Source organism: Streptomyces hazeniae (assembly GCF_031845485.1).
GTDB lineage: Bacteria > Actinomycetota > Actinomycetes > Streptomycetales > Streptomycetaceae > Streptomyces > Streptomyces hazeniae.
Window position 1 is genome coordinate 1 of record NZ_JAVREQ010000004.1, and the last position, 57,671, is coordinate 57,671.

A 57,671-nucleotide genomic window follows, 5' to 3' on the forward strand; every position below is an offset into this window, starting at 1 on the left:
CCCGCAAAGAGACCAACCGCCAAGAGCCGCGCTGGCCCACCACGTCAGAGAGGTGTGCACACCAGCCATTCCGCCACGCACGCGGTCACGCGGACTCACCGACCGCCCCGACCGCCCACCGGTTCACGGGCCCGAACGCGCGCCCACACCCACGCCGCCACACCCCTCGCCCGCACCCGCGCGAACACCCAAGCCCTACCCCCAGGCCCTACCCGGGCCCCGCCCTACCCCTTCTCCCCCAGGGCCTCGGCCAGGACTTCCGCCAGGTGGCGGCTGGGGCGGCCGTCGTCGAGCTGTTCCAGCTGGGTGCGGCAGGAGTAGCCGTCCGCCAGGACCTCCGTCGCCGGGTCGGCGGCCACAGCCGCCCGGACGGAGGGCAGCAGCTGGTCCTCCGCGCAGGCCGCGGACACCTCGTAGTGCCCCGCCTCGAAGCCGAAGTTGCCGGCCAGGCCGCAGCAGCCGCCACTCAACTCGCCGACCAGTCCGGCCCGTTCACGCAGCCGCCGCTCCGCGGCGTCGCCCAGCACGGCGTGCTGGTGGCAGTGGGTCTGTCCGGCGACCGGCCGGTCCACCCGCGGCGGGTCCCAGTCCGGGGCGTACTCCTCCAGGGTCTCGGCGAAGGTCCGCACCGCCGACGCCAGCCGTTTCGCGCGCGGGTCGTCGCCCAGCAGCTCGGGCAGGTCGGTCTTCAGCGCCGCCGCGCAGGGCGGCTCCAGCACCGCGACCGGCAGGCCGGCGTCCAGGGCGGGCTCGATCCGGTCCAGGGTCCGCCGCATCACCTTCCGGGCCTGGTCGAGCTGGCCCGTGGACACGTACGTCAGCCCGCAGCACACCTGCTGCGGGGGGACGGCCAGCCGCAGCCCGGCGTCCTGAAGGACCCGCACGGCCGCCGAACCGGCCTCCGGGGAGAGGTAGTTGGTGAAGGTGTCCGGCCACAGCACCACCCGCTGCCCCGTGCCGCCGCCCTGCTCCGCCATGCCGCACCGGCTCTGCCCGCGCCACCAGCGGGTGAACGACCCGTGCGGAAGCCGCGGGATGTCCCGCTCCGGGGCGATCCCGCCCAGCCTCTTGCCGACCGCGGCGAGCGGTCCGACGGCCGCGCCGGCGTTGAGCAGCGGCGCGCTGCGCGTGGCGTCGACCAGGCGCAGCCACTGCGGCAGCCGGCCCATCGAGTAGTGCGCCATGGGCCGGCGCCGCCCCTCGTAGTGGTGGTGCAGGAACTCCGCCTTGTACGTGGCCATGTCGACGCCGACCGGGCAGTCGCTGCGGCAGCCCTTGCACGACAGGCACAGGTCGAGTGCGTCGTGCACCTCCTGCGAACGCCAGCCGTCCGTCACGACCTCCCCGGCCAGCATCTCGTGCAGCAGCCGCGCCCGGCCGCGTGTCGAGTGCTGCTCCTCGCCGGTGGCACGGAACGACGGGCACATCACGTTCGCCCCTGCCGTGGTGTTGCGGCACTTGGCGACGCCGACGCAGCGGCGCACGGCGGCGGAGAAGTCGCCGTCGTCGTGCGGGTAGCCGAACTCCACATCCACGGGCCGGCGCGGCAGCGACGCGAAGCGCAGGTTGTCGTCGATGCGGTCGGGGCGGGCGAGGATGCCGGGGTTGAGGCCGTTCACGGGGTCCCAGAGGTCCTTGAAGCGGTGGAACAGCTCCACCATCTCCGGGCCGTACATCCGCGGGAGCAGTTCGGCACGCGCCTGCCCGTCGCCGTGCTCGCCGGACAGCGACCCGCCGTGCGCGACGACGATGCCGGCCAGGTCGCGGGAGAAGGCGCGGAAGTGCCGGATGCCCTCCGGGCGGATCAGGTCGAAGTCGATGCGGACGTGGATGCAGCCGTCCCCGAAGTGCCCGTACGGCAGGCCGCGCAGGTCGTACTCGCGCAGCAGCTTGCGGAAGTCGCGCAGGTACGCGCCCAGGCGCTCCGGCGGTACCGCGCAGTCCTCCCAGCCCGGCCACGCCTCGCCGCCGCCCGGTACGCGGGTGGCGGTGCCCGACGCGTCCTCGCGCACCCGCCACAGCGCGCGCTGCCCGGCCGGGTCGGCGACCACGCTGTGGTCGGTGGTGCCCTCGGCCGCGGCCCGGCACAGCTGCTCGGCGCGGGCCCGCGCCTCGGCGGCGTCCGCGCCGCCGGTCTCGACGAAGAGCCAGGCCCCGCCGCGCGGCAGGGAGGCCCGGGCGGCGTCGGAGACCAGGTCGTTGGCCATGCCCTCCACGGTCAGCGGGCCGTGCGGCAGCAGGGCGGCGGCGGCCTCCGCGGCGGCCGACTCGTCGGCGTAGGCGAGGACGGCGAGCGCGCGGGCGGCGGGCGCGGGGACGAGGCGTACGGTCGCCTCGGTGAGCACGCCGAGGGTGCCCTCGCTGCCGGTGAAGGCGCGCGCCCAGTCCTCGTCCTTCTCGGGCAGCAACTCGTCCAGGGCGTATCCGGAGATGCGGCGCGGCAGTTCGGGGAAGCCGGTGCGCAGCCGGGAGAGGTCGCCGTTCACCAGGGCGCGCACCGGGTTCCGCAGGCTCGCGGGAACGCCGCCCCCGCCGGGGCCGAGCACGGCGCGTTCGCCCGCGTAGGTCAGGACGTCGAGTTCGTGCACGTTGTCGGCGGTGGTGCCCCAGGCGACGGAGTGGGAGCCGCACGAGTTGTTGCCGATCATGCCGCCGAGCGTGCAGCGGCTGTGTGTGGAGGGGTCCGGGCCGAAGGTGAGTCCGTACTGCGCGACGGCGTTCCGCAGGTCGTCGAGGATCACGCCGGGCTGCACCAGGGCGGTGCGCGAGCCGGGGTCGACCGCGCGGATGGCGTTCATGTGCCGGGTGAAGTCCAGGACGACGCCGAGGCCGGTCGCCTGCCCCGCGATGGACGTGCCGCCGCCGCGCGCGACCACGGGCACGCCGCGCTCTCGGCACACGGCGAGGGTCGCCGCGACGTCGTCGGCGTCGCGCGGGGCGACGACGCCGAGCGGCACGCGGCGGTAGTTCGAGGCGTCCATGGTGAAGAGCGCGCGGTCGGCGGCGCCGAACTCCACCTCGCCGCGCACCGCCCCGCGGAGCACCGCCTCGGTGTCCCGCGCCCCTGCCCCGGCCGCCGGCCCGGCCCCTGCTGCGTCCTTAGCTGCTGCCATGCCCCCAGCGTGCAGCCTCGCCCCCCGTTTCGGGGAGGGGCACACCCGGGACGCCCCGGGGTTTTCCCCTCCCGCCCCGGGGGCCGCGCCACCCGGGGGCCCGGTCCCCGGGGCGGGAGCCGGGCCACCCGGTATTGCACGTGAACCCTGGCGCGGAGGCGCATACGCTGCGGGGGTGATCGACCAAGGACACGTGGAGGAGACCGGGCGGCGCATCACGCTGCGGGACGTCGAGGAGGAGAACTGGCGCGCCGTCGCGGACGTCGCGCCGTTCGACGAGCAGCGCGGTTTCGTCGCGGCGCTCGCCGCGCGCTACCTGCTGCTGTCGCTGTACGAGGGCCCGTGGCGTTCGCTGGGCGTGTACGCCGACGAGACGGTCGTCGGCCACGTCATGTGGGGCCGGGACGACGACGGCTCGCACTGGATCGGCGGCCTGCTCGTGGACCGTGCCGAGCAGGGACGGGGCATCGGCCGCGCGCTGCTGCGCACCCTGCTCGGGTGGCTCGCCGCGCGGCCGGACTGCTGGGTGATCCGCATGACGTACCAGCGGTCCAACGTCGCGGCGCGCGGCCTGTACGAGTCGCTGGGCTTCGTGCCGGCCGGTTCGGTCGCGGCGGAGGGTGAGGACGAGGAGGAGATCCTCGTCGAGATCAGCCCGGCGGCGGCCCGGCGCGCGGCCGCCGAGTGAGCCGCGGGCACGGCGGAGGGGCCGTCACAGGGCTGACCGCAGCTCCGGCAGCAGCGTCCTCTGCGCCCAGTCGAGGAAGGCGTGCTGGGTGTCCCCGCCGATCTGCACGAGGGCGACGTCGGTGAACCCGGCGTCCACGAACGGTTTCACCGCGCGCACGAAGTGCTCCGGGTCGTCGCCGCACGGGATGGACCCGGCGACGTCCTCCTCGCGCACGAACGCGGTCGCCGCGTCGAACGATTTCGGACCGGGCAGTTCGGAGTTGACCTTCCAGCCCAGTCCGAACCAGCGGAACTGGTCGTGCGCGCGGCGTACGGCGGCGTCGCGGTCGGTGTCGAAGCAGACGGGGAGCTGGCCGATCCGCGGCTTGCCCTCGCCGCCGTGCCGCGAGAAGGCCTCCACGAGTCCCGGCTCGGGCTCGGTGGCGATGAGCAGGTCCGCGTACCTGCCGGCCAGCCGGCACGACTGCTCGCCGGACACCGCGATGCCGAGGGGCGGCGCCTGGTCGGGCAGGTCGTACAGCTTCGCCGACTCGACGGTGTAGTGCCGGCCGCGCCGGTTGACGTACCCCCCGGCGAAGAGGTCACGGATGATCTGCACCGCTTCTTCCAGCATCTCGTGCCGCACGTCGGCAGGTGGCCAGCCGCCGCCGACGACGTGCTCGTTGAGGTTCTCTCCGGAACCGAGGCCCAGGCGGAACCGTCCGTCGGCCAGCAGTTGCAGGGTGGCGGCCTTCTGCGCGACAACGGCCGGGTGATAGCGGAACGTCGGGCAGGTGACGTAGGTGGTCAGCGGGATGCGGCTGGTCGCGTGGGCGGCCGCGCCGAGCACGCTCCACACGTAGGGGGCGTGGCCCTGCGACTCCAGCCAGGGGAAGTAGTGGTCGGAGGAGACGGAGAAGTCGAAGCCCGCCTCCTCGGCGTGCACCACGTGGTCGACGAGGTCCGTGGGCCCGGCCTGCTCGGTCATCATCGTGTACCCGATCTGCACCATGGCCCGCCGGGTAACCCCACCGGAGCAGGACGAAACGGGACCTGCAGCTACGCTGCGTGAGCACGTGCCCTTCCCGCTCGGCCCGGGGGTCGTGCACCGGTCGTACCGGGCCTGGCCGCGCGTGGTGGCGGCACCCGCCTCGACGGACGCGGGTCCTTGCGGTGCTCCTCCGGCACACGCCAGGGGGTGCCGTACCCGCCTGTCACTGCTCGGGCGACGGCTCCGCCAGCTCGCGGGCGTAGCGGCCGACGGAGCGGGTGTAGGACGGGAGGTGGGGGGCGAGGGCGCCGAGCGCGACGCCGACGGCCTCGCGGGCGCGGCCCGCGTCGGCGAGGGCCAGGGCGAGGAAGGCGGCGACCGCGTCGTCCAGTGCGTCGGAGGCGGCGTCCCGTTCCGCGGTGAGGAGGGCGACGCCCTCGGCGGCGCGGCCGAGGTTCCGCAGCGTGCTGGCGTACTGGATGACCGCCTGCCGACGGCGGGGGCCGGCCAGGCCGCCGGCGAGGGCTTCCTGGTAGAGGCCGGCGGCCTCCGTCTCGTGGCCGAGGGCGTCGTGGACGGAGGCCCGCTCGTACGCCGCGACGGGGTGCCCGGTGGGCAGCTCCCGCACCAGGGCCGTCATGCGGGCGGAGAAGTCGCCGGCGGTGTGGGCGTCGAACGCGTCCCACAGCGCGGCGACGCGCCGTTCCCAGTCCGGGTCGGTGTCGTTCATGACGGCAGCATGGCAGGGGGCGGCGGAGATCCGCCCCGCCGACCGGCGGAAAAGGCGTTGCCGCCGCCCGCGGGCGACCCCCAGACTGTTCCGGTGCTGATCAGACGGGAGACGCCGGCCGACGTGCCGGCGGTGCGGGACGTGACCACGGCGGCGTTCGACCGGACGGACACGCCGGTGCCGGTCGAGGTGCCGCTGCTGGACGCGCTGCGCGGGTGCGAGGACTGGCTGCCCGCGCTGTCGCTGGTGGCGACCGACCCGCAGGGCGCCGTGTCGGGGCACGTGGTGTGCACGCGCGGGCGGCTGGCGCAGGTGCCGGTGCTGGGCCTCGGCCCGCTGAGCGTGCATCCGAAGCACCAGCGGACGGGGGTCGGCTCCGCACTGGTGCACGCCGTGCTGGGAGCGGCCGACGCGCTCGGCGAACCGCTGGTCGCGCTGCTGGGCGACCCGGCCTACTACGGCCGTTTCGGCTTCCGCCCCGCCACCGAGTACGGCATCGCCCCGCCCGATCCTGCCTGGACCACGGCCTTCCAGGTGAGGACGCTCAGCGCGTACGACCCGGCGATGCGCGGCACGTTCGCGTACGCGGAGCCCTTCTCGCACGTGTGAACGCGCACCGGCCGCCGTCGCCGCGCCCGTCTCGCGGTGCGGACGAATCGGCCGGTGACCGGTGCGGAAGCACTACGCTCGCCACCGTGGCCGACATTCAGATTCCCGCTGACATCAAGCCCGCCGACGGTCGCTTCGGATCGGGTCCCTCCAAGGTGCGGACCGAGGCGCTGAGCGCGCTGGCCGACACCGGCACGTCCCTGCTCGGCACGTCCCACCGCAAGCCCCCGGTGAAGAACCTCGTGGGGCGCGTGCGCGAGGGCGTGCAGAGCCTGTTCCAGCTGCCCGAGGGCTACGAGGTCGTCCTCGGCAACGGCGGCTCCACCGCTTTCTGGGACATCGCCACCCACGGCCTGATCGAGCGCCGCTCCCAGCACCTGACCTTCGGCGAGTTCTCCTCGAAGTTCGCGAAGGCCGCCACGCTGGCGCCGTGGCTGGAGGAGCCCTCCGTGGTGTCCTCCGACCCGGGCACGCACCCGACGGCGCGCGCCGAGGCGGGCGTCGACGCGTACGCCCTCACGCACAACGAGACGTCGACCGGCGTGGCGATGCCGATCGAGCGGGTCGCGGGCGCCGACGAGGGCGCGCTGGTGCTGGTGGACGCCACCTCGGGGGCAGGCGGCCTGCCCGTGGACGTCGCCGAGACGGACGTCTACTACTTCGCGCCGCAGAAGTCGTTCGCCGCCGACGGCGGTCTGTGGATCGGCGTGTTCTCCCCCGCGGCGATCGAGCGGGCGGAGCGGATCGCCGCGTCCGACCGGCACGTCCCGGAGTTCTTCAACCTGGCGACGGCGATCGACAACAGCCGCAAGAACCAGACGTACAACACCCCGGCCGTCGCCACGCTGTTCCTGCTCGCCGACCAGCTGGAGTGGCTCAACGGGCAGGGCGGCCTGGACTGGGCGGTGCGCCGCACCGCCGACTCGGCCCGCCGCCTGTACGGCTGGGCGGAGGAGCACAAGCACGCGTCGCCGTTCGTCGCCGACCCGGCGCAGCGCTCCGCCGTCGTCGGCACGATCGACTTCGACGAGGCCACGGACGCCGCCGCGGTCGCGAAGGTGCTGCGCGCCAACGGCATCGTGGACACCGAGCCGTACCGGAAGCTGGGCCGGAACCAGCTGCGGGTGGCGATGTTCCCGGCGATCGAGCCTGCCGACGTGGAGGCGCTGACGGCCTGCGTGGACCACGTGATCGAGCGCCTCTGAGCGCGGATGCGGGACACGACCGGAGGGGCCCGGACGGCTGCGCGCCGTCCGGGCCCCTGCGTCTGCCGGCCCGCAGGGGGCCGCGCCCGCCTCAGCGGCCGAGGCTCTGGTACTTGCGCACCGCGAGCGGCAGGAAGACGGCGGTGATGACGAGCGGCCACACGACGGCCATCAGCAGCGAGTGCTGCTCGATCCAGCTGTCGCCGAGCGGCATCGGGTTGCCGAACAGGTCGCGCACGGCGTTGGCCGTGGCGGAGACCGGGTTCCACATCGCGATCGCACCGAGCCAGTCGGGCATGGCGGAGGGCGGGGTGAAGACGCTGGAGATCATCCCGAACGGGAAGGCCACGGCGAAGAGGTTGCCGGCCGCTTCCTGGTTGGGCGTGATCAGGCCGAGGTAGACGCCGATCCAGATGAGCGAGAAGCGCAGCAGCAACAGCAGCGCGAAGGCGGTGAGCGTGGCCGGCAGGCCGCCGTCCGAACGCCAGCCGACGACCAGGGCGATCAGCGCGAGGACGAGCAGGTCGAGTCCGGCGTGCAGCACGTCGGAGACCCCGCGTCCGGTGACGACGGCGGACGGCGACATGGGCATCGACCGGAAGCGGTCGGTGACGCCGCGCTCCTTGTCGATGACGACGGCCATGGCGGTGTTCATGAAGCCGAACGCCATGGTCATCGCGAACATGCCGGGCATGGCGTACGCCGTGTACTCCACTCCCTCGCCGACGTCCATCGCGCTGCCGAAGACGTACACGAAGAGCAGCACGGACACGAGGGGGAAGCCGAGCTGCCAGGCGATCAGGGACGGTTGCTTGACCAGGTGGGTGAGGTCGCGGCGGACGATGGTCCAGCAGTCCGCGAACGCCCAGAAGAGGCGGCGTTCCGGGCCGTCCGGAGCGGACGGGACGGGTGCGGCGGGTGCCGTGCCGGGTGTGGTCGTGGTGCCGCTCATGCCGCCACCGCCTTCGGGTCGGTCGGGCCGTTCGGGCCGTTCGGGTCGGTCGGGTCGGTCGGGTCGGTCGGGTCGGCGGTTCCGCCTGGGCCGGCGGGGTCGTCGGCCGGGCGGCCGGTGAGGGCGAGGAACACCTCGTCGAGCGTGGGTCGGCGCAGCCCGATGTCCTCGACGGCGATCCCGGCGTCCTGGAGGGCGCGGGCCACGTCGGTGAGTGCGGCGACCCGCTCCCGTACCGGTGCGTGGACGCGCAGGGTCTCGGTGTCGGTCTCGGGCTCGGCGCCGTCGGCGGCGACGCGCGCCACGGTCTTGGCGACGGCGGGGAGGTCGGCCGGTTCGGCGGCGACGACCTCGATGCGGTCGCCGCCGATGGCGCGCTTGAGCCCGGCCGGGGTGTCGTCGACGACGTTGGTGCCGCGGTCGATGACGGCGATCCGGTCGGAGAGCTTGTCGGCCTCGTCCAGGTAGTGGGTGGTGAGCAGGACGGTGGTGCCGCTCGCGGTGAGGGCCCGTACGGCCTCCCACACCTCGCTGCGACCGCGGGGGTCGAGCCCGGTGGTCGGTTCGTCGAGGAACAGCACCTCGGGGGCCAGGATCATGCTGGCGGCGAGGTCGAGGCGGCGCCGCATGCCGCCGCTGAAGTCCTTGGGCTGCTTGTCGGCGGCGTCCGTGAGGCCGAACTGTGCCAGCAGTTCGGTCGCCCGGGTCCGGGCGCGGCGGCTGCCGAGGTGGAAGAGCCGGCCGAACATCTCCAGGTTCTGCCGGGCGGTGATGATCTCGTCGACCGCCGCGTTCTGTCCGGTGAGGCCGATGCGCCGACGCACCCTGCGCGCCTCACGTTGCACGTCGTACCCGCCGACGAGCGCGCGCCCGCCGTCGAGCCGGAGCAGTGTGCTGAGGATGCGCACGGCCGTGGTCTTGCCCGCGCCGTTGGGGCCGAGGAGGCCGTACACGCTGCCGCGCGGCACGGCGAGGTCGAAGCCGTCGAGGGCCTTGTGTGCGCGGGTTCCGCCCTTGCCGTCCTGGCCGCCCTTACCGCCGAACGACTTGTGCAGTCCTTCGGCGAGAACCGAGTAGTCGCTGCTGCTTCTGCCCACGGGGTTCCCCCTTCCGAGAAACTGGGTACACCGTACCCACAGGAAAAGCGTACACCATACGCAGCGCGCTGCGCCTCCCTTACGATGGCCGGACGATGGGCGACGAGATGACGACGGCACACAGCGGAAGCGGCGACGTGCGGCGCGGCCTGGAACTCCTCTGGGGCGTGGGGGAGGCGCCCACCCGCGGACCGAAACGCGGCCTCACGCTGGAGCGGATCGTCGAGACCGCCGTGTCCGTCGCCGACGCGGAAGGGCTCGGCGCCGTCTCGATGCGACGGGTCGCCACCGACCTGGGCGTCGGCACCATGTCCCTCTACCGGTACGTGCCCGGCAAGTCCGAACTGCTGGAGCTGATGCTCGATCACGTGCAGGCCGTCGACGAGGCGGAAGCGGCCGAACAGCGCGCGATGCCGCTGCGCGAACGCCTCCTCCGCCTCGGCAGCGGCATCTGGGACCTGTACGTCGGGCACCCCTGGCTGCTCCAGGTCAACCAGGCCCGTCCGCTTCTCGGACCCAACGCCATGGCCGGTCTCGACCTGTCGATGTCCGGCCTGGAGGGGCTCGGCCTCACCGACCAGCAGCGGCTCTCCGTCATCGTCGCGGTCGAGAGCTACGTCAGCGGCTCCGCGCGCAACCACGTCAACGCACTGGAGGCGGCGCGGCGCACCGGCGTGAGCGACGAGGAGTTCTGGGCCGCCCAGGCCCCCTTCCTCACCGAGGCCATGCAGAGCGGCGGCTTCCCCTCGCTGGCCGAGCTCGACGAGGACACCTTCGACGTGGCCGGCGACGCCCTCTTCACGTTCGGCCTGGCCCGGCTCGTCGACGGCATCGCCGACTTCGTCGAGACCGCCGGCGCGGACGGCTGAGCGTCCGGGCCCGTCAGTCGCGCCTGCGGCCGAACACCCGCCGCAGCGACAGCCAGATCACGGTCGCGGCGGCGAACACGATCGCGCCCACCACCAGGTCGCGCTCCTCGCCCTCCTCGCCCTCCCGGGGCGGCGCGCCGTCGGAGCTCCGCTCCGCCTTCTCCCGCTGCGCGGCGGCGGACTCCGGCAGCGCCTCACCCTCCAACTCCTGCGGCGCGACACGGCTGTTGGAGCCCTCCGAGCCGAACATCAGCGTGTCGCCGTCCCGGGTGAACGTCACCGACTCGCCCTGCCCGAACGTCGACACCGGCACCGAGCCGACGGGCTCCGGACGCCCTTCGTCCGTCCACCGGTACATCTCGGAGCCGAAGTAACTGCGCAGCACCAGCCGGGAACCGTCCGGGGAGAACGCCCCGTCCGTCGCCTCGATGTCCACATCTGCGATGCGGACGAACTCGTTCACGCCCGACGCCGTCAGTTCCTCCGGGCCGGCATAGACGCCCGCGCTCCGTTCGCTCTTGCTCGCCAGATAGACCCGGCCCGTCTCCGGATGCACCATCAGCGACTCGGCGTCACGCGGCCCGTCGGCGTACCTGACGGTGTAGCGGGTGGGCGTGACGGTGGTGTCGCGCAGCCGCTCCGGCTCGGCGAAGCGGTAGATCCACACCTCGCTCCAGCCGCCGCCCAGGTTGTCGCCGATGTCGCCGACGAACACGTCGCCGTCGGGCCCCACCGACACCGCCTCCACGTCGCGCGGCGCGACGCCCTGGAGGGTGACGGTCGCGACGGTCCTGCCGGTGCCGCCGTCCACGGCGTACACGTACGGGCCGTCGTCGGAGTCGTTGTGCGTCCAGTAGACGCCGGGGTGCGCCCGGCTGGCGGCGAGCCCGCTGGACTCGGTGATGCGGGGGTCCTCGAGGGTGAACGCCGACGGCTCCTCCTCCGACGACGCGGCACCGGCGTCCCCGGCGCCGGCCCCGAGACCGAGGGCGCCCCCCACGACGACTGCACCGACCACCCGCGCGAACCCCTGAATCCCCATGCGCCAAGAGTGCCATCCCGCCAGGCCGCTCCGGCGCGCGACGGCGCCGCGCGGGCGCGGTGGGCGGGCGCGGTGGCGGGCGCGGCGGCGGGCGCGGCGGCGGGCGCGGCGGCGGGTGACCGGGGCCACGGCCGGCGGGCCGTCCCGTGCGGCAGAATGCGGCGATGCGCATCATGCCCGTCGGCGACTCCATGACCATCGGCAGCGCCGGCGAGCACCCCTGGCGGTGCCGGCTGTGGCAGCACCTCACCGCGACGGCCGCACCCGCCCCCGTACGGTTCGTCGGCCCGCACACCGCTCTCCACGACGGCTCCGAGGCGTACGCCGACCCCACCCTCCCCGCGGAGGCCCGCGGCCACCTGGCCGTGTGGGGCACCGGCTGGCAGCACCACGCGCCCGCCGTCGCCGACGCCGTCCGCGCGCACCGGCCGGACACGCTGCTGGTGTCCCTGGGCCTGATAGACCTCGGCTTCTACACCGACCCCGACCAGACGGCGGCCCACGTCCACCGGTTCGTCGCCGCCGCACGCCAGGCCGACCCGCACGTCCGCGCCGTGCTGCTGCCCGTCCTGCCCAACATACGCGCGGCCACCGACACCGCCTTCGCCGCGCAGGTGCGGCGCTTCAACGAACTGCTGGCGAAGGCCGTCGCGGACCTCTCGACACCGGCCTCCCCGCTGTTGCTCGCCTCCGAGCCCGCGCACTGGGAACACGCCCGGGACACCCACGACGGCACCCACCCGTCGTCCCGCGGCGCACACCGCATCGCCGCCGCGTTCGCCACCGCGCTGCACCAGGCGTGGGAGATCGGCGGCCCGTACCCGCACCCCCGCCCGGCGCCGGACGCCCCGGTCGCGACGCCGCTCCCGTAGACGCTTGCCTCGAGTCCCCTCCAAGGCGTTGGCTTGGGTCTCATGAAGTACACGCAGCTGGGACGCACCGGGCTCAAGGTCAGCCGACTCGTACTCGGCACGATGAACTTCGGCCCGCAGACCGACGAGGCCGACAGCCACGCCATCATGGACGCCGCGCTCGACGCGGGCGTCAACTTCTTCGACACCGCCAACGTCTACGGGTGGGGCGAGAACAAGGGCCGCACCGAGGAGATCCTCGGCAGCTGGCTCGCCCAGGGCGGCGGACGCCGCGACCGGACCGTGCTGGCCACCAAGGTCTACGGCAACATGGGCACGGACGGCGCGGCCTGGCCCAACCACGACAAGCTGTCCGCGGTGAACATCCGCCGCGCGGTCGACGCCAGCCTCAAGCGGCTGCAGACCGACCACATCGACCTGTACCAGTTCCACCACGTCGACCGTGCGACGCCGTGGGAGGAGATCTGGCAGGCCGTCGACGTGCTGGTGCAGCAGGGCAAGATCCTCTACGCCGGCTCGTCCAACCACGCCGGCTGGCACCTCGCGCAGGCCAACGAGACCGCCGCCCGGCGCGGCAGCCTCGGGCTGGTCAGCGAGCAGTGCCTGTACAACCTCGCCGAACGGCGCGCCGAGATGGAGGTCATCCCGGCCGCGCAGGGCTACGGCCTCGGCGTCATCCCCTGGTCTCCGCTGCACGGAGGACTGCTCGGCGGCGTCCTCAAGAAGGAGGCCACAGAGGGGCGCCGGGCGAGCGGCCGCGCTGCCGACGCGCTCAAGGACACCAAGACACGCGAGCAGATCCAGGCGTACGAGAACCTGCTCGACAAGCACGGCCTGGAGCCGGGCGAGGCGGCGCTCGCCTGGCTGCTGACCCGTCCCGGGGTGACAGGCCCGATCGTCGGCCCGCGCACGGCGGAACAGCTCGCCTCAGCCGTACGCGCCGTGGACCTGGAGCTGAGCGACGAGGTGCTGGACGGCCTCGACGCGATCTTCCCCGGCCCGGGCCCCTCCCCGGAGGCCTTCGCCTGGTGACGCACCCGCCGGTGTGTGCCGCCCGTCGCCCCGGCCGGCGGCGCACACCGGCGGCGTCCTGGACGGTCCCGTCGGGAGGTGGTCCAGGGGGATGACGTTCCTGCGCCGAGGCGCCGGAGGTGCACGCCCGCGGAATGCGGTGGACGAGCGCGGGTACGACGGTCAGCCTGAGGGTGCCTGAAGGACCTGGCGCGCGGCGCGGAAAGCCGCGCGCTGCCGAAGGCCGGACGAGAGGACACGTGAACGATGCAGACCCGCCGTATCGGGGATCGCGTGGTCGGGGCGGTCGGTCTCGGCGCCATGCCCCTGTCCGTCGAGGGACGGCCGGACGAGGACCGGGCCCTCGCGACGATCCACGCCGCGCTGGACGCGGGCGTGACCCTGATCGACACCGCCGACGCCTACTACGCGCAGGCCGACGGCGTCGGCCACAACGAAGCGCTGGTCGCGAAGGCGCTCGCCGCGCACGACCGGGGCGGTGACGTGCTGGTCGCCACCAAGGGCGGCCATCTCCGGCCGGACGGCGGCTGGACGGTCGACGGCTCGCCGGAGCACCTGCGGCGCGCCTGCGAGGCGTCGCTGGCGCGGCTGGGCGTGGAGGCGATCGGGCTGTACCAGTTCCACCGGCCCGACCCCTCGGTGCCGTACGCGGAGTCGCTGGGGGCGCTGAGCGAGCTGCTGTCCGAGGGGAAGATCCGCATGGCCGGCGTCTCGAACGTCGATCCCGACCTGATCCGGCTGGCCCACGACATCCTCGGCGAGAACCTGGTGTCCGTGCAGAACCAGTTCTCGCCGGCGTTCCGTTCCAGCGAGCCGGAGCTGCGGCTGTGCGACGAGCTGGGGCTCGCGTTCCTGCCGTGGAGTCCGCTGGGCGGCATGTCCCGGGCGGGCGGCCTGGGTTCGGCCCACACGGCGTTCGCCCGGGTCGCCGAGGAGCACGGGGTGAGCCCGCAGCGGGTGTGCCTGGCGTGGATGCTCGCGAAGTCGCCGCACGTCGTCCCGATCCCGGGCGCCAGCCGGCCCGAGACGGTGCGCGACTCGGCCGCGGCGGCGGACCTCGCCCTCACGGACGAGGAGATCGCCGCGCTCGACGCCGCCTGAGCGCCCGCCCCGTCACGGACCCGGGCCTGCTGTCCGGGCCGGCGGTCAGCCGCCGAGGGCGGCGGCGACGGCGACGGCGATGAGGAGGAGCACGAGGGCGGCGCTGACGACGCGCGTGCGGGTCTTGGCGTTCACGTGCCCACGGTAGCGGGCGCGGTCAGCCGCCCAGCGGCCAGGCGGCGATCGGCGCGTAGTGAGGCTGCTCACCCGGCACGCCGCTCGCGGGCAGCCGGCTGTGGACGAGCGTCAGCTCGGGTGCGGTCCACGGGTCGCTCTCGAAGCCGCCGAGTGCCTCGACGTACGGGCGCAGGTCGGTGGCGGCACCGTCGGACGGCCCCCGGGCGCGGCCGCGGCTGCGGGCGAGCGTGAGGTGCGCACGGAACGGGCGGCCCGCCTCACTCTGCACACCGCTGCGGCGCCCGGCGGCCTGCGCGGCCTGGGCCAGCCGTTCCAGGGCGCGGCGGTCGCCGTCCGCCCCCACCCACAGGGCGCGGTCGCCGAACCGTCCGGCGCCGGAGAGACGCAGCTGGAGGGGGCTGCTGCGGCGGGCGGCCCGGGCGAGCCGTTCGCGCAGGTCGGGGAGGGTGTGCGCGGCGTCGACCTCGCCGTAGAAGGCGAGGGTGAAGTGCCAGCCCTCGCGGTGGGTCCAGCGGAGCCGGTCCGCGCCCGGGAGCCCGTGCAGGGGCGCGACGGCACCGGCGAGCGCGGCGACCGCCGGGTCGGGCGGCAGCAGGGCGGCGAACAGGCGCATGCCCGCACTCTAGGGGTGTGTGGTGCGCGTTCCTCCGTCTCGGGCCGCTGGGGCCGGTCTCCGGCACTGGGGGCGTCGTGCGACGGCGGTGGCCTCAGTCCGGGTCCCGCGCCGAGCGGGGCCGGGCGAGAGGTTCCGGCGTGCTCCAGGAGCCCGCGCCCGCCCGCACCCCGCCGCTCGTCCATCGTGCGGCGCGGGCCCCGGGCCGCTGAGAGGGCCGGCCGGGCGGGGAGCCCGGGCGGCGTGTGCGGAGGGCCTGGAGCACCGCGGCGACGACCGCCAGTTCCTCCGCCGTCGGCCGGCCGCGGACGACGCGCATCAGGTCCGTTGGTGTCGCCGGTGCGGCAGGCGGCCGTGACGCGTGGGGGAGGGACGGCGGGGGTTCGCTCGATGAGGTCATTGCGGCGGGTTCCCATGCTTCCGGGCCGGCGTCGCCTGATGTTTGGTCCGCAGCGTCAGCAGGGCGCGGATCAGGACGGACCGTGTGTCGGCGGGGTCGATGACGTCGTCGACGAGGCCGCGTTCGGCGGCGTAGTAGGGGTGCATGAGTTCGGCGCGGTACTGCTTCACCAGACGCTCGCGGGTGGCTTCCGGGTCGTCCGCCGCAGCGATCTCGCGCCGGAAGACGACGTTCGCCGCGCCGTCGGCGCCCATCACGGCGATCTCGTTGCCCGGCCAGGCGTAGGAGAGGTCGCAGCCGATGGAGCGGGAGTCCATCACGATGTAGGCGCCGCCGTAGGCCTTGCGCAGGATGACCTGGACGCGCGGCACCGTGGCGTTGCAGTAGGCGTAGAGCAGTTTCGCGCCGTGCCGGATGATGCCGCGGTGTTCCTGGCCCACGCCGGGCAGGAAGCCGGGGACGTCGACCAGCGTGACCAGCGGGATGCTGAAGGCGTCGCAGAGCTGCACGAACCGTGCGGCCTTGTCCGAGGCCTCGATGTCCAGCGCCCCCGCGAAGGCGGAGGGCTGGTTGCCGACGATGCCGACGACCTGCCCGCCCAGGCGGCTCAGCGCGCACACCACGTTGGGCGCCCACGCCTCGTGCAGTTCGAGGAACTCACCGTCGTCGACCAGTTCTTCGACCACCGCGCGCATGTCGTAGCTCTGCCGGGTGTCGGCGGGCACCATGCCGAGCAACGCCTCGCAGCGGCGGTCCTCGGGGTCGTCGGTCTCCTGGTCGGGCGGCAGTTCGCGGTTGTGGGAGGGCAGGAGCGACAGAAGGTGGCGGACCTCGGCCAGGCAGGTCTCCTCGTCGTCGTGAACGAAGGTCGCCACGCCGGAACGGGCCGCGTGCACGTCCGCTCCGCCCAGCCCTTCGTGGGTGACGTCCTCGCCGGTGACGGCACGCACGACGTCGGGTCCGGTGACGAACATCTGGGACGTCGACCGCGTCATGAACACGAAGTCGGTGAGGGCGGGCGAGTAGGCGGCCCCGCCCGCGCACGGCCCGAGCATCACGCTGATCTGCGGCACCACTCCCGAGGCGCGCACGTTCCGGCGGAAGATCCCGCCGTAACCGGCCAGCGCCGAGATGCCCTCCTGAATCCGGGCACCCGCCCCGTCGTTGAGGCTCACGAGCGGGGCACCGGCCGTCTCGGCGAGATCCATGATCTTGTGGATCTTCTGCGCGTGCGCTTCGCCCAGCGCGCCGCCGAACATGCGGAAGTCGTGCGCGTAGGCGAAGACCTTGCGTCCGTGGACCTCGCCCCATCCGACCACGACACCGTCCGTGTGCGGTCGGCGGTCCTCCAGGCCGAAGCCGTGGGCCCGGTGCCGGCGCAGCATCTCGATCTCGCGGAAGGTCCCCTCGTCGAAGAGGAGGGCGAGGCGCTCCCGGGCGGTGAGCTTGCCACGGGCGTGCTGGGCCCGGGTCGCCGACTCGTCGCGTCCCTGGACGATGTCCTGCCGGAGGGCGGTGAGCTCGCGGGTCTGTTCCCGTAGGTTCATGAGGCCCCTTCCTGCACGCACGGCCTCCGCGCCGTCGCGTGCGCCGTGGGGCGAGTAGAGCGGCCTGCGCTGGAGCGCGGTTCGCGCCCGGCTGGAGCGCGTTCAGGAGCTCGCGTCCGGGGACGCGCGGCCGGGGCTCAGAGCCAGCCCGAGGCCCGGGCGATACGGATGGCGTCGACGCGGTTGCGGGCGCCGAGCTTGTGGACCACGGTCGTCAGGTAGTTGCGCACGGTCCCGAGCGAGAGGTGCATGGCCCGTGCGATCTCCCGTACGTCCTCACCGTCGGCCGCCATGCGGATCACGTCCGTCTCGCGCGCGGTCAGCGGCGAACCGGCGAAGTTCAGCGCGTCGAGGGTGAGCTGGGGGTCGAAGACGCGCTGCCCGGCGGCGACCGCGCGGATGGTCTGGGCGAGCAGATCCGGCTCGGCGTCCTTGAGCAGGAAGCCCGAGACGTGCGCGTCGAGCGCCCGGCGGAGGTTGTTGGGCTTCGCCAGGCTGGTCAGTATGAGCGTGCGGCACGGGACTCCGCGGCGGAAGAGCTCCGCCGCCGCCGAGATGCCGTCCAGCCCGGGCAGGTCGATGTCGAGGACGGCCACGTCCGGCTTCACCTCCTCGGCGCGGGCCACGACATCGGCCCCGGTCTCCAGCTCCGCGACCACTTCGATGTCCGCCTCCATGGAGACGAGTTCGACCAGAGCCCGGCGCAACATCCGCATGTCTTCCGCGATCAGTGTTCTGATCATGTCCGGCTGAAGCCCTCCCCGTGCGCGCGTACGGCGGCGGGGATCACTGTAGTGCGGATCACAGGAACATCGGAGTGGGATTCAGTTCCGCGTACGGAGTGGGCGCGGTCAGCCGGCCCAGCCGCACCGGCACGTCGAAGAGGCGGCCGGGGGCGAGACGCGCCCAGAAGTGGCGCATGCCGGGCACGAGGACCTTGGCCACCGGCAGTCCGACGTCGGGGCGGGTCTGCTCCAGAACGAGCAGTTCCATACCGCGTGTGCGCACCGCCTCCTCGGCGGCGTGCAGGTCGTCCCGCAGGTCGCCGCGCGGCGTGTAGGCGAAGTCGGCGCGGGTGCGCGGGGACGCGTCCGGGTCGGGGAGCAGGTAGGGGTGAGCGGCCACGGTGGCCGTACGCCACCAGTGCAGCAGGCGTTCGTCGGGGCAGCCGTAGCCGGTGCCGTCGGGGCGGACTTCGGCGACCGCGGGCATCATCTGGTTCATCTCGGCGAGCGCCCTGCAGACCGCCACGGCAGGGTCGAAGTGGGCGCCGAAGCCGAAGAGGATGTCCTCGGCGGCCTTGTCGGCGCGCCGGGTGACGGCGGCGAAGGCCGGGATGCCGAAGTCGGTGGTGAGGTCGAGGACCCAGAACTCCCGTCCCAGCGAGAGGTGCAGCTCGCGCAGCCGCTCGATCCACGGTTCGCGGAAGGAGCCCAGGTCGACCTCCGGGTGCCGGGTGCGGTTGTACCACCACAGCGCCACGGCGTCCCGTTCGACGAGTTCGAGGAAGCCCTGCACCACCGCGTCCTCGATACTGCTCCCGCCGGCGTTGCCGTTGGAGTCGGCCGTCACGCAGCCCAGTCCGGGTGGGCGCGGTGCGTCGAAGTAGAGCAGGGCGGTGGGCAGCATGCGGTGTTCGCGCCGTGTCAGCGACCACACGGGGGTCCAGTCGACCAGCGCGTTCTCGTCGAAGGCCGGGACGCCCTGCCGCTCGTCGTACAGCAGGCAGTCGTTCGGGTGGACGCCCGCCCCGCCCAGCCGGCGCAGGGAGGTCCGCACGGTGGGCTCGTCGCCCTGGTGTATGCCGGAGTGCCGCTCCAGGGACTCGCACAGTGCGCTGACCCGGGCGTCCAGGGCGGTCATGCCCTTCCCACCGCTCTCGCTGCGCAGGCCGGAGGCGGCACCGGCGTCGCCGCGGCCGCCCGAGGCGTGGTTGTGACCGGCGCGGTAGGAGTGGAGCAGCGCGGGTCCGCGGGTGTCCCGCTGCACGTCCTTCACGACGCCGGTGACCGGACTGATCAGGTGCTCGTAGGTGCGCAGCGTCTCCTCGGCGGGGACGGCCCGGTGACCGGAGCCGGTGTGCTCCGCCTTGGGGCGGGAGCGCACCTCCAGCGGCCCCCGTACCCGGCGGGCGACGAGCCCGGCGTCGCCGCACTCCGGGCACTGCGGGCGGGCGCGCAGGGGATGGGACCGCGAGGCGAGGTCGAGCGTGTCGAAGGTCAGCACGCCGTGCTGGCCCGAATGGCGGTGGCCGGCCGCCCACTTGACGCATTCGGAGACGGCCAGCTGCAACCCCAGCAGCAGGCTCGCGGGGGTCTCCGCCCGCGGGTGGGCGACGCTGCGGCCGAGCGTCTGCCGCAGGTAGGTCTCCGTTCGGCGGTGGCTGGACAGCCGGTGTGCCAGGCAGTGCCAGCACGCCCCGTTCCCGGGCTGGAAGAACGGACCCACCCACGGCGTCGTACCGTGCGGCTTCGCGAGCAGCCACGGTCGGGCCTGAGCCCGCTGCTCGGCGTCGACGTCGGCGAGGTCGGGGTCGAGGTAGTCGTCGCACACGACGAGCGTGGCGTCGGCAGGGGCCTGCGGGTGGGCGACGACCGTGAGTCCGGAGGCGGTGCAGGCGGCCACGGCGGCTTCCCGGTCGGCACCCCCCACGGCCAGCACCCGCACGGCCGCCGGTGTGGCGGCACCCGGTGCGCCGGCGATCTCCCAGTAGGCCTCCGCCGCCGTGGCCACGTCCGCGACGGGCGCGGCAGGACGGCGACTGAGCAGGTGTGCCTCGTGCAGTCGTCCGACGGTGAGCGCCACGTCGACCGGAGAACAGGCGGGGGCGGCGTCCGCCACCAGCGCCCGGAAGTCCCGGGTGCCGTCCAGCAGCGGCGCCAGTACCTCGACGCGGCTGTCGCTGACGGTCGTGATGCCGCGTTCGGAGAGGACATAGGTCGCCTCGCCCGAGACGACTTCCGCCCGCAGGTGGCTGCGGAACCCCATGTACGTCATGTCGCCGCCCCCCGCCACCCGTCAGGCTCCGTGAACGGCGGTTCCAGAGGTGGGCCGGGGCGGGGTATGGGCGGGTGTGGACGACGGCGTCCAGCACATGGTGAGCAGGCAGACGCCGGCGGGCCCCAGCCCGGTGAACTCCTCGCGGGTGACGTCGAGCGCGGGAAGGCCGGCGCCGTCACCGGCGGAGGGGTCGAAGAAGGCGCCGACCATCAGCTCGGCGAATCTGAGCTCCTGCTCCGGGGTCATGCCGGCGGTCTCCTCCGTGCGGGTCTGCGCGGGGGAAAGGGTGTCCACGGACATCTCGGTCATGTCGTCACTCCGCTGCTCGTCTTGGATGCGGTGTGGTGCTGAGCCAGAAGTAAACGAAAGGGACGAGAACGCCACAAGTGAGGCGCACACGCGTCCTTCATGATTTCCTCACATCGCCGGGCGGGGAGTTGACACATCGACAGAGTCCGGATGCACTTTCCGTGCTTCGGAGAAGTCCACAGCGGTTGCCGCGCGTGTGCCCGGCCGGTCTCGACGATGTCCGGTGACCACGCGACCACCATGAGGGGGCTGGTGAACATGCGACGCGCCGACGACGGCGAGAGACCACCGGGAGCGAGACCCGCGGCCGCTCCGGCCGAGGAGCAACCGGGCCCGGATCTCTCCGCCGTCCGGTCCGCCGCTCCGAGCCCCAAGATCGCGTCGGTGCTCACCGCGGCGGTCTTCCTCGGCTACCTGTTCATGCAAGTCGTCAACATCCTGGCGGCGTCTTCCCACAACGGCTGGCAACTCGCCACCTGCCTGGTGCTGTTGCCGCTGCTGGTCGCCATTCAGTACCTGCACTCGGCACCGCGGGCGGAGCGTCTTCGTCGCCGGCTGGCACCCTGGTCGCTGGTCGTACAGGCGGCGGCCACCTTCGTGCCGTTCGTGGCGTTCGGCTGGCAATGGGGGGGCATGGCCGGCTTCCTGTCGGCCTCCCTGCTCCTGATGCTTCCCGCGGTGGTGGGCTGGTCGTTGTTCGCCCTGACCGTCACCGCGGTCGTCGCGGTGTCCACCGCGCACGCGATGACCTTCGTCGACATCGCCTACATGGGCGTCTCCACCACGCTGACCGGCCTGGTGCTCTTCGCGCTGGCACGGCTGGTCGCGGTGGCCGTCGCCATCCACGACTCGCGGGACGAGATCGCCCGCATGGCCGTGGCCCGCGAACGGCTGCGCTTCGCCCGCGACCTGCACGACCTGCTGGGTTACAGCCTCTCCTCCATCACCCTCAAGAACGAACTGATCCACCGGCTCATCGAGCACAACCCCCAGCGGGCCCGGGAAGAAGTGGCGGAGGTGCTGGACATCTCCCGCCAGGCGCTCTCGGACGTGCGCGAAGTCGCCCGGGGCTACCGCGACATGTCGCTGCTGGTGGAGGCGCATTCGGCGCGTTCGGTGCTCTCCGCCGCAGGCATCGACGCCCGCGTCGACGTCTCCTGCACCGGCTTGTCGTCGACGACCAACACCATCCTGGCAACCGTGCTCCGTGAGGGTGTCACGAACCTGCTGCGTCACAGTCAGCCGAAGAACTGCGCCATCCAGACCAGCACGGAGGAACTGGAAGGCTTCGTACGGCTCCACATCGTCAATGACGGTGTGGGCGCCGGCCGCGCCGTCGACATCGGCTCGGCCGGTCCGGGCACCGGTCTGCGCAATCTGGCCACACGCGTCGAGGCGGTGGGCGGAGAACTCCACGCGCGGAGCGCGGCCGGTGGACGGTTCCAGCTGTCCGTGCGGATTCCCGCCACGGCGCACGCGACGGAGGGACGCCCGGCCCGCCAGGTGACCGACCTCAGCGCCTGAACGCCCCGGCGCGCCGGCCCGCTTCGCGCACCCGCCGCCCCCACGGCTCGAACGAGACTCAAGTGGCGGGAGGAATGCTGGGCCGGCCACTCGTCGAACGGAGGAAGCAGGTGTTGCGGCTCACCCCCCACGTGCCGCCCGGAGAACCCCACCCGGTCTGGTGGAAGGCCGGTCTGGAAGCCGCACTTCCCCTGGTCGTCGTCGTCGGCGGTCCGCGCGGAGGTCTGCCGTCGCTGCTCACCCGGCTGGCCGGGAGAGGCTACGCGGTGGTCGCCAGCGAACTCCCCGGCGTCGCACCGGGCACACGGCCGTACGCGGCCGACTCCTGGCGGCTGCTGCCGGAACTCATCGACCGCTACGCCACGTCGGCCCCCCGCAGCGGTGTGCACGTGGTCGGTTTCGGCCTGGGCGGCCACCTGGCGCTCCGCGCCGCCGCGGCGGAACAGCGCATCGGGACGGTCCACACGGTGGGCGCGCCGGTGTCCGGACTCTTCACCGACCTGACGCGGTTGCTCACCCTTCCGGTCGGCGCCACCGACGTACTGGCCAGGGCGACCGGAGCCTCCGGGCGCGACATGCTCCGGCGACGGCTGGCCGGTCTCGCGGTGACCCCCGAGGAACTGCGGTCGGTGGCGGCGACCGTGCGCGTCGGGGTCGTCACGGACGATCCCCTGGTCCCGCCGCAGGATCTCGCGCTGCTCGACCTGCTGCTGGACCGGGCGGTGTTCCAGAAGCTGCGGGGCAGCGGCTCCGGGCCGGCTGCCCGGCCGCTGCGGCGGTGGCTGTCCGCGGGCCTGCCCAGGAGCCGCACCCGTGCGGCGACCGCACCACGGTGACGCGGCGGCGACCGCACGAGGGTTGACGCGGCCGGTGCCGCACGAGGTCGACGCGGCGACCGCGACGGCCGTCCAGGGGTGTCTCCAGCGGCGGTCGAGGGTTCCTCCAGCCCCGCTCACGACGGTGGGACCCCGCCCCTGTGGCGTGGAACCGCCGATACCAGCTCTCAGTCCTGGGGTGAGCCACCATGCACGACAACGAAGAGACCTTCACCGCACCGGTCGCCGACGACGGCGCGTTGCGGCAGGACCGCCTGGCCCGTCTCCGCTGCCGGATCGACGAGATCGAGGACGGTCTGGGCGACCCGTGGAACGCGGACAACCCCGTCGGGCTGGCCGCCGTGCTGGCCTCCGACGAGGCCGGGGAGATGTCGCCGCTCGGAGTGCGGCGGTTCCAGAGCCTCGGCGTCCCCGCGGAACTGGTGCCGACGACGCTCGGGGGCCGCATGGACGGCGTCGACCTCCTCGGGCCGGTGCTGCGTCCCTTCTTCCGGCGCGACCCGGCCCTCGCCTTCAGCCACGGGTTCACCCCGTTCATGGGGGCCCAGATGGTGTGGCTCAACGGAGCGGTGCAGCAGCAGATCCGCATGGCGAACGCCGTGCTGCGCGGCTCCACGGTCGGCGTGGCCTGCCAGCGGTTCGAGCACGAGAGCGAGTTCCACGCGCAGGAGTACCGGGCGGAATGGAGCGACGACGGCACCCTGCGGCTCAACGGCCGGAAAGGCGCCATCAACAACGCCCACACCGCGGAGTTGATCGTGGGGTTCGTCTCCACCGGTGACGGCGACTCCGACTACTCGATCCTCATGTTCGACCCGGCGTCGGTCCCGCCCGGCACGGTGCGCACCCTCGACCGGCATCGCACCACCGGCGTCCGCGGGCTGCAGGCGGCCGGGCTGGAGTTCGCCGACTGCCCTCTCCCCGGGGACTCCCTCGTCGGCACCTGGGGTGACGGGGTGGCGCTCAGCCTGCGCGCCTTCCCCGCGGTCCACGGAGTTTTCCCCGCCATGACGGTGGGCCTCGCCGACACCGCGCTGCGGGCAGCCGTACGCGCCGCCTCGGAACGAGCCGCAGGGCCGGGCGGGCTCGCGCGCGACGCCTCCGCCCGTTCGGCGCTGGCCGGCACCTTCGCGGATCTGCTCATCGCCGACTGCCTGTCCATGACGGCCTGCCGTTCGGTGCACCTCCAGCCGGACCAGTGCGACGTTCTCGCCGCCGTCACCAAGTACATCGTGCCCAAGATCGTCAGCGAATCGCTCTACGACCTCGCGGCGGTCATGGGGGACGCCTTCCACGCCGAGAGCGGCCCGGACGCCGTCTTCCGCAAGCAGCTGCGGGACCTGACGACCCTGACGTTCGGTCATGTCAGCAGCGCCATCTGCCAGTCCGTGATCGCCGCCTACCTCCCGGCACTCGCCGATCCGGCGCGCACACCCGCCGCGCCCCCGGCCGACCTGTTCCGGATCGAGGTGCCGCTGCCCGCCATGGACGGCGCGAGGCTGGCCCGGTTCGGCGGCGGCGACGGCCTGCTGCCCTATCTCGGCCAGGCCGTGCAACGGCTTCCCGAGGCTCTCACCGGCCACCCGCACGCGGCCGTGCTGTGCGCGCTGGCCGAGGGCCTGTGCGCGGAGGCGGACGGGATCCGGCGGGAGGCCGAGCACCTCGGCTCACCCGACGACGGCTTCCTGGTCGACAGCCACAGCTTTCCGCTCTCCGACCGCTACGCCCTGGTGACGGCGGCGTCGGCCTGTCTCGGCCTGTGGCTCAACGCCGGCGCCGGCCCCGACCCGTTCCTCGCCGAGCCGGGCTGGCTCGCGCTCGCGCTGCACCGGCTGCTGCGCCGGGTGGGCCGTCCGGTCCCGTCGCTGCCCCGGGAGATCGAGGCCGCGCTCTGCGAAGAGGTCCTGCGCCGGGTCGGCACCCCGCACAGCCTCGACCTGTTCAACACCAGGCTCGCCGGGTGACCGGCCCGGCGACGGACGGCACGCGTCCCCCGGGCGCGGCGGGAACAACGGCCCCCGGCTCAGCCTTCCCGCCGCCGTCGACCTACCTGCCCGCTCCCCGCGGCCCGTGGACGCAGCTGCTGCACGACCTGCACACCACCGGCACCGGCCTGGTGCACGCGTACCTGAGCGAATGGCGGAGCGAACTGCTGGAGGGGCGGGAACGCCGTGCCCTGCTGGGCCGCGACATGGAGCGCTACGAGAAGCTCGCCACCGCGCAGCTCCGCGAGCGTTTCCTGGCGACACGCATGCTGATCCGCTACACCGCGGCCGTCGCGCTCGGCGCCGAACCCGCGGCGCTGGAACTGCGCTACGGCCTGAACGGGCGGGTGCACCTGCGGGGTCACGACCAGATCGACGTGAGTCTCAGCCATACCGCGGACCTGCTGCTGTGCGGCATCACCTCGCTGGGCGTGATCGGTGTGGACACCGAACCGGCGGGGCGGAAGCTGAGCAGTCCGGACGTGGAACGGCTGATGTGCACCGAGCCGGAGAGGGAGCGGCTGGCACGGACCGCGCAGCCGGACCGCGACCGGGTGCTGCTGCACCTGTGGACCCTCAAGGAGGCCTACAGCAAGGCGCTCGGGCAGGGGCTGCGCTTCCCCTTCACCGAGTTCGGCTTCCGGCTCGACGACGAGGGCACCGCCCGGTTGGAGCGCTCGGACGGCACCCTCGTCCGGGACGGCACCTGGCGGTTCGGCACCCGCATCGTCCCCGGCGGTCACCTGGCGGCGCTGGCGCTGCAGGACACCCGCCGCAGTGAGCCGCCGGACACCCGGGCCGGCACCGCCGTCAACCGGCAGATCCTCGCCGCCATCACGGGTGCCTCCAGCTCCGGCTGACACGCGCGGGGGTTCCAGTCCGGCTCGAGAGCGCTGCGAGCCCGGGCCACCAGGGTGGCTTTCACCGGCCACACCGTCCCCGGACCGGGGGCGGCTGCGGGCGGAGGCGCCAGGGCCGGGACGACAGCGGTCACCCATCGCACGTCCCGGCCCGAGACCGCCCGGTGGGGCGGACGAACCGTCCTTGGTGAAGGGGAACCTGACGATGGCACTACTGACCCTCCCGGACCTGAGCCGGATCATGCTGGAGTTCCAGGACAACGGAGCCTCCGGCGCGTTCGACGACCGGTCGCTCGACGCCGCGTTCTGCGACCTGGGTCACGACTCGCTCTCGCTGCTGCAGACCGCCGGCCGGATCGAGCGCGAGTACGACGTGGTGCTCGACCGGTTCACGCTGGCCGCCGCCCACACGCCGCGCGCCTTCCTCGACGCGGTGAACGACCGTCTGACGGAGGTCGCGGCATGAGGCTCACCGGATTCTCGGAAGTACTCCCGGGCGAGCCGGTGACCAACCGGGACATGGCACGCCTCTTCGGCCTGCACGAGAAGTGGCTGGACCTGATGACCGGCAACCGCAGCCGGTACTTCTGCCGCACGGACTCCCCGCCGGGAGTGCCGCAGGGCACCGGCGACCTGGCGACCGAGGCCGCCACCCGAGCGCTGGCGGACGCCGGCACCGACGTGTCGTCGCTCGACTTCCTGGTGCTCTCCACGGCCTCTCCCGACCACCTGATGCCGGCCACCGTGAACCTCGTCGCCGACCGCATCGGCCTCAACGACGTCCCGACGTTCCAGCTCACCTCCGGCTGTGCCGGTGCCCTCACCGGCCTCTACACGGCACGCGCGCTGCTGGCCTCCGGGCTGCGGCGCGGCCTGGTGATCGGCGCCGACACCTGCCTCAACTTCTTCCCCTCCACCGGGGAGATCGAGTCGATGTCGCCGGCCGAGCTGATCAACTTCGCACTGTTCGGCGACGGCGCCGGCGCAGCCGTCGTCGAAGCGGACACCGACGGCCCGGGCCTCGTCGTCGAGCACCTCTTCCTGCGCACCACCGGAATGGGCCGTGCCCCCGCGCAGATCGCGCGGTGGTTCGGCACCGAGGGCGCACCGCAGGTGGAGGGCCCCGACGGGCCGGTGCGGCAGCCGTGGGGCGAGGAGGACTACAAGGCGATCGAGCACCACGTGCCCGAGCACGCCGAGACCATCTTCAAGGAACTCACCACGGCGACCGGCTGGTCACTGAGCGAGGTGGAGCACGTGCTGCTCCCCCAGCTCAACGGCGTGATGACGGACGGGATCCGCAAGCGGCTGGACGTGCGGCCGGAGCAGGCCGTCGACTGCGTCGCCGACACCGGCAACAACGGCAACGCCGTACCGTTCATCCAGCTGAACCGGGCGATGCAGCGGATCCGCTCCGGGCTCGGCGCGGAGGGGCGGCTCCTGGTCGCCAACGTCGAGTCGTCCAAGTGGATCCTCTCCGGGCTGGCCCTGCACCATCGGACGGGAGGGGCGTCGTGACCGGGGCCCCCGCGGTCGCCGAGGACGCCGCACGCGGCGGCCGGGACGTGCTGACGGCCCTGCGCGCCCTGAAGAAGTCGGGGCTCGAACGGGCCCCGGAAGAGGTGCCGCGCCTGCTGGGCGCACTCGACGACGTGCTCGACCGCGAGAGCGCCGGCGTGCTGCTGTCCGGACGAACGGCACGCGAAGCGCTGGCCGCCTCGGGCGCCTTCACGCCCGTCGCCGTCGGCGTCCTGTCGGGCTCGACGACGGACTCGGTGCCGCCCCTGCTGACCACCGCACTGCTGCGGGAGGGCGTGCAGCCGGACGTCGGGACGGTGCCGGGCTTCAATCAGTGGCGGTACGAGGTGCTCTCCGGCGCGCCCGTACTGCGGGAGCTGGCGCCGGCCGTCACCGGATGTCTGCTGGACGACTCGGCCGTCTTCGAGCGGGTGCGGGACCCGCTGGATGTGGCGGAGGTGGAGCAGCGCTGCGCCGAGTTCCCCGCGGAACTCGCCGACTGGCTCGCCGCGTGCGAACGGCACCTGCGCACCCTCGTGGTCCTCAACACGGTCCCCTTGCCGGCCCGCCGCCGGGACCGCTGGATCGACTACGCGGGCAAGGCCCGGGCGGAGGCGGCCTGGCAGCGGATGAACGCCGCGATCTCGGAGCTGGCCGCCGCCCGCCCCGGAGTCGTCGTGCTGTCCACGGAGAACCTGACGGAACGTGCGGGCTCCTGCGCGGCACCGCACCGGATGCGTCATCTGACGGGTCAGGCGTTCAGCCAGGAGTTCCTGGCCGCCTGGGCCGACGAGCTGTCCCGGGTGGTGCTGGCGCGCCTGGGCCGCGCCAGGAAATGCCTCGTCCTCGACCTCGACGACACGCTGTGGGCCGGGATCGTGGGCGACGACGGCGTCGCCGGTCTCCGGCTGGGCGGCCCGCACCCGGGCTCGGCGCACACCGAACTCCAGTCGCTGGCCGCGGACCTGCGCCGGCAGGGGGTGCTGCTCACCGTCTGCTCCAAGAACGACGACGCGGTGGCGCGGGAGGCCGTCGCCACCCACCCGGAGATGGTGCTCCGGCCGGACGACTTCGCCGCGTTCCACGCCGGCTGGAACCCGAAGCCGGACAACGTGGAACGCATCGCGGCCGACCTGAACATCGGCATCGACTCCATGGTGTTCGTGGACGACAACCCCGTCGAACGCGGCCTGATGCGACGGCGCCTGCCGCCCGTCGCCGTCGCCGAACTGCCCGTCGATCCGGCCGGGTACGCGGCCGCGGTCGCCGGCGCCGGCTGGTTCAACCAGCTCACCCTGACCGCCGAGGACCGCTCACGCGGCGATCTGTACCGGTCGCGTGCGCAGCGCGCCGAACTCCGCGAGTCCGCCGTGAGCGTCGAGGACTACCTGAGGGAGCTGGACTCGGAGGTCCTGGTCGAGGAGTACGGCGACCTCAACGGCCCTCGCATCGCGCAACTCTTCGGCCGCACCAACCAGTTCAACCTCACCGGAGCCCGGTACGCCGCCGGTGACCTGGCCCGGATGACCGCGGACGGCTCCGCCGCCTTCTTCGGCGTACGGGTCACCGACGCCTTCGGCGACAACGGCATGGTCGGCGCCCTGGCGCTGGCCCGGCAGCCGGACGGCGGCTGGCTGATCGACAACTTCGTGCTCTCCTGCCGGGTCTTCTCCCGCTCCATCGAACAGACGGTGGTCGGCCTGGTCCTGCGGGCGGCGAAGGCCGCGGGCGCCCCCGCCGTCCACGGACGGTTCGTGCCCTCCGCCAAGAACGCCCGGTGCGCCGGCTTCTACCCCGGCCTCGGATTCGCGGGTCGCGACGGCGCGTTCCGGCACGACCTCACCCACCTCGCCGACCTGCCCGACTGGCTGCGGGTCGGCTCCGGAGAAGGGACGTTCCATGCCCCCTGAGGGAACCACCCACACCACGCAGGCCCCGGCCCCGGACGGCCGTACTGCCGCCGCCGAACAGGCCGTGCGGGAGATCGTCGCCCAGCTGCTGGACGTGGACGAGGACGCGCTCGGCGCCCAGGAGCCGCTCGACGCGGTCGAGGGGTGGGACTCCGTCAACGCGCTGCGCCTCCTCGTGCATCTCGAACGCGATCTCGGCCGTCCGGTGGACTTCGAACGGTTCTCCGCCGCGCATACGGTGCGGGAACTGGCGGCCCTCGTGGTGGACGCGACGCCCACGGGCGAAGGCGCCGCGTGATGGCGGCCGTCACTTCGCCGCTGCCCGCGGCCCGTCGGCAGACCTACGTGTTCCTGGAGGACGCCCGCCGCACCGCGCACGTCCACCTCCTCGCGGACGTGGAGGCGACCGCCCTCGGGCGGGCGCGCGCTTCCGCGGGAAGACCGTTGTCCTACGTCAGCTTCGTGGTGAAGGCGGTCGCCGACGTGCTGGGCGGCTACCCCGAAGCCCGCGCCGTGCTCAGCGGCAGGCGACGTCCGCGGCTCACCGTCTCCGACGCGGTGCACGCCAAGGTGCTCTTCGACAAGACCGTCGACGGCAGGCGGTGCGTGGTCTCCGGCATCGTCCCGGACGTCCGGACCACCGGCCTGGACGACGTCCAGGCCGCGGTCGACGCCTACAAGCGGGCCGACGTCGACGCCGACGGCGGTCCGTTCGCCCGCATCCGCCGCCTGCAGCGGCTGCCGCTGCCGCTGATCCGGCTGCTCTACCGCGGCATGATGCGCGACCCGGTCCGCGCCGCCGGGCTCCAGGGCACCTTCGCGGTGACGTCCGTGGGCCACGAACCCGTCCGGGCCATCCTGCCGATGATCTCCGGAACTCTCGGGCTCGGCGTCGGCCAGGTGGCCGCGAGACCCGTGGTGCGCGACGGGACGGTCGTCGCCGCGCCCGTGTTCACCCTTTCACTCGTCTTCGATCACCGCGTCATCGACGGCGCGCTGGCCGCCGAAATCCTCGCCGGGGTCAAACACCGGCTGGAGAAGTGGGAGCAGGCATGACTCGACCCGACGACCGTCCGGCGCAGACCGCGGCACCGGAGGAGACGGACGTACTGATCATCGGCGGCGGCCCCGCCGGCTCGCTGCTGGCCTGCCTCCTCGCCCGGCGTGGCATACGCACGGTGCTGGTGGAGAAGCAGACGAACCTGGAGCGGAGCTTCCGCGGCGAGACGCTCGCCGCACCGTCCGTCACCTCGCTGCACAAGCTCGGCTTCGGTCCGGCCCTGCGCGCGCACGGATTCCTGGAGACCACCACGGTCACCACCGTGACCGAGGGGCGCCCGGTGCTGCACGTGGACTACCGCAGATTCCGCGACCAGCCGCTGCCCATCGACATTCCGCAACCCGCCCTGATCCGGATCTTCAACGACGCGGCCGAGGGCCTGCCCGGCTACGTGTACCTCTCCGGCTGGAGCTTCTCCTCCCTCATGGAGGAGGACGGCGCGGTGCGGGGCGCGGAGCTCGTCCGCGGCCGGGGAAGCACCGCAGAACGTACCCGGGTCCGGGCCCGCCTGGTCGTGGGGGCGGACGGACGCTTCTCCAAGGTGCGCAAGGCTTCCGGACTGCCCGCGGACATCGAGCCGATGGCCCGGGACTTCCTGTCCTTCAAGCTGCCCCGCCCGCCGGAGTGGGGCCAGGACGCGCAGCTCATCGTCGACCACGACAGGCACCTGGTGGTGCTGCCCACCTTCCCGGACTCGCTGCGCATCGGGCACAACCTGCCCAAGCGTGGTCTCGCCACTCTGCGCCGGGCCGGCTTCGCCGCGTTCCGGGACGGCATCGCCGCCCTCTCGCCGGCTCTCGCACCCCTGGTCCGTGAGCACCTGCTCTCCTGGGACGACACGTCGTTCCTGGAGATCTTCACCGCCGAGATGGAGCAGTGGGCACGGGACGGCCTGCTGCTCATCGGCGACGCCTCGCACACCGCCACTCCGATCCTGGGCCAGGGCGTGAACCTCGCGATGCAGGACGCGATCACCCTCGTCCCCGTGCTCGTCGCGGCACTGGACGCCGGCGCCGGCCGGCAGCCGGTCGGCGCCGGCGAACTGGCCGACTTCGTCGCCGGTCGCCGTGCACACAAGATGCACGTCACACGGTTCCAGCGCATGCAGGAGAGCCAGCTGGCGGTCAGCAGCCCGCGCGGCGTGCGCGTCCGGCGGTTGCGCTACCGGCTGCTCAACGCCTTCCCCGGCAAGTACCGGATCTTCGACAAGGTGATCAACGCGCAGCACCCGGTCGACCCCGTCGACCTGTCTCTCGCCCAGGCCGCCCTCTCCCCCGGGAGCCGCGCGGACGGCGCTTCCACGCAAGCCGAGGTGGCCCCATGACCGAGCACCCCGCACGCCCGACGACCGACACCGTCGACACCGTCGACCCCTCCGACGCCGTCGACGACCCCACCCGGCTGATCGCCGTCGTGGGGATGGCCGGCCGGTTCCCCGGCGCACCCGACGTGGACCGCTACTGGGAGTTGCTGACCGCCGGCGAGGAAGCCGTGCGGCCGATCCCCCCGGACCGCTGGGACACCTCCGCACAGCTCGACCCGGTGAAGAAGATCCCCGGCGTCGCCGCGCTCCTCGACGATCTCGACCTGTTCGACCCCGGCTTCTTCGGCATCTCGCCGCGCGAGGCGGAGGACATCGACCCGCAGCAGCGCCTGATGCTGGAGACGGGATGGAGCGCTCTGGAGAACGCCGGCGTGCCCGCGGAAAGCGTGCGGGGCTCCCGGACCGGGGTCTACGTCGGCGCGCTGTGGCACGACTACGCCCTCGCCCGCAAGGAACGCGGCGTGGCCACCACCCAGCACACCGCGGTGGGCAACGCACTGGACGTCATCGCCTCGCGGCTTTCCTACTCGCTGGGCCTGCGCGGGCCGAGCCTCGTCGTGGAGACCGGCTGTTCCTCCGGACTGGTCGGCGTGCACCTCGCGGCCGGAGCCCTGCGCTCCGGGGAGATCGACGGCGCTCTCGTCGGCGGAGTCAACCTGATCCTGACGCCCGACATGTCCATCGGCCTCACCCACTTCGGCGGCCTGTCCCCCGACGGGCACTGCCGCGCGTTCTCCGCACAGGCCAACGGCTTCGTACGGGGCGAGGGCGCCATCGCCGTGTACCTCAAGCGGCTCGACCGCGCGCTGGCGGACGGCGACCGCGTCCAGGGCGTGCTGGTGGCGACGGCGGCGAACAACGACGGCGGCGGGCACAGCCTGGTCTCCCCCAACGTCGAGGCGCAGAAGGAACTGTTGCGCCAGGTGTACGCCGACGCCGGTGTGCCGATGAACAGACTCGCCTACGTGGAGGCGCACGGCACCGGCACCCTGCGCGGCGACCCCATCGAGGCGGAGGCGCTCGGACGCACGCTGGGCGCCGCACGTCCTGCGGACGCCGGCCCCCTGCTCATCGGGTCGGTGAAGACCAACATCGGCCATCTGGAGGCCGCCGCCGGACTGGCGGGTCTGGTCAAGACGGTGCTGACGCTCCGGCACCGCACCGTGCCGGCGAGCCTGCACGCGGACGAGACGAACCCGAACATCCCCTTCGACGAGCTGAACCTGAAGGTGGCGACGCAGCAGGCCACCCTGCGGGCGGACGGGCCGGTGTACGCGGGCGTCAACTCCTTCGGCTGGGGTGGCACCAACGCGCACGTCGTGCTCCGCACCCCTCCCGCTCCGGCCGGACCCGCCGCGACGGCGACGTCCGACCGGCCGACCGCCCTGCTGCTCCCCCTGTCCGCGCACAACGAGGCGGCGCTGCGCGACCGTGCCCGGGCACTCCTTCCGGTGCTGCCGGACGACGACGGCGCCGGCACCACGGGCGACCACGCGGCTGCCGTGGCGGGCACGCTGGCCTGGGAACGCGACCACTTCCCGCTGCGCGCGGCGGTGACCGCTCCCGACCCCGCGACGCTCCGCGAACGGCTCGGACTCTTCGCCGAGGACCCGACGGCGGAGATACCCGGTGTCGTCACCGGCCGTGCCGAGCAGCCGGGACGGGTGGCGTTCGTCCTCCCGGGCCAGGGGTCGCAGTGGGCCGGCATGGGCCGTCGGCTGTACGCCGAGTCGCCGCTCTTCGCCGAGGTCGTCGCTCGCTGCGCGACGGCGCTGGAGCCGCACTTCGCCGGTGACCTGACGGCCATCGTCTCCGGGGAGGCCGGCGACGGCTGGCTGGAACGGGCCGACCTCATCCAGCCCACGTTGTGGGCCATGTCCCTCGGGCTGGCGGAGCTGTGGCGTGCCGCCGGCGTGGAACCCGACGTGGTGATCGGCCACAGCCAGGGCGAGGTCACCGCCGCGACGATCGCCGGCCTGCTGAGCTACGAGGACGGGGCGCGGATCATCGCACGACGCAGTGCGCTGGCCACCCGGGCAGCCGGCCGGGGCCGGATGCTCGCCGTCGACCTGGGCCTGGAGGACGCCCGCAAGGCTCTCGACGGATTCGAGGACGTGGTGTCGCTCGCCGTCAACAACGGCCCCTCCTCCTGCGTGCTGTCGGGCGACGGCGACGCGGTCCTGATGCTGCGCGAACTGCTGGAGGCCGACGGGACGTTCTGCCGCCTGGTCAACGTGGACTACGCCTCGCACTGCCACCACATGGACGAACTCACCGACGAACTGATCGAGGAGCTGCGCCCGCTGGCCCCCCGTTCGTCCGGCACCGCGATGATGTCCACGGTGCGGGTGCGGGAGATGGCGGGCGAGGAACTCGACGCCGCGTACTGGGCCGCCAACCTGCGGCAGCCGGTGCTGTTCGCCGACGCCATGGGGAAGCTCTTCGACTCCGGCGTGACACACGTCGTGGAGATCAGCCCCCACCCGGTCCTCACCCCCGCCCTGGAGCAGCTCGCCGCCACGCGCGAGACCCCGGTCACGGTGCTGCCGACGCTGCGCCGTGACGAAGGCTCCCTCGCCGACCTCACCTTGAGCCTCGCGCGCGCCTACGCGGGCGGGCTGCGCCCGTTCGGCGGGCTCCCCCGACGCCCCGGCGCGGCTGTTCCCGGGTACCCGTGGCAGCGTCAGCGGTACTGGCTGCCCGCGGCGCGCCGCCGCAGCGCCGGCCCGGGCGGTCTGGCCTTCGCCTTCACCCCGGCCACCGCCGAGCAGGACGTGCACGAGGGCCGCACGGAGCTGTCCCTCGACGAACTGCCGTGGCTCCGCGACCACCGGGTGCACGACGCGGTGGTGGTGCCCGGCGCCGCGATGCTGGCGCTGGCGGTGTCCGCCGCCCGCACCCGTACCGGCCGGTGCCCCGGCGCCCTGCACGACGTACGGTTCCGCAGCGATCTCACCCTCGCCGACGAGCCGGTCGCCCTGTGCGCCACCTCGCGCGAGGACGGCGCGGAAGCCGTGTTCACCCTGCGGTCGCTGCAGCCGGGCGCGGAGTCGTGGACGCGGCACGCCACCGCCCGTATCGGCGGACCGGCCGGAACGGGCCTGCCGGACTTCCCGCAGGCGCTGCTCGAAGTCCCCCCGGACACCGCCGAGGACTTCTACGCCGCCTGCGCCGCCCGGGGGCTGCACTACGGCCCGGCGTTCCAGGGGGTGCAGGCCCTGCACCGGGACGAGGACGGCCACCAGGTACTGGCCGACGTGCGCCTGCCGGAGCGTTGCCGCGCCGGAGTGCGCCCCGGCGAGCTCCACGCGGCGCTGTGGGACGCGGCGCTGCAGGTGAGCCTCGCCCTGGTGCCGGAGGGAGACACCGTCGTCCCGGTCGCCGTCCGGCGCATCGACTTCGCCGTCGGTCCGGAGGAGGTGGTGACCGGCGTGTGGTCGCACGCCGTACGGACCGCCGACGGACGCTACGACCTCGTCTGCTACGACGCCGAGAGCCGCCGACCGCTGCTGCGGATGGCGGGCCTCGCCTTCCAGACCATCGAGGACGCCGAAGCGGACGCCGTCGACACCACCCGCCTGCACCGGTTCGCCTTCCGGCCCGCGGACGACGAGCAGGACGCTCCGCCGCGTTCCTCGGCCCCCGGCATCACCCGCTGGACGGTCTGCGTGGTCCCGGACGCGGCGGCCGGACCGAGCGGGACGGTGGACGCGGCGGCCGCGACCGGCGCGGGAGCGGATCTGGTCGCCGCGCTCGACCGGCTGGGGGCCACGGCCGCAGTCGTGCCCGCCCCGGCGCTCACAGACGCCGACACGGTCGCCGCGCTGCTCACCGGGGAGGACGACGGGCAGCGCGCCGGTGTGGCCTTCGTGGCCCCGGGCGCCGGCCACGGCCTGGCCGCACAGCGGGACGGGTTGCTGTCCCTCACCGCCGTCGCCCGGGCGGCCGCCGCGCTGCCGGTGCCGCCCGCCGTGGCCATGGTCACCGACGGCGCTCAGGCCGTGGTGCCCGGGGAGATCCCCGACCCGGGCGCGGCCCTGTACTGGGGCTTCGGCCGCGTGCTGCGCCGCGAGCACCCCGAACTCGGCACCGCGCTGGTGGACGTGCGCACCGGCGTCGACGGCTGGGCCGAAGCGTGCGCCCGGCAGCTCCTCGGCGGGGACGGCGAGGACCAGACCGCGCTGCGCGGCACCGACCGGTTCGCCGGGCGACTGGTGCGGGGCGAGCAGCAGGACGACGACGGCCCGGCCTGGGCCGGCCCCCCGCAGCCCTTCCGGCTCCGTCCGCACGGGTCCGGCCTCTGGGAGGAGCTGGCGTTCCGCCCGCAGCCGCGTACCGCACCGGCCGCCGGGCTGGTCGAGGTGCAGGTCACCGCGGCGGGGCTGAACTTCATCGACGTGATGAAGGCGATGGGCACCTACCCCGACCGGTCCGCCGGCGCCGACCTGCTCGGCGGCGAGTGTGCCGGTGTGGTCAGCGCGGTGGGCCCGGAGGTGACGGGCCTCGCGGTCGGCGACCGTGTCGTCGCCTGCGGCTTCGGCACGGTCGCCTCCCACGTGACCGTCCGGGCGGAACACGTCGCCCCCGTGCCGGAGCACCTGACGGACGTCCAGGCCGCCGGACTGCCGCTGGTCACGACCACCGCCTGGTACGCCCTGGCCGACCAGGCCCGCCTGGAGGCCGGGGAGACGGTGCTGGTGCACTCCGCCGCGGGCGGCCTCGGACTGGCCGCGGTGCACGCCGCCCGCGCGCTGGGCGCCACGGTCATCGCCACGGCGGGAACCGAGGAGAAGCGCGCCTATCTGCGGGACCGGGGCGTCGAACACGTCCTGGACTCCCGAGACCTCTCCTGGGCCGCGGCGGTGGAGCGCATCACCGGTGGCCGCGGCGTCGACGTCGTCCTCAACTCGCTGTCCGGCGCCGCGATGGAACACGGGCTGGCGGCACTCGCCGAGGACGGCCGCTTCGTCGAGGTGGGCAAACGGGACATCTACGCGGCGCGGACCGTGAGCCTGGAGGTCTTCGCCAAGGGCATCTCGTTCTCCGCCGTCGATATCGCCGGGCTGCTGACCCGGCGCCCCGCGCGGTTCGCCAGGCTGCTGCGGGAGGTGTGGCAGCGGGTCGGAGACGGCACCCTGCCGCCGCTGCCGGTCACCGAGCACGCGTTCCGCGACGCGGGCGAGACCCTGCGCACCATGGCGCGCGGCGAGCACATCGGCAAGCTGGTGCTGACGGGACCGGAACGCGTGCGGGAGATCGTCCCCGAACCGCTGTCCGGCGGCCGGCTCCGGCCGGACGCCACCTACCTGATCACCGGTGGCCTGGGCGCCCTGGGCCTCTCACTGGCCGAGCACCTGGCAGACCGTGGAGCGGGCAGCCTGGCGCTCCTCGGCCGCTCCGCTCCGGCCGAGGCCGCGCAGCGGCGCATCGACGCCCTGCGGGAGGGCGGCACCCAGGTCACGGTGCACGCCGCCGACGTCGGCGACCGTGCGGCGCTCGCCGGGACCCTGGACCGCCTGCGGCACGAACTCCCGCCGCTGCGCGGCGTCTTCCACGCCGCGGGCGTACTGGACGACGCGGTGGTCGGCAACCTGACGGCGCCCCAGGTGCGGAAGGTGCTGGCCCCGAAGGTGGACGGCGCACGTCACCTGGACGCGCTCACCGCCGAGGACCCGCTGGACCTGTTCGTGCTGTTCTCCTCGGTCGCCGGCCTGGTCGGCAACCCCGGACAGGCGGCGTACGCGGCGGGCAACACCTACCTGGACGCGCTCGCCGTCGCGCGCAGGCGGCGGGGCCTGCCGGCGCTCGCCGTGCAGTGGGGGCCGTTCGCCGACATCGGGCTCGCGGCCGACGAGTCGATCCGCGGCGCCCGCCTGGCCGATCACGGCATGGCCGGCTTCACCGCGGAGGAGGCGTGGCAGGCGCTGGACCATCTGCTGGGGCGGCCGGGGCAGGTCGTGAGCTACGTGCCGCTGGACGCGCGGCACTGGTTCGACGCCTACCCGGAGACCGCGGCGCAGCCGAGCTGGCAGGTGATGGCCCGGCTGGCGCAGGACGGCGGAGGCGCGGCGCACGGCGGTGAGGAGTTCCTCGCGGGGCTGCGGCGCGCCCCCGAGGAGGACCGGCCGCGGCTGGTGGAGAGCAAGGTCCGGGAGCTGGCGGGGCGGGTGCTGCGGCTCCAGGCGGACTCCATCGACCGTGAAGCACCTTTCAAGTCACTCGGGCTGGACTCGTTGATGAGCCTCGAACTGCGCAACCGGCTGGAGACCGCATTCGGGCTGAAGCTCTCGCCCACGCTGCTGTGGACCTACGGCAGCACGGCGGCGCTCTCGGGAATGCTCACCGGTCTCTGCGCCGGAACCGAGAACGCCCACCCCTGAGGCGGCTGCCGGAAGCGGCAGCACGAACGGCCGTCCTGCCGGCCCCCGACGGCGGGACGGCCCTCACCCGGGGCCGGTGCGGTGCCCTCCCCCGAGGGGCACCGCACCGGCTCCCTCCCCGCCACCCCGTCCGACCTTCACCCCCACGTTCGTGGAGCGCTCACCAGGGCGTGCAGCAGCCGCAGTACCCACGACCACCGACGCATCCGACGCCGATCGCGAGGGACGTTCTTGTGACCAGCACACCCATTCATGAGGAGCCGGCCAGCCGGCGGTCCGGCGCGGGGCAGGGCTCCGCCACCCCCCTCAGTCGCGCGATGGACACCATCAAACGGCTGCGCGGAGAACTGGCCGAGGCACGGAACGAGGGCGGCGGGCCGCTGGCCGTCGTGGGCGCCGGCCTCCGCCTGCCGGGCGGCATCGTCGACCTGGACGGCTACTGGAAGGCGCTGGCGGAGGGGCGCGACCTGGTACGGCCGATGCCGCGGCACCGCAAGGAGCCGTTCGCCGCGGAGTGGGAGGCCCTTCCGCACCGCGGCGGATTCCTCGACGAGGTTCTCGACTTCGACGCCGACTTCTTCGGCATCAGCCCGCGCGAGGCGCGCAGCCTCGACCCGCAGCACCGGCTGCTGCTCGAGGTCGCCTGGGAGGCGCTGGAGGACGCCGGCCTCCCTCCGAAGGCGCTCGCCGAGGGCGGCGGCCGCACCGGCCTGTACGTCGGCGTCACCGGCCAGGACTATCGCGACTGGCAGGCGGCGGGCGAGGAGAACGCCTACTGGCTGACCGGCAACGGTCACTGCTTCGCAGCCGGCAGGCTCGCCTACACCATGGGGCTGGAGGGCCCGGCCATCGCCGTGGACACCGCCTGCTCCTCGTCGTTGACGGCGGTCCACCTGGCCGCGCAGGGCCTGCGCCGCGGCGAGTGCGACGTGGCCCTGGCAGGCGGCGTCAACCTGATCCTGTCGCCGCGTTCGACGCGGCTCATCCAGCAGACGAACTCGCTCTCCCCGGACGGCCTGTGCAAGGCGTTCGACGCCCGCGCCAACGGTTTCACCCGTGGCGAGGGGTGCGGTGTGGTCGCGCTGAAGCGGCTCGCCGACGCGGTCCGCGACGGTGACCGGATACACGCGGTCCTGCGGGGCAGCGCACTGAACCAGGACGGCCGTTCCTCCGGGTTCACCGCGCCCAACGTGCGGGCGCAGATCGCCCTGATAAGGGCCGCGTTGGAGGATGCCGGGCTCGGCCCGGAACACATCGGCGCCCTGGAGGCGCACGGCACGGGCACGGCGCTCGGCGACCCGATCGAGGTCCAGGCGCTCGTCACCGCCCTGGACCGGGCGTCCGGCGGCGATGGCCCCGCAGGCCGCCCGCTGTTCGTCGGCTCGGTCAAGACCGCCCTGGGCCATCTGGAGGCCGCGTCCGGCATCGCCGGCCTGCTGCGCGGGCTGCTGTCGGTGCAGCGCGGCGCGGTGCCGCCGGTCGTCCACCTGGACACCCTGAATCCGCGCATCGAACTGGACGGCACCGGCGTCGAGATGCCGCGCGAGGTGCGCGCGTGGCAGCCCGACGGCTCCGGCATCGCCGCCTGTGTGGGCGTCAGCTCCTTCGGGATGAGCGGCACCAACGCGCACGTGATCCTCGGCCCGCTCACTGAGGAGGAGGCCGCCGGCGCCCCCGGTGCGGAGCCCGCCGCCGGGGCCGTGGCCGGTTTCGACCTGTCGGCCCGCAGCGAGGACGCGCTGCGGGCCTGGGCGGGCGGGCTGGCGGACCGCCTCGACGGCATGCCGGACGAGGAGTACCCCGCCTTCGCGTACACCGTCACCAGGGGACGCGCGCGCCACGCCGTACGGGCCGCGGTCTCGGCTCCGGGCCGGGAACAGGCGGTGACAGCCCTGCGACGACTCGCCGAGGGCACCACGCCGGACACGGTGACGCTGCTGGACGCGCGGCAGGACACCGAGCCGCCGGTGCAGCCCGCCGGAACGGGGCAGGCGCTGGAGCGCCGGGTGGTGAGCCTCCCGGCCTACCCGTGGGAGCGCAAGCGGTACGCGCCGGCCGGGACCGCCGAGGCTGCCGGGACCTCCGGCCGCGCCGCCGGCCGCCCGGAGGAGCAGGACGCGGCGCCGGACGACGCCGCCGGCCTGCCGCTCCTGCGCACGGTCTGGGAGGACGCCGCTCCCGCACAGCCCGCCGAACTGCCCCTGGTGCTGGTCGGGGACGACCTCCCGACGGTCACCCTGCTGGCCGAGGCCGCTCGGGCCCAGGGCCGCGCGACGACGGTGCACACCGCACCGCCCGAGGACGACGACGGCTGGAGCCGTCTGTGGGCCCAGCTGCCGGCACCGTGCCGGCTGCTGCTCGTGCCCGCCGCCGGAGCGCTGCCGGAGCAGGTCTCCCACGAGGCGCCCACGGACGCCGCGGCCCGGCTGTGCACCACGGTGACCACCGCCGTCCGCACGGCACCCGAGAACGCCGGGCACATCCGCGTACTCACCGCCGGAGTGTGCCGGGTGACCGGCGACGAGGCTCCGGTGCAGGGCCTCCACGGGGCACTGCACGGCCTCGCTCCCGTACTGGGACTGGAATTCCCGCACGTCTGGGGCGGAGTGCTCGACCTGCCCGGACGGCCCGGCCCGGACGACGCCGCAGCGGCCGTCGACGGCGGCGACGCCGCGGAGGACGTACTGGCCGTACGCGACGGACGGCTCCACCACGCACGGCTGCGGCCGTGGGACGCCCGGCCGGACCGGCCCGAGATGCACGCCGACGCCACCTATCTGCTGACCGGCGGACTGGGCGCGGTCGGACGCGAACTGGCCCGTGACCTCGTCCGGCGCGGCGCGCGCCACCTGCTGCTCGTCGGACGCCGGCCCCGCAGCGCGTTGGCCGGTCCTGCGACGGCGCTGCTCGAGGAACTGGACGCGGCAGGCGCACAGGTGGCGTACGCCGCCGCCGACTGCGGCGACGGCCCGCAGTTGGCCGAGGCGTTGCGGGTGCTGCACGAGATGCCGCCGGTGCGCGGCGTGGTGCACGCCGCCGGCAGCATCGCCCGCACTCCGCTGGCCGAGGCCGCCACCGGGGACTTCGCGGACGCGCTGCACGGCAAGTTCTCGGGCGCGTGGTGGCTCCACCTGCTGTCCCGCGACTGGCCGCTGGACTTCTTCGTCAACGTGTCGTCGGTGTCGGCCGTGTGGGGCACCGAGGGCTACGGCGCCTACGCCGCCGCCAACGGCGGCCTCGACGCCACCGCCGCCATCCGTACGGCGACCGGGCTGCCCACCGTGAGCATCGCGTTCGGCCCCTGGGACCTGGACGGCATGGCCGACGCGGAGACCCGGGCGACACTCGCCCGGATGGGCGTCTCGCCGGTACGTCCCGGCGAGGGATGCGCCGCGCTCACCGGCTCCGGCCCGGCGGGCGGCGCACACCTGGTCGCCTGCCGTCTGGACGCGGACCGCTTCACCACCGTGATGAACGCCGTACGGCCGCGCCCGCTGCTGGGCACTCTCACCACGGGCGGCGCGGACGAGGCCGGCCCGGAAGGGAAGACGGACGGGTCCGCGGCGGACGGGCCCGGGGAAGGCGAGCACGCCGCCCGCCGGGCGGTCCTGGCCGCGCCCGAACACCGCCGCCCCGTCGTCGCCGCCGAGCACGCGGGCCGGATCCTCGCCGAGATCCTCGGCTACGACGACCCGGCCGCCCTGCCTGGGGAAACCGGCTTCCTCGACCTCGGGCTCGACTCGATCATGGCGGTGGACGCCGCCCACGACCTCGGTGTGGCCTTCGGCGTGGACGTCGGCATCGGCGACGTCTTCGGGCACCCGTCCCTCCTCCGGCTGGCCGCCCACCTGACCGAGCGGCTGTCGGACTCCGGCCCGGACGCCGGGTCCGCGTCGCAGTCGGCCCCCGCCGTCTCCGCCGCCCCCGCGACGCGCGCGGCCGCGCGGCGCACGACGCCGGGGACGCCCGCCGGCGTCTCCCGGCGGGAGAACACGGCGCGGCCGGTACCGGAGACGGAGCCGATCGCCGTGGTCGGCATGGCCGGCCGCTTCCCCGGCGCGGACTCCGTGGAGGAGTTCTGGTCGCTGCTCGACGAGGGCCGGGACGGCGTGGGTTCCGTCCCCGCGGACCGCTGGGACGGCGCCGCCCTGCTCGACCCCACCGGGGCCCGCCCCGGCAGCATCAGCACCGACCAGGGAGGCTTCCTCGGCGACATTCGACGCTTCGACGCCGCCTTCTTCGACATCCCCGCGCGTGAGGCGGAGAGTCTCGACCCGCAGCAGCGGCTGCTGATGGAAGCCGCCTGGCACGCGCTCGAGGACGCCGCGACCGACCCCAGGTCCCTGGCGGGCGACCGTACCGGTGTCTTCGTCGGCATCTCGAACTCCGACTACGCCCGGGTGCTCGAAGCGGGCGGACTGCGTCCACTGGACGCCTACTTCGCCACCGGCACCGCACTGAACGCCGCGGCCGGCCGTATCGCCTATCACCTGGGAACGCGAGGCCCGGCCCTGGCCGTCGACACCGCGTGCTCCTCGTCGCTGGTGGCGCTGCATCTCGCCATCCGCTCCCTGCGCACCGGGGAGTCCGACCGGGCGCTGGCCGGCGGCGTGAACGTGATATCCGCCCCGTCCGCGTCGGTCGCCGTGAGCCGGGCGCACATGCTGTCCGCCGACGGACGGTGCAAGACCTTCGACGCCTCCGCCGACGGCTTCGTCCGCGCCGAAGGGTGCGGGGTCCTGGTGCTGCGCCGCCTTTCCGACGCCGAGCGGGAGGGTGACCGCGTGCTCGCCGTCCTCCACGGCAGCGCCGTCAACCAGGACGGCGCGTCCTCCGGATTCACGGCACCCGACGGGACCGCCCAGCGCGAGGTCATCCGGGCCGCGCTGGCGGACGCCGGCGTGGACGCCGCCCAGGTCGGCTACCTCGAAACGCACGGCACCGGCACCTCGCTGGGCGACCCCATCGAAGTCCAGGCCGCCTGGGACGTGTTCGGCCAGGGCCGCCGTCCGGGGGAGCCGCTGCTGCTGGGCTCGGTGAAGAGCAACATCGGGCACTGCGAGTCGGCCTCCGGCATGGCTTCGGTGTTCAAGACGGTGCTGGCTCTGCGACACGGCCGGGTGCCCGCGAACCTGCACTACTCCGAGCCCAACCCGCACGTGGCATGGCGCGACATGAACGTGCGGGTGGTCGACACCGCCGTCCCCTGGCGGCGCGGCGAGACCCCGCGCTACGCCGGTGTCTCCGGCTTCGGCTTCTCCGGCACCAACGCCCACCTCGTCGTCGGCGAGGCGCCCGCCCGGGACGACGAGTCCGCCACGGCGCCGCCGGCCGGCGGCGCCGCGCCGGCCGGGGGAGACGGGCCCCCGCCGGAGCCCCTGCTGCTGCCGCTGTCCGCCCCGGACGCGGCGGGCCTGCAGCGGCTGACCGCCGCCTGGGAACGGGCGCTGGAGTCCGCCCCGGAGGAGCAGGTGCCGGCCCTCGTGTCGACCGCCGGCGCGGGCCGGGCGCACTTCCCGGTGCGCCGGGCCGTGTCCGGCCGCAACCGGGACGACCTGCTGACGGCGCTGCGGGGCGAGCAGGACCCCGGCGAGGTCCGGCGCTCCGCGCCACGGATCGCGTTCCTCTTCTCCGGCCAGGGCGCCCAGTACTTCGGCATGGGCCGGGGGCTGTACGAGACCGAACCGGTCTTCGCCGAGGTCTTCGACGACTGTGACCGCATCCTGGAACCGCACCTGGGCGACTCGCTGCTGAACCTCGTCCTCTACGGGGACGACCCCGCCCTCATCGGCCGGACCCGCTTCACACAGCCCGCCCTGGTCGCGCTGGAGCTGTCGCTCGCCGCGCTCTGGGAGTCGTGGGGTGTGCGCGCCGCGGCCGTGACCGGCCACAGCGTCGGCGAGATCGCGGCCGCCGTGCACGCCGGCGTCCTCAGCAGGGAGGACGGTCTGACGCTGGTGGCCCACCGGGCGCGGCTGATGCAGTCCACCGCGCCGGGCGGCATGCTGTCGGTCCCCCTGGACCCGGACGTCGTCACGGCACGCGCCGCCGAGGCGGGCCTGGACGTGGCGGCTGTCAACGGGCCGCAGTCCGTCGTCGTCGCCGGGGACTCCGAGCGGCTGGAGGCCTTCTCCGCACAGCTCGGGAAGGAAGGCGTACGCTGCCGGTCGCTCGTCGTCTCGCACGCCTTCCACTCCCGCCTGATGGACCCGGTGCTCGACGAGTTCGAGGAGACGCTCACCGGTCTGCGCTTCGCCGCACCCCGGCTGCCGCTGGTCTCCAACGTCACCGGCACCGAGGCCGGACCGGACACCTACGACGCCGCCTACTTCGCCCGGCACATCCGCCGGCCGGTCCAGTTCCTCGACGGTGCCCGCGAACTGCGGCGGATCGGCGCCGACGTGCTGCTGGAGATCGGGCCGGACCGCACTCTGGTCAACCTGGTGCGGGCCGCCGGACTGGCACCGGCCGGCGGTGGCGTGCCGTCGCTGCGCCGCGGCGCAGCCGACCGCGCAGTGCTGCTCGCCGCCGCCGGAACGCTGTACGGACAGGGCCAGCAACTCGACTGGGGCCGCGTCACCGGACGTCGTGCCGGTCCCGGCGACGCGCCCCGCTACCCCTTCGCCGACACCGAGTTCTGGACCGGCACCGTCCCCGCAGGGGGCGTCCGCGGCGACACGCACGGCCCGGACGGGCGCCCCTCCGGGCAGCACCACGGACGGCACTGGGGGGCGGAGCTGCGCTCGCCGGGGCTGAAGGGCCGGGCGTTCGGCTTCACCCGCAGCGCCTCCTTCCCGCCGTACCTGGGCGACCACCGGCTCTACGGCACCGTGGTCACCCCTGCCGCCTCCCACCTGGCCACCGTGCTCTCGGCACTCGGCGGCGACGGCGGCCCGGTGGTCGTCGACGACCTGATCTGCCCCCGGGCCCTGGTCATCAAGGACGGCGAGGAGTACGAGACGCAGATCGTGGTCGGCGAACCGGCCGCGGACGGCACCCGCGACCTGTCCGTGCAGAGCCTGCTGGACGCGCGCAACGGCGTGTGGCAGAAGCACGTCGGCGGCCGCTGGGCCACGCCCGGCCCGGCCGCCGTCCGCCGCCCCTCGGTCGTGGACCACCAGGAGTTCGTCGCCGGCAGCGAACGCCGCCTGAGCCGGGAGGAGTTCTACTCCTACTTCCACGAGCTGGGATACACCCTCGGCCCTTCGTTCCGCTGGATCGAAGAAGCCTGGATCCGCGGTGACGAGGCGCTGGTGCGCTACACGGCGCCACCGCTCCCGGACGATCCCGCGGACTACGAGCTGTACCCGGGGCTCATCGACTCGTGCTTCCAGAGCATGGCCGTCTTCCTCGTCGACGACGACGCGACCGAGGCCGCCTCGCTCGCCATCCCGTTCGCCGCCGCGCGGCTCTCCTTCCACTCGCGCCCCGTCGAAGGACGTGAACTGTGGGGGCACGTACGGGTGTTGCGATCCGAGCCGCTGCCGCGCGGCCGGCTGCGCGTGGAGACCGCCGACCTGCACCTGTACGCGTGGGACAGCGCGACGGCCGACGCGCACAGCATCTTCCGGGCCGACGAGTTCCGCATCCGGCACGCCTCCCGCACCGTTCTGGAGTCGAGCCTGCGCGGAGACGACCTGGTGTACGAGACCGCCTGGGAGCCGCTGCCCGCGGCGACGACCGCCGCCGGCGCGGACCGCACCGCCCTGCGCGTCGCGCTCCTGGAACAGCCGGAAGCCGCCGGCGGGAAGGCGCTGGAGGAAGCCCTGACGGCGGCGGGCCACACCGTCTCCCTGCACTCCGGGGTCACCGCCGCGGTGCACACGGCCGAACTCGTCGTCGACACGCGCTGGCTCACCCCCGCCGGCACGGACACCGGTCCCGACGCCGGGGACGCCCTGCACGCCGTGCTCCAGGCCGCCGACGCGCTGCGCGCGCTGCCGCACGGCGTGCGCTACGTCCTGCCCGTCGACGGCTCGGCAACGTCCGCTCCGCTGCGGGAGGCGCTCTTCGGCCTCCTGACCGCGCTGGAGGCGGAGCACCCGGACCGGCGCCTGGTGCGCCTGCGGCTGGACGACGGACCGGGCGCGGAGCAGCTGGCGGACGTCCTCGGAAGGCTGCCCGACGACACCCGGCTGGCACTGACCGTCGACGGCCTGCGCACCGAGCGGCTCGTCCCCGTCCCGGCCGGGGCACAACCGGACGGCCCGGACGCGCCCCCCGCGGGCTCGGCCCTGGTCACCGGTGGCCTCGGGGCGCTCGGCCTCGCGGTCGCCACCGCGCATGCCGCGCGCGGCGGGGACCGGATCACCTTGATGGGCAGGTCCGCACCGGGCGGGACCGAACAGGCCGTCCTCGACGAACTGGCTTCCTCCGGGGTGCGGGTGACCGTCGTCCAAGGCGACGTCACCGACCCGGACGACTGCGCCGCCGCGGTGGCCGCCGCGACCGCGGACGGTCCGCTGCACACCGTGTACCACCTCGCCGGCACGAACGCGGACGCCGCCTTCGAAAGTCTCACCGAGGCGTCGTTCGAGAAGGTCTTCCACGCCAAGTCCGGCGGCGCGGACGTCCTGGTCGAGGCGCTGGCGGAGCACACGCCGCGGTCCGTGGTCCTCTTCTCCTCCGTGTCGGCGCTGCTCGGTTCGGCCGGCCAGACCAACTACGCGGCGGCCAACGGCTACCTCGACGGCCTCGCCCAGCGGCTGCGCGCCCGCGGCGTGCCGGCGACCAGCGTCAACTGGGGCCCCTGGGTGCCGGAGGTCAAGGGCGGTATGGCCGCCTCGGCCGCCGTGGAGCGTGCTGCGGAACGGCTCGGCGTCCGGGCGCTGTGCGACGCGGACGCGGCAGCACCGCTCGCCCTCGCAGCCGCCGGGGTCCGGCCGCGTCTGGCCGTGGTGGCGCTGGACGCCGCCCGGTACGCCCGGCAGGCCGCGGGTCACCCGCGGGCCGCCCTGGTCTCCGCCCTCGCCGGGCCGGCACCCGGGCAGACGTCCGGAAACGTCCCGGTCGCGGACACGGCCGCGAAGGCGGGCTGGCTGGCCGAACGACTCCGGACCCGGGACGCCGAGGACCTCGAGCCCGCGCTGCGGGAGGCCGTGCGGGACGAGGTCGCCCGGATGCTCGGCTCCGCCGACCCCCTCCCGCCGGACGGGTCCAACGACGGCGAGGGCTTCGCGGTGCTCGGGCTCGACTCGATCATGGCGATCGATCTGCGGGCCTCCCTCGCGCACGCCGTGGGCACCGATCTGCCGGCCACGGTCGCCATCGACCACCCCAGCGTGCTGGCGATGAGCGGCTTCCTCCAGGGCTACGTCGGTGCGACCGCGGAGCCCGCCGGCGTCCCCGCCGCACCGGTTCCGCAGGCCACCACCCCGCATCGGGTCACCCCTCACACCCCCCAGGCCGAGCCGTCGTTCGAGGATCTCTCCCTCGACGAACTGCTCCAGGCCGTCCAGGACGACCTCTCCCAGGAGCGTTGAGATGGCGACGAACACCGAAGAGCTCCGTCGGGTGATAACCGACCAGCTCGCCCTGTCCCGGCGGCTCAAGGCGCGGGTGGCCGAGCTGGAGGAACGCCGGCACGAACCCGTCGCCGTGGTCGGCATGGCCATGCGGCTGCCGGGCAGCGTGGACACGCCCGACGGCTTCCGGGATTTCCTCTACAGCGACGATCCCGACGCCCGGGCGATCACACCCATCCCCGAGGACAGGCCCGCGCTGCGGGCGGTCTATCACCCCGAACCGGGCACGGAGGGACGTTCGTACGCCGACCGGGCCGCCTTCCTCTCCGACATCGCCTCGTTCGACGCCTCCTTCTTCGGCATCTCCCACCGGGAGGCCGAGTCGATGGACCCGCAGCAGCGCATGCTGCTCGAAGTCTCCTGGGAGGCCCTGGAGCGCGCCGGCATCGCACCGCGCCGCCAGGACCGCCTCCCCGTCGGCGTCTTCGTCGGTGTGATGGCCGCCGAGTACGGTCAGCGCCTGGCGCAGGGCGGCGACTACTCCCGCATGGATCCGTACTCCGCGACGGGCAGCGGCCACTGCTTCACCGCCGGGCGGATCAGTTACGCGCTGGGGTTGTCCGGTCCTGCCGCCAGCGTGGACACCGCCTGTTCGTCCTCCCTGGTGGCGCTCCATCAGGCGGTGCGCGCGCTGCGCGGCGGTGAGTGCGACTACGCCCTGGCCGGTGGCGCCAACCTGATTCTGGGCGCGGACCTCATGGTGGCGCTGTGCCAGAGCGAGGCGCTGTCCCCCTCCGGCCGGTCCCGCACGTTCCTCGCCGACGCCGACGGCTACGGCCGCGGGGAGGGTGTGGGCATGGTGGCGCTGATGCGGCTGAGCGACGCCGTCGCGCAACAGCGGCCCGTCCTCGCCGTGCTGCGCGGCACCGCCGTCAACCACGACGGCGCCTCCTCCGGCTTCACCGTGCCCAGCGGCCCGGCCCAGCAGGAGGTGGTGAGGTCGGCTCTGGCCGACGCGCGTACCGACCCGTCCACCGTCGGCTACGTGGAGGCCCACGGCACCGGAACGGCCCTCGGAGACCCCGTGGAGGTCGGCGCGCTGGACGCCGTCGTGGGCAACGGTGCGGGGCGGCGAGCGGCCCCCGTGGCGCTCGGCAGCCTGAAGTCCCGGATGGGCCACCTGGAGGCCGCGGCCGGCATCGCGGGCGTCCTGAAGACGGTGCTGCTGCTGCGTGACGGGCGTATACCCGCGGGTGCCGAGAAGAACGACCCGCTCAATCCGCTCATCCCCTGGGACCGCATCGGGCTGGACGTGCCGTGCACCGTGCGGCCCTGGCCGGGCGACGGCGCCGAACGCGTCGCCGGCGTCAGCGCCTTCGGCCTCTCCGGCACCAACGCGCACGTCGTGCTCGCCGCCCACGCGCCCTCCCCGGCCGATCCGGTGACCGCCCCGCAGGGTCACCCGGAGCTGCTGACCCTCTCCGCCAGGTCCCCCGAGGCGCTGGCCGCCCTGGTGCAGCGGACGCGGATCGACCTGGCCGGACGGGACGCGGCCGGAACCGCCGCCCTGTGCCACACCATGCGGGCCGGCCGCGTGCACTTCGCCCACCGGGTGGCGGTCACGGGCGACACCGCCGCCGCCCTCGACGCCGCCCTGGCCGAGGGCGATGGAGGGGGAGACCCGTCCGCCGGGGCCGTACCCGTCGGCCGCATCGGACTGGCGGTGGACGGCGACGAGGTCGCGGTGGAGGCGGCCCTGAACGCGGTGGCCGAGCACTTTCCGCGACTGCGGCCGGTCGTCGAGCGTCCCGGCGACGCGGCCGGCCGGCTGCGTGGGCTCCTCGCCCGGCTGGGCGTCACCACCACGCCGGTCGGCGACACCTCGGCGACTGCGGGGGGCGCCGGTCGGGACGAGGAACCGGACGGAGGCCCGCGGCCCGGCACGGCTCACGCCCGGCTGGAGTCGTCGGGGCGTTCGCTGCCGCTCGTCGGCGCCGACCCGTCCCGGACACCGCACCTGCTGACGGCCGCACTGGCGGCGCTCTACGCGGGTGGAGCGGAGCTGCGGCTGGACGCTCTCGCGGCCGCCGGCGCGGCCTTCACCGAGGCACCCACCTACCCCTTCCAGCACAAGCGCTTCTGGCTGGACGAGGAGCCCGCGCCACTGCAGGGAGCACCCGAGACGCACGCGGCGCAGCCTGCCACCGCGCCTGGGCTGACCCCCGAGGAGATGGTCCCCTTCCTGACCGAGGAACTGGCCACCGCGCTGAAGGCCGACTGTGCCCTTTCGCCGGAGGTGTCGTTCGCCGAAGTGGGCGGCGACTCCTTCACCGCGATGCTGATCACCAGGAGCGTGGAACAGCGGCTGGGTACCGACCTGCCCACCCTCGACTGCCCGGTGGAGATGCCCGTCGGCGAACTCGTACGGCACCTGGAGCAGCAGGTCACCACCGCGCTGGGGTGGCAGCGGTGACGGCCCCCCTCCCCCGGCCCGCCGCCTCCCGGCCCGCGGCCTCCCGGCCCGCCGCCTTCCTGCGGCCGCGGCCGCAGGACTCCCCGTCCCTGCGCCTCATCGGTTTCCACCACGCCGGTGGTTCCGCCGCCGTCTACTACCCGCTTCTGCGCCACCTGCCCGCGGACTGGGACGTCCTGCTCCACGACCTGCCGGGCAGGGGCCGCAGGATCGCCGAGAAGCAGCACGACGACATGCGCGACGTGGTGGCGTGCGCGGTGTCCGACGTGCTGCCCTGGACCGAGGACGTGCCGTGTGCGCTGTTCGGCCACAGCATGGGCGCCATCGTCGCGGCGGAGTCCGCCCGGGCGCTGGAGAGCCTCGGGCGCTTCCCCGTCTGGACCGGGGTGTCCGGGCGGATCGCTCCGGACGGCCGGCTCCCCGGACGTGCCCCGCTGCACACCCTGGACGACGCGCGGCTGCTGGAGGCGATGGTCGAGCTCGGCGGCATGCCGGACGGCGTGGCCGAAGCCCCCCGTTTCCTGGAGCACTTCCTGCGGACCGTGCGGACCGACCTCCGCGCGGTGCACAGCTACCGCCCGGCCGCCGACCGTACGCCGCTGCTGTCGCCGCTGACGTTCATCGGCGGCAACCGCGATCCGTGGGCCCCGGCGGCGGAGACCCACCTGTGGAGCAGGGAGACCCGCTCGCGGTTCGCGCAGCGCTTTCATCCCGGCGGCCACTTCTACTTTCTGGGCCCGGGGTTCGAGGCCCTCGCCCATGACCTGACCCGGCAGGTGACCGCCTGCCGGGAAGCGGCCACGTCGCAGTCGGCGTAGCGTCCGGAGAGGAAACGATCATGCGCTGGAACGACATCTACGTCGCCGGCCTCGGCGCCCACCTTCCGCAGCAGGAGCACACGGTGGAGCAGGCCGTGGCGGAGGGCAGATGTGACGCGGAGGAGGCCCGGGCGAACGGCATCCGCGCCGTCCGGGTCGCCGGGCCGGACGAGACCGGTCCGGTGATGGCCGCGGCGGCCGGGAGGCAGGCCGTCGCACGCGCCGGACTGCCCGACGGCGACTACGGCCTCGTGCTGCACGCGTGCATGGGCCACCAGGGACAGGACTTCTGGACACCGGCCCACTACGTCCAGCAGGAGACCGTCGGCGGCACCGGCATGGCGGTGGAGATCCGGCAGGGCTCCAACGGCGGACTCACCGGGGTGGAACTCGCCGCCGCCCACCTGGCCGGCCGCGGCCGGCCGGGCGCCGCCCTGGTCACCACCGGGGACGCCTTCCGCATGCCCTACTTCGACCGATGGGGCTCCGACAGCCAGCAGGCGTACGGCGACGGCGCGGGCGCCCTGGTGCTGTCCAGCCGCGGAGGCTTCGCCCGGCTGCGCTCGACCGCGAGCCTGTCCGACTCCTCCCTGGAGCCGGTCTACCGGGGCGCCACGGGCTGGACGGACGCCCCGTTCGCCGACGGCTCGCCCGTGGACCTGGGTGCGCGCAAGGAGGCCTACCTGCTCCGGGACGAAGGCGGGTACGACCGGGTCATCCGGCAGTTGACGAAGAACGCCTCCGAGGTGCTGCAGACCGCCCTCGACGACGCGGACGCGTCGTTGTCCGACGCGCGCTTCTTCGTGCACGCCAACATCGCCGAGAGCATCGTGCGGTTCTCCTTCCACGAGCAGCTCGGTGTCGACCCCGCCACCACCACCTACGACTGGGGACGCGACTACGGCCACATGGGAGCGGGCGACCAGATCATCGGCATCGACCACGTGGTGGAGGCCAGGTCCCCGCAGTCGGGCGACCTGCTGGTCACCATGGGCGTGGGGGTGGGGTTCATGTGGACGGTCGCGGTGCTGGAGTTCCTGGAGACCCCGCAGTGGTGACGTTCACTGGTGCCACACCACCCGCAGGGTGGCGTTGAGCACGAAGAGCCCGGCGAAGGCCGCCGCCCAGCTCGGTTTCCCGGCGGCGGCCAGCGCGGCGATGCCGGCGCCGAACCACAGCACCTCCAGCACGACCCGCATCCCGCCCTCCGCCGGATACGGAGCCTTGGGCGACCCGAACAGCGCCCACACGGTGATCAGCGCGGCCGGGGCGGCCACCACCAGCAGGACCTTCACCAGCCACTTGTCGCTGACGGTGAAGCCCCAGTAGCCGGCGGAGAAGTAGACCGCGAGCTCGAGCAGGAACATCAGCAGCATGTTGACGGACTTCAGGGCGGCGAACATCGATCGACTCCTCGGAAAGGGACGGGCACGCGGCTCGCACCGCGTGCCCGTCAGGGGTGAAGGGCGGGGTGGCACATGCTGAGGCGGGGCGGGCGAACGCGGTTGCTCAGACCGCGAGTTCGGCCCGGACGGCGAAACGGTCGAGTTCGGGGTCGGAGCACAGCACCGCGCGTTGCAGCGCCTGCAGCCGCTGCGAGGGCTCGACACCCAGTTCCTCGACGAGGGTGCCGCGCAGCCGGGCGAACGCCTCCAGCGCACGCCACTGCTGCCCCGACCGGTACAGCGCCACCATGTGCTGGCCGCAGAGGTTCTCGTGCAGGGGGTGCCGGGCGGTCAGCACGGCGAGCTCGCTCAGCAGGGCGTGGTGCCGGCCAAGCGCGAGGTCGGCCTCCACGCGGGTCTCCACCGTGCACAGCCGGCTCTCCTCCAGCCGCGTCACCTCCACGCTGAGCCGCATGCCGGCCTGCACGTCGGCCAGCGGCCTGCCCCGCCACGTCCCCAGTGCCGACCTCAGCAGCCGGGAGGCGGTCTCCAGGTCGCCGAGGTGCAGCGCCCGGCGGCCGGCCGCGGCCTGCCTCTCGTAGGTGTGCACATCCACGTCCTCCGGCGAGATGTCCAGCAGGTAGCCGCCGTAGCGGGTGGCCAGCACGTCCTTGGGGGTCCGCGGACCGCCTGCGGGCAGCACGCCCGCGATGCGTCTGCGGAGCTGCAGGATGTAGGTCTGCAACGTCGTCTGCGCACTGCGCGGCGGATCCATGCCCCACAACTCGTCCATGAGCGTGGGCACCTGCACCACCTGCCCGGCGTGCAGGGCCATCAGCGCCAGGAGCTGCCGGGGCTTCCCGGCGGTCGGCAGCAGGGAGACGCCGTTCTCGGACGCCTCGAAGGATCCCAGGACGCCTACGTCCATGGTCGATTCCCCCATTCGTGTCGGACCGCGTGACCCGGTGCGCGGACGACGGCGCACGGCCGTCGCCCGCACTCGGCCGTCCCGCGACGTGCGAGTGGTTCTGACGGATATCAGGATCACCTCGGAACGCTCTCACCGACAGTGTGCGGATCATCGACCGTGCGTGAATCACCACCGCCCCCGACCGTGAGAAACACACCCCCGGGCTGGAGATCGGCGCGAGCGGCGCTCAAGCGGCCGACGGCACGCTCTGTCCCGCAGAACACCGGCCGACGGCGGCGCCACCGGCACCCCGCGACGCGTCGCCTCAGGGACCACACGACGGAGGGAGGCTCCTTGCGTACAGCTTCCGGAGCTGCGGCACGGCACCAGCAGCACCGCACGACGGAATCCGGGCAGCCGCCCGTCGCGGCGACGTCCGTACGGGAATCGGACGCCGGACGGGAACGGGCCGGCCGGGCAGAGGCGACGGGACCGGGGCGGACTGCCCGTCCGGGGACGGTGACCGGCCCCGGTGAGGCGCCACTCGACGTCCTGCGGCGGCTGCGCGCCGACGGGCTCCTCGCCGAGCGCTACCAGGACGTGGCGCCCCTGGTGGCGCGGCTCGCCGCCGCCGGCGACGCATCCGCCCTCCGACGCGCCGGCCGGCTCCTCGCACAGCTCGACCGCGACGCGGTACTCGCCGCCGCCCCCGGGACGACGACGGCGGTCGTGGCGCTCACCGGTCACTCCACCGTGGAAGGCGTGACGGCGCCGCTGTTCGCGGAGTTCGCGCGCCACCACATGCTGGTGGAGGTCCGCCCCGGAGAGTTCGACTCCTACCTCCGGGACCTGCGCGACCCGTCCGGTCACCTGCACGCACCGGACGTCGATCTGGCCCTGTGCCTCCTCGACCCGCACACCGTGCTGGACGAGCTGCCGAGCCCCTGGCAGGTCGCGGACCTGGCCGCCGCGACCGCGCACAAGCTGACCGAACTGCGTCGTCACGTCTCCGAGTTCACCCGCCGGTCGCAGGCCGCGCTGGTACTCAACACGGTGCCGTTGCCGCGCGCCGTCACGCACGCGCTGGTCGACCTGCGGTCCCGCGCCGAGGCGGGCATCGTCTGGCGCGAGTTCAACGCCGGACTGCTGCGACTGGCCCTGGACGAACCGGGAACGCACGTCGTCGACCTGGAGCCGCTGGTCGCCGAGGGCGGCCCGCTCAACGACCCGCGCATGTCCGCCTATGCGCGGCAGCACCTGGGCGACGACGTGCTCGCCCGCTACGCCCGGGAGGTCGCCCATCTCGCCCGCATGCGGCGCGGCCGGACGAAGAAGGTGCTGGTCGTCGACGCGGACAACACGCTGTGGGACGGCGTACTCGGCGACGACGGCCCGGACGGCGTCACCATGGCCACCACCTTCCGCGGCGAGGCGTTCGCCGGCTTCCAGCGCCTGCTGCGGCAACTCGGCTCACAGGGCGTCCTCCTCGCGGTGAGCAGCAAGAACGACCACGACCCGCTGATCGAGGTGCTGCGCGAGCACCCCGACATGCTGCTGCGGGAGCGCGACTTCACCCGCATCCACGCCAACTGGCTGCCCAAGGAGGCGAACCTCCGGGAGATGGCGGCCGGGCTCGGGCTGGGCACCGACGGCTTCGTCTTCGCCGACGACTCCCCCTCCGAGTGCGGTGCCGTCGCCGACGGACTGCCCGAGGTCGCCGTGGTCCGGCTGGACGACGAGCCGGCCCTGCATGCCGAGAGGCTCCTGGCCGACGGCTGGTTCGACACCCCCAGCCTCACCGCCGAGGACCGGGCCCGCGGCGAGCTGTACCGCGCGGAGGCGGAACGGGCGGCGTTCCAGACGCACACCGTCGACGAGAACGCGTACCTGGAAGGGCTCGGCGTGTGGGTGCGCCTGGAGCCGGCGACCGCACGCGACGCTCTGCGCATCGCCCAACTCAGCCTGCGGACCAATCAGTTCAACCTCACCGCCCGACGCCGATCAGCCACCGAGGTGGCTGCCATGGCGGACGACGACGAACACCTGGTGCTGACCGTCCGCTCGGGCGACCGTTTCGGCGAGTCGGGCCTCGTCGGCGCGCTGCTGACCCGTCGCGACGAGGACGGACTGCACGTTCTCGACATGCTCCTCTCCTGCCGGGTCTTCGGCCGCGGCATCGAGCAGACGGCGGCGGCCGCCGTGCTCGCCCACGCACGTGCCCTCGGCCTGCCCGCCGTGCACGCGAGCTACCGACCGACCGTCAGGAACGGCAGGGTCCGCGACTTCTGGCCCTCCACCGGCTTCCTGCCCGCCCGCACGGCGGGCGACGAACTGCACTTCCGGCACGACCTGCGGGAGCTGCCCGCCGTCCCCGCCCACGTCCGTCTCGACTCCCCACTGGAAGGACTCCCCGCATGACCCGAGACGAGTTCCTGCACCTGGTCCGCGACGAACTCGACCTGCCCGTCGCCGACGACGAGACCGGCACCGACTTCGACCAGATCGTCAGCTGGAACTCCCTGCACATGCTGCGGCTGGTCGCCGCGGTCGAACGGGAGACCGGCCACAGCGTCCCCGTGGGCCGCCTGCTCGCCGACCGCAACCTCGACTCCATCTACGCGCGGATCACCGCCGCGTAGGCCGCGGGGCCACCCCGGCCCCACCCGGTACGAACACGCCCCTCACAGGCAGAGAGAAGGAGAGCCCTTCCCCATGAGTATCGACATCACCAAGCCGGCCGGGCCGGAACCCGCGGACACCGGAGCGCCCCTGACCGGCACCGTGCCCCCCGCGCCGGTCGGCGCCGAGGCACCCGCGGGTGGGGTGAAGCGCCGCGGACTGATCCTGTTCCTCGTCTCCTCCGCCCAGCTCATCTGCGTGCTCGACGCCACCATCGCCAACGTGATGATGCCGCAGCTCCGCAGCGACCTCGGCCTGACGACGTCCGGCCTGCAGTGGGTCATGAACATCTACGTGCTGCTGTTCGGCGGCCTGATGCTGCTCGGCGGACGCCTCACCGACGTCTTCTCCCGCCGCATCGTCCTCGTCGTCGGCATCGCGCTGTTCACGGCGGGCTCGCTCTTCGCCGCGACCGCGGACAGCGTCACACCCCTGCTGATCGGCCGCGCGCTCCAGGGCGTGGGAGCGGCCGCGATGTCCCCGGCCGCGCTCTCCATCCTGGTCACCACGAACCCGGAGCCCAAGGCCCGTGCCAAGGCCCTCGGCGTCTGGGGCATGGTGATGGGTCTCGGCGCGAGCCTCGGCACCATCCTGGGCGGCGCCATCACCAACATCGACTGGCGCTGGGCCTTCTACATCAACGTGCCGATCGGCGTGCTCCTGGTGGCCGCCGCGTTCGCCTGGATTCCGCGCCTGGCCCCCACCGGTCCGCGCCCGCCCGCCGACGTGGCCGGCGCCATCACCGGCACCGTCGGCCTGCTGGCCCTCGTCTTCGGCATCGTGACCGCCGGCCACGACGGGTGGGGCGACCCCACCGCGCTCATGGCCTTCGCCTCCGCCGCGGTGCTCCTCACGGTCTTCGCCCGGGTCGAACGCACCGCCGCCGGCCCTCTCCTGCCGCTCCGCCTGCTGCGCCGGCGGTCGGTGGTCTCCGGCACGGCCGCCCAGCTCATCTCCTCCGGTCTCGCGCTCCCGGCCTTCTTCATGCTGCCGCAGTACATGCAGCTGGTGCGCGGCTACACCCCGCTGGAGGTCGGCCTCGCCTACATCCCCACCTGCGTGGCGATGCTCCTGGTCTCCGGAGCCGTGCCGACGCTCATCGAACGCTTCGGCCCGCGCGTCCCCTACGTCCTGGGCACCCTGCTGGTCGGCGCCGAGGTCACGCTGATGCTTCGCTCCGGCACGGAGGGGAGCTACTGGTCGCTGCTCTTCCCCGTGACGGCGCTGCTCGGCGTCGGCCTGGTGCTCTGCATGATGACCGCCCCGGTCGTCGGCACGCAGGACGCCTCGGAGGAGGACGCGGGGACCACCTCCGCCGTCCTCAACGCCTCCACGGAGATCGGCGGAGCGCTGGCCCTCGCGGTCACCGCCACCGTCGTGGGTTCCGAACTGGCGGAGCTCACCGCCCGCGGGGTGCCCACGGCGGAGGCGTTCAACGAAGCGCTGCAGCAGGGCTTCCTGGTCCTGCTGCTCTGGGTCGCCGCCAACATGGTGATCGGCCTGTTCGCCTTCCGCGGGCGCGAGAAGCAGCAGGCGTGACGCGTCGGCGGGGCCCGGGCCGTCGGCCCGGGCCCCGCCGACGGACCTCGGGGCGTGCCGCCCTCCCCCTGCGCCTGCGGCGCGGCGGCACCCCGCGAGCACGGCCCGGCACAGGGTGCGGCGGCGACGAGCGCCGCAGAGGGAGGCAGCAGAATGATCGAGCAGAGGGAACCGAACCGTCGAACGGAACGCGGCCGGACCGCCGTGCTGGTGGCGCCGGCGCGCACCGTACCGGCGGACAGCCCCGCCGCACTCCCCGGCCGCCCGCAGGCGCCCGGTGGCCCCGCGGCGCTCCACGGCCCCGAGACCCCGACGCCACTTCGTCCCCCGACGGCACGCGAGCCGCTCACCGCTCCGGGGCCGCTCCCGGCCCCGGAGCGGCGGACGGCGCCCTCCCAGGGTGACGGCCGTCCGGCGCTACTCCTCGCCGGAGACCCGGACGACGGCGCGGACGAGCCGCACATCTGGCGCGGCATCGACTGAGTCCCGCGCCCGGGCCCTGCACGGCGGACGGCACCGAGTCGCGGGGCCCGTCATCCGACCGCCGAGGCGACAGGTGCGGCCGGACGGCTCTTCGCTCCGGCCTCTTCTTCGGCCTCTTCGGTCTCTTCGGTCTCTTCGGTCTTCGCGTCGCGCGGCACGAACGTCAGCACGCGACGGCCGTTCCCCGGCCGGAAGGCCAGCCGCAGGCCGCTGGCGCGCGCCAGCGCCAGGGCC

General features: G+C 73.9%; 41 protein-coding genes (1 of these 41 running past the window's edge). 26 read left to right on the top strand and 15 right to left on the bottom strand.

Going from position 1 to position 57,671, the window contains the following annotated elements:
- Positions 1–224 precede the first annotated feature (224 nt).
- Positions 225–3,113: an FAD-binding and (Fe-S)-binding domain-containing protein gene (locus tag RM572_RS06445; protein ID WP_394813535.1), complete on the bottom strand. Its 2,889-nt coding sequence runs from the start codon at positions 3,111–3,113 to the stop codon at positions 225–227.
- Between the two features lie 175 nt (positions 3,114–3,288).
- Here RM572_RS06445 and RM572_RS06450 point away from each other — a divergent pair, with 175 nt between their 5' ends.
- Positions 3,289–3,801: a GNAT family N-acetyltransferase gene (locus RM572_RS06450; protein WP_311672312.1), complete on the top strand. Its 513-nt coding sequence runs from the start codon at positions 3,289–3,291 to the stop codon at positions 3,799–3,801.
- A gap of 24 nt (positions 3,802–3,825) precedes the next feature.
- Here RM572_RS06450 and RM572_RS06455 read toward each other — a convergent pair whose 3' ends face one another.
- Positions 3,826–4,794 carry an LLM class F420-dependent oxidoreductase gene (locus RM572_RS06455; RefSeq protein ID WP_311672313.1) on the bottom strand — a complete coding sequence of 323 codons (969 nt, stop codon included), beginning with the start codon at positions 4,792–4,794 and terminating at the stop codon, positions 3,826–3,828.
- Positions 4,795–4,996: 202 nt separating this feature from the next.
- The gene (locus tag RM572_RS06460) at positions 4,997–5,503 is read right to left on the bottom strand and encodes a tetratricopeptide repeat protein (RefSeq protein WP_311672314.1); all 507 of its coding nucleotides are present in this window, start codon (positions 5,501–5,503) and stop codon (positions 4,997–4,999) included.
- Positions 5,504–5,596: 93 nt separating this feature from the next.
- Here RM572_RS06460 and RM572_RS06465 point away from each other — a divergent pair, with 93 nt between their 5' ends.
- Positions 5,597–6,112 carry a GNAT family N-acetyltransferase gene (locus tag RM572_RS06465; protein ID WP_311672315.1) on the top strand — a complete coding sequence of 172 codons (516 nt, stop codon included), beginning with the start codon at positions 5,597–5,599 and terminating at the stop codon, positions 6,110–6,112.
- 86 nt (positions 6,113–6,198) lie between these two features.
- Positions 6,199–7,317: a phosphoserine transaminase gene (serC, locus tag RM572_RS06470; protein WP_311672316.1), complete on the top strand. Its 1,119-nt coding sequence runs from the start codon at positions 6,199–6,201 to the stop codon at positions 7,315–7,317.
- Between the two features lie 91 nt (positions 7,318–7,408).
- Here serC and RM572_RS06475 read toward each other — a convergent pair whose 3' ends face one another.
- Complete coding sequence (locus RM572_RS06475) at positions 7,409–8,269, bottom strand: ABC transporter permease (protein ID WP_311672317.1); 861 nt, start codon at positions 8,267–8,269, stop codon at positions 7,409–7,411.
- Positions 8,266–9,366 (bottom strand): ATP-binding cassette domain-containing protein, encoded by a 1,101-nt coding sequence (locus tag RM572_RS06480; RefSeq protein WP_311672318.1) that lies wholly within the window; start codon positions 9,364–9,366, stop codon positions 8,266–8,268. Before RM572_RS06480 ends, RM572_RS06475 begins: the two co-directional genes overlap by 4 nt.
- 95 nt (positions 9,367–9,461) lie before the next feature.
- Here RM572_RS06480 and RM572_RS06485 point away from each other — a divergent pair, with 95 nt between their 5' ends.
- Complete coding sequence (locus RM572_RS06485) at positions 9,462–10,235, top strand: TetR/AcrR family transcriptional regulator (RefSeq protein ID WP_311672319.1); 774 nt, start codon at positions 9,462–9,464, stop codon at positions 10,233–10,235.
- A gap of 13 nt (positions 10,236–10,248) precedes the next feature.
- Here the strand turns inward: RM572_RS06485 and RM572_RS06490 are convergent, their stop codons facing one another.
- The gene (locus tag RM572_RS06490) at positions 10,249–11,277 is read right to left on the bottom strand and encodes a hypothetical protein (RefSeq protein ID WP_311672320.1); all 1,029 of its coding nucleotides are present in this window, start codon (positions 11,275–11,277) and stop codon (positions 10,249–10,251) included.
- A gap of 164 nt (positions 11,278–11,441) precedes the next feature.
- Between RM572_RS06490 and RM572_RS06495 the strand changes: the two genes are divergently transcribed.
- The 3 genes from RM572_RS06495 (at position 11,442) to RM572_RS06505 (ending at position 14,282) form a co-directional block, all read left to right on the top strand.
- Entirely contained in the window at positions 11,442–12,149 is a 708-nt protein-coding gene (locus RM572_RS06495; RefSeq protein WP_311672321.1) for a GDSL-type esterase/lipase family protein, read from the top strand.
- A 42-nt stretch (positions 12,150–12,191) separates the two neighbouring features.
- A complete protein-coding gene (locus tag RM572_RS06500; RefSeq protein ID WP_311672322.1) occupies positions 12,192–13,181 on the top strand; it encodes an aldo/keto reductase in 990 nt (329 codons plus the stop codon).
- A 246-nt stretch (positions 13,182–13,427) separates the two neighbouring features.
- Positions 13,428–14,282: an aldo/keto reductase gene (locus tag RM572_RS06505; RefSeq protein WP_311672323.1), complete on the top strand. Its 855-nt coding sequence runs from the start codon at positions 13,428–13,430 to the stop codon at positions 14,280–14,282.
- A 157-nt stretch (positions 14,283–14,439) separates the two neighbouring features.
- Here the strand turns inward: RM572_RS06505 and thpR are convergent, their stop codons facing one another.
- From thpR to RM572_RS06530, 6 genes are all read right to left on the bottom strand, one after another.
- A complete protein-coding gene (thpR, locus tag RM572_RS06510; RefSeq protein ID WP_311672324.1) occupies positions 14,440–15,033 on the bottom strand; it encodes an RNA 2',3'-cyclic phosphodiesterase in 594 nt (197 codons plus the stop codon).
- 94 nt (positions 15,034–15,127) lie between these two features.
- Positions 15,128–15,433, bottom strand: coding sequence for an acyl-CoA carboxylase subunit epsilon (locus RM572_RS29730; RefSeq protein ID WP_394813536.1), 306 nt, complete (start codon positions 15,431–15,433; stop codon positions 15,128–15,130).
- Positions 15,430–16,980 carry an acyl-CoA carboxylase subunit beta gene (locus tag RM572_RS06515; RefSeq protein ID WP_311672325.1) on the bottom strand — a complete coding sequence of 517 codons (1,551 nt, stop codon included), beginning with the start codon at positions 16,978–16,980 and terminating at the stop codon, positions 15,430–15,432. Before RM572_RS06515 ends, RM572_RS29730 begins: the two co-directional genes overlap by 4 nt.
- A gap of 137 nt (positions 16,981–17,117) precedes the next feature.
- The gene (locus RM572_RS06520) at positions 17,118–17,723 is read right to left on the bottom strand and encodes a response regulator transcription factor (RefSeq protein WP_311672326.1); all 606 of its coding nucleotides are present in this window, start codon (positions 17,721–17,723) and stop codon (positions 17,118–17,120) included.
- 58 nt (positions 17,724–17,781) lie between these two features.
- The gene (locus RM572_RS06525) at positions 17,782–19,977 is read right to left on the bottom strand and encodes a TOMM precursor leader peptide-binding protein (protein WP_311672327.1); all 2,196 of its coding nucleotides are present in this window, start codon (positions 19,975–19,977) and stop codon (positions 17,782–17,784) included.
- Between the two features lie 21 nt (positions 19,978–19,998).
- Entirely contained in the window at positions 19,999–20,289 is a 291-nt protein-coding gene (locus RM572_RS06530; protein WP_311672328.1) for a hypothetical protein, read from the bottom strand.
- Between the two features lie 216 nt (positions 20,290–20,505).
- Here RM572_RS06530 and RM572_RS06535 point away from each other — a divergent pair, with 216 nt between their 5' ends.
- From RM572_RS06535 to RM572_RS06605, 15 genes are all read left to right on the top strand, one after another.
- Positions 20,506–21,813: a sensor histidine kinase gene (locus tag RM572_RS06535; RefSeq protein ID WP_311672329.1), complete on the top strand. Its 1,308-nt coding sequence runs from the start codon at positions 20,506–20,508 to the stop codon at positions 21,811–21,813.
- A gap of 113 nt (positions 21,814–21,926) precedes the next feature.
- Positions 21,927–22,649: an alpha/beta fold hydrolase gene (locus RM572_RS06540; protein ID WP_311672330.1), complete on the top strand. Its 723-nt coding sequence runs from the start codon at positions 21,927–21,929 to the stop codon at positions 22,647–22,649.
- Positions 22,650–22,837: 188 nt separating this feature from the next.
- Entirely contained in the window at positions 22,838–24,613 is a 1,776-nt protein-coding gene (locus RM572_RS06545; protein ID WP_311672331.1) for an acyl-CoA dehydrogenase family protein, read from the top strand.
- Positions 24,610–25,494, top strand: coding sequence for a 4'-phosphopantetheinyl transferase family protein (locus tag RM572_RS06550; RefSeq protein ID WP_311672332.1), 885 nt, complete (start codon positions 24,610–24,612; stop codon positions 25,492–25,494). The genes RM572_RS06545 and RM572_RS06550 overlap by 4 nt, the downstream gene beginning before the upstream one ends.
- A 205-nt stretch (positions 25,495–25,699) precedes the next feature.
- Complete coding sequence (locus RM572_RS06555) at positions 25,700–25,960, top strand: acyl carrier protein (protein ID WP_311672333.1); 261 nt, start codon at positions 25,700–25,702, stop codon at positions 25,958–25,960.
- Positions 25,957–27,012 (top strand): 3-oxoacyl-ACP synthase III family protein, encoded by a 1,056-nt coding sequence (locus RM572_RS06560; protein ID WP_311672334.1) that lies wholly within the window; start codon positions 25,957–25,959, stop codon positions 27,010–27,012. The genes RM572_RS06555 and RM572_RS06560 overlap by 4 nt, the downstream gene beginning before the upstream one ends.
- Positions 27,009–28,922: an HAD-IIIC family phosphatase gene (locus tag RM572_RS06565; RefSeq protein WP_311672335.1), complete on the top strand. Its 1,914-nt coding sequence runs from the start codon at positions 27,009–27,011 to the stop codon at positions 28,920–28,922. Before RM572_RS06560 ends, RM572_RS06565 begins: the two co-directional genes overlap by 4 nt.
- Positions 28,912–29,220, top strand: a complete 309-nt coding sequence (locus RM572_RS06570; protein ID WP_311672336.1) for an acyl carrier protein — start codon at positions 28,912–28,914, stop codon at positions 29,218–29,220. The genes RM572_RS06565 and RM572_RS06570 overlap by 11 nt, the downstream gene beginning before the upstream one ends.
- Positions 29,220–29,978 (top strand): 2-oxo acid dehydrogenase subunit E2, encoded by a 759-nt coding sequence (locus RM572_RS06575; protein WP_311672337.1) that lies wholly within the window; start codon positions 29,220–29,222, stop codon positions 29,976–29,978. The genes RM572_RS06570 and RM572_RS06575 overlap by 1 nt, the downstream gene beginning before the upstream one ends.
- Complete coding sequence (locus tag RM572_RS06580) at positions 29,975–31,306, top strand: FAD-dependent monooxygenase (protein WP_311672338.1); 1,332 nt, start codon at positions 29,975–29,977, stop codon at positions 31,304–31,306. Before RM572_RS06575 ends, RM572_RS06580 begins: the two co-directional genes overlap by 4 nt.
- The gene (locus RM572_RS06585; protein WP_311672339.1) at positions 31,303–37,686 is read left to right on the top strand and encodes a type I polyketide synthase; all 6,384 of its coding nucleotides are present in this window, start codon (positions 31,303–31,305) and stop codon (positions 37,684–37,686) included. The genes RM572_RS06580 and RM572_RS06585 overlap by 4 nt, the downstream gene beginning before the upstream one ends.
- Before the next feature lie 317 nt (positions 37,687–38,003).
- Positions 38,004–47,168: an SDR family NAD(P)-dependent oxidoreductase gene (locus RM572_RS06590; protein ID WP_311672340.1), complete on the top strand. Its 9,165-nt coding sequence runs from the start codon at positions 38,004–38,006 to the stop codon at positions 47,166–47,168.
- A gap of 1 nt (position 47,169) precedes the next feature.
- The gene (locus tag RM572_RS06595; protein WP_311672341.1) at positions 47,170–49,623 is read left to right on the top strand and encodes a beta-ketoacyl synthase N-terminal-like domain-containing protein; all 2,454 of its coding nucleotides are present in this window, start codon (positions 47,170–47,172) and stop codon (positions 49,621–49,623) included.
- Positions 49,620–50,441: a thioesterase II family protein gene (locus tag RM572_RS06600; protein ID WP_311672342.1), complete on the top strand. Its 822-nt coding sequence runs from the start codon at positions 49,620–49,622 to the stop codon at positions 50,439–50,441. The genes RM572_RS06595 and RM572_RS06600 overlap by 4 nt, the downstream gene beginning before the upstream one ends.
- 20 nt (positions 50,442–50,461) lie before the next feature.
- Positions 50,462–51,499 carry a ketoacyl-ACP synthase III family protein gene (locus RM572_RS06605; protein ID WP_311672343.1) on the top strand — a complete coding sequence of 346 codons (1,038 nt, stop codon included), beginning with the start codon at positions 50,462–50,464 and terminating at the stop codon, positions 51,497–51,499.
- Between the two features lie 3 nt (positions 51,500–51,502).
- Here the strand turns inward: RM572_RS06605 and RM572_RS06610 are convergent, their stop codons facing one another.
- Together RM572_RS06610 and RM572_RS06615 are read right to left on the bottom strand one after the other, a co-directional pair.
- On the bottom strand, positions 51,503–51,844 hold the full coding sequence (locus tag RM572_RS06610) for a YrdB family protein (protein ID WP_311672344.1): 342 nt from the start codon (positions 51,842–51,844) through the stop codon (positions 51,503–51,505).
- 106 nt (positions 51,845–51,950) lie between these two features.
- Positions 51,951–52,754 (bottom strand): AfsR/SARP family transcriptional regulator, encoded by an 804-nt coding sequence (locus RM572_RS06615; protein WP_311672345.1) that lies wholly within the window; start codon positions 52,752–52,754, stop codon positions 51,951–51,953.
- Positions 52,755–53,255: 501 nt separating this feature from the next.
- On the opposite strand from RM572_RS06615, the gene RM572_RS06620 reads away from it, so the two are divergent.
- The 4 genes from RM572_RS06620 to RM572_RS06635 all read left to right on the top strand — a co-directional run bounded on the left by RM572_RS06620 (position 53,256) and on the right by RM572_RS06635 (position 57,437).
- Positions 53,256–55,154 (top strand): HAD-IIIC family phosphatase, encoded by a 1,899-nt coding sequence (locus RM572_RS06620; RefSeq protein ID WP_311672346.1) that lies wholly within the window; start codon positions 53,256–53,258, stop codon positions 55,152–55,154.
- Positions 55,151–55,375, top strand: a complete 225-nt coding sequence (locus tag RM572_RS06625; protein WP_311672347.1) for a phosphopantetheine-binding protein — start codon at positions 55,151–55,153, stop codon at positions 55,373–55,375. The genes RM572_RS06620 and RM572_RS06625 overlap by 4 nt, the downstream gene beginning before the upstream one ends.
- A gap of 73 nt (positions 55,376–55,448) precedes the next feature.
- Positions 55,449–56,954, top strand: a complete 1,506-nt coding sequence (locus RM572_RS06630) for an MFS transporter (RefSeq protein ID WP_311672348.1) — start codon at positions 55,449–55,451, stop codon at positions 56,952–56,954.
- Positions 56,955–57,107: 153 nt separating this feature from the next.
- Positions 57,108–57,437 (top strand): hypothetical protein, encoded by a 330-nt coding sequence (locus tag RM572_RS06635; protein ID WP_311672349.1) that lies wholly within the window; start codon positions 57,108–57,110, stop codon positions 57,435–57,437.
- Between the two features lie 50 nt (positions 57,438–57,487).
- Here the strand turns inward: RM572_RS06635 and RM572_RS06640 are convergent, their stop codons facing one another.
- Positions 57,488–57,671: the end of an MFS transporter gene (locus tag RM572_RS06640; protein ID WP_311672350.1), read on the bottom strand. 1,286 nt of this gene lie beyond the right edge of the window; only the last 184 of its 1,470 coding nucleotides appear in the window; the start codon falls outside the window, past its right edge; it ends in the stop codon at positions 57,488–57,490.

What these genes read in the sequence shown, in the direction of transcription:
- RM572_RS06445 (WP_394813535.1), bottom strand. Translation starts at nt 3,113, where the DNA reads ATGGCAGCAGCTAAGGACGCAGCAGGGGCCGGGCCGGCGGCCGGGGCA.
- RM572_RS06455 (WP_311672313.1), bottom strand. Translation starts at nt 4,794, where the DNA reads ATGGTGCAGATCGGGTACACGATGATGACCGAGCAGGCCGGGCCCACG.
- RM572_RS06460 (WP_311672314.1), bottom strand. Translation starts at nt 5,503, where the DNA reads ATGAACGACACCGACCCGGACTGGGAACGGCGCGTCGCCGCGCTGTGG.
- RM572_RS06475 (WP_311672317.1), bottom strand. Translation starts at nt 8,269, where the DNA reads ATGAGCGGCACCACGACCACACCCGGCACGGCACCCGCCGCACCCGTC.
- RM572_RS06485 (WP_311672319.1), top strand. Translation starts at nt 9,462, where the DNA reads ATGGGCGACGAGATGACGACGGCACACAGCGGAAGCGGCGACGTGCGG.
- RM572_RS06490 (WP_311672320.1), bottom strand. Translation starts at nt 11,277, where the DNA reads ATGGGGATTCAGGGGTTCGCGCGGGTGGTCGGTGCAGTCGTCGTGGGG.
- RM572_RS06495 (WP_311672321.1), top strand. Translation starts at nt 11,442, where the DNA reads ATGCGCATCATGCCCGTCGGCGACTCCATGACCATCGGCAGCGCCGGC.
- RM572_RS06500 (WP_311672322.1), top strand. Translation starts at nt 12,192, where the DNA reads ATGAAGTACACGCAGCTGGGACGCACCGGGCTCAAGGTCAGCCGACTC.
- RM572_RS06505 (WP_311672323.1), top strand. Translation starts at nt 13,428, where the DNA reads ATGCAGACCCGCCGTATCGGGGATCGCGTGGTCGGGGCGGTCGGTCTC.
- thpR (WP_311672324.1), bottom strand. Translation starts at nt 15,033, where the DNA reads ATGCGCCTGTTCGCCGCCCTGCTGCCGCCCGACCCGGCGGTCGCCGCG.
- RM572_RS29730 (WP_394813536.1), bottom strand. Translation starts at nt 15,433, where the DNA reads ATGACCTCATCGAGCGAACCCCCGCCGTCCCTCCCCCACGCGTCACGG.
- RM572_RS06515 (WP_311672325.1), bottom strand. Translation starts at nt 16,980, where the DNA reads ATGAACCTACGGGAACAGACCCGCGAGCTCACCGCCCTCCGGCAGGAC.
- RM572_RS06520 (WP_311672326.1), bottom strand. Translation starts at nt 17,723, where the DNA reads ATGATCAGAACACTGATCGCGGAAGACATGCGGATGTTGCGCCGGGCT.
- RM572_RS06525 (WP_311672327.1), bottom strand. Translation starts at nt 19,977, where the DNA reads ATGACGTACATGGGGTTCCGCAGCCACCTGCGGGCGGAAGTCGTCTCG.
- RM572_RS06530 (WP_311672328.1), bottom strand. Translation starts at nt 20,289, where the DNA reads ATGACCGAGATGTCCGTGGACACCCTTTCCCCCGCGCAGACCCGCACG.
- RM572_RS06535 (WP_311672329.1), top strand. Translation starts at nt 20,506, where the DNA reads ATGTCCGGTGACCACGCGACCACCATGAGGGGGCTGGTGAACATGCGA.
- RM572_RS06545 (WP_311672331.1), top strand. Translation starts at nt 22,838, where the DNA reads ATGCACGACAACGAAGAGACCTTCACCGCACCGGTCGCCGACGACGGC.
- RM572_RS06555 (WP_311672333.1), top strand. Translation starts at nt 25,700, where the DNA reads ATGGCACTACTGACCCTCCCGGACCTGAGCCGGATCATGCTGGAGTTC.
- RM572_RS06560 (WP_311672334.1), top strand. Translation starts at nt 25,957, where the DNA reads ATGAGGCTCACCGGATTCTCGGAAGTACTCCCGGGCGAGCCGGTGACC.
- RM572_RS06570 (WP_311672336.1), top strand. Translation starts at nt 28,912, where the DNA reads ATGCCCCCTGAGGGAACCACCCACACCACGCAGGCCCCGGCCCCGGAC.
- RM572_RS06575 (WP_311672337.1), top strand. Translation starts at nt 29,220, where the DNA reads ATGGCGGCCGTCACTTCGCCGCTGCCCGCGGCCCGTCGGCAGACCTAC.
- RM572_RS06580 (WP_311672338.1), top strand. Translation starts at nt 29,975, where the DNA reads ATGACTCGACCCGACGACCGTCCGGCGCAGACCGCGGCACCGGAGGAG.
- RM572_RS06585 (WP_311672339.1), top strand. Translation starts at nt 31,303, where the DNA reads ATGACCGAGCACCCCGCACGCCCGACGACCGACACCGTCGACACCGTC.
- RM572_RS06590 (WP_311672340.1), top strand. Translation starts at nt 38,004, where the DNA reads ATGGACACCATCAAACGGCTGCGCGGAGAACTGGCCGAGGCACGGAAC.
- RM572_RS06595 (WP_311672341.1), top strand. Translation starts at nt 47,170, where the DNA reads ATGGCGACGAACACCGAAGAGCTCCGTCGGGTGATAACCGACCAGCTC.
- RM572_RS06605 (WP_311672343.1), top strand. Translation starts at nt 50,462, where the DNA reads ATGCGCTGGAACGACATCTACGTCGCCGGCCTCGGCGCCCACCTTCCG.
- RM572_RS06610 (WP_311672344.1), bottom strand. Translation starts at nt 51,844, where the DNA reads ATGTTCGCCGCCCTGAAGTCCGTCAACATGCTGCTGATGTTCCTGCTC.
- RM572_RS06615 (WP_311672345.1), bottom strand. Translation starts at nt 52,754, where the DNA reads ATGGACGTAGGCGTCCTGGGATCCTTCGAGGCGTCCGAGAACGGCGTC.
- RM572_RS06625 (WP_311672347.1), top strand. Translation starts at nt 55,151, where the DNA reads ATGACCCGAGACGAGTTCCTGCACCTGGTCCGCGACGAACTCGACCTG.
- RM572_RS06630 (WP_311672348.1), top strand. Translation starts at nt 55,449, where the DNA reads ATGAGTATCGACATCACCAAGCCGGCCGGGCCGGAACCCGCGGACACC.
- RM572_RS06635 (WP_311672349.1), top strand. Translation starts at nt 57,108, where the DNA reads ATGATCGAGCAGAGGGAACCGAACCGTCGAACGGAACGCGGCCGGACC.